The sequence below is a fragment of the Actinotalea fermentans genome (assembly GCF_007991475.1).
Taxonomy (GTDB): Bacteria; Actinomycetota; Actinomycetes; order Actinomycetales; family Cellulomonadaceae; genus Actinotalea; species Actinotalea fermentans.
Window position 1 is genome coordinate 619,168 of record NZ_BJYK01000009.1, and the last position, 46,389, is coordinate 665,556.

The 46,389-nt window shown below is 75.0% G+C and carries 43 protein-coding genes and 1 riboswitch (1 of these 44 only partly in view); of the genes, 14 read left to right on the forward strand and 29 right to left on the reverse strand.

Going from position 1 to position 46,389, the window contains the following annotated elements:
• The 5 genes from AFE02nite_RS14895 to AFE02nite_RS14915 all read right to left on the reverse strand — a co-directional run.
• Positions 1-2,129: the 5' portion of a glycoside hydrolase family 2 TIM barrel-domain containing protein gene (locus tag AFE02nite_RS14895; protein WP_034244075.1), read on the reverse strand. 904 nt of this gene lie to the left of the window's left edge; only the first 2,129 of its 3,033 coding nucleotides appear in the window; it begins with the start codon at positions 2,127-2,129; its stop codon lies beyond the left edge, outside the window.
• 76 nt (positions 2,130-2,205) lie between these two features.
• Positions 2,206-2,991 carry a DUF899 family protein gene (locus AFE02nite_RS14900; RefSeq protein ID WP_034244072.1) on the reverse strand — a complete coding sequence of 262 codons (786 nt, stop codon included), beginning with the start codon at positions 2,989-2,991 and terminating at the stop codon, positions 2,206-2,208.
• Between the two features lie 134 nt (positions 2,992-3,125).
• On the reverse strand, positions 3,126-4,790 hold the full coding sequence (locus tag AFE02nite_RS17515; protein WP_186814573.1) for a hypothetical protein: 1,665 nt from the start codon (positions 4,788-4,790) through the stop codon (positions 3,126-3,128).
• 35 nt (positions 4,791-4,825) lie between these two features.
• Positions 4,826-5,266, reverse strand: a complete 441-nt coding sequence (locus tag AFE02nite_RS14910) for a hypothetical protein (protein WP_034244069.1) — start codon at positions 5,264-5,266, stop codon at positions 4,826-4,828.
• A gap of 90 nt (positions 5,267-5,356) precedes the next feature.
• On the reverse strand, positions 5,357-6,631 hold the full coding sequence (locus AFE02nite_RS14915; protein WP_034244067.1) for a hemolysin family protein: 1,275 nt from the start codon (positions 6,629-6,631) through the stop codon (positions 5,357-5,359).
• A gap of 256 nt (positions 6,632-6,887) precedes the next feature.
• Here AFE02nite_RS14915 and AFE02nite_RS14920 point away from each other — a divergent pair, with 256 nt between their 5' ends.
• Positions 6,888-7,841 carry a DMT family transporter gene (locus tag AFE02nite_RS14920; RefSeq protein WP_034244064.1) on the forward strand — a complete coding sequence of 318 codons (954 nt, stop codon included), beginning with the start codon at positions 6,888-6,890 and terminating at the stop codon, positions 7,839-7,841.
• 72 nt (positions 7,842-7,913) lie between these two features.
• On the opposite strand, the gene AFE02nite_RS14925 is transcribed toward AFE02nite_RS14920, so the two are convergent.
• The 9 genes from AFE02nite_RS14925 to AFE02nite_RS14965 form a co-directional block, all read right to left on the reverse strand.
• Positions 7,914-8,483 carry a thermonuclease family protein gene (locus tag AFE02nite_RS14925; protein WP_186814574.1) on the reverse strand — a complete coding sequence of 190 codons (570 nt, stop codon included), beginning with the start codon at positions 8,481-8,483 and terminating at the stop codon, positions 7,914-7,916.
• Between the two features lie 67 nt (positions 8,484-8,550).
• Positions 8,551-9,612 (reverse strand): alcohol dehydrogenase catalytic domain-containing protein, encoded by a 1,062-nt coding sequence (locus AFE02nite_RS14930; RefSeq protein WP_052113467.1) that lies wholly within the window; start codon positions 9,610-9,612, stop codon positions 8,551-8,553.
• 119 nt (positions 9,613-9,731) lie between these two features.
• Positions 9,732-10,748, reverse strand: a complete 1,017-nt coding sequence (locus tag AFE02nite_RS14935; protein WP_034244061.1) for a DUF4432 family protein — start codon at positions 10,746-10,748, stop codon at positions 9,732-9,734.
• The gene (locus AFE02nite_RS14940) at positions 10,748-11,761 is read right to left on the reverse strand and encodes an ABC transporter permease (RefSeq protein ID WP_034244059.1); all 1,014 of its coding nucleotides are present in this window, start codon (positions 11,759-11,761) and stop codon (positions 10,748-10,750) included. The genes AFE02nite_RS14935 and AFE02nite_RS14940 overlap by 1 nt, the downstream gene beginning before the upstream one ends.
• Positions 11,758-12,798, reverse strand: a complete 1,041-nt coding sequence (locus tag AFE02nite_RS14945; RefSeq protein WP_052113466.1) for an ABC transporter permease — start codon at positions 12,796-12,798, stop codon at positions 11,758-11,760. Before AFE02nite_RS14945 ends, AFE02nite_RS14940 begins: the two co-directional genes overlap by 4 nt.
• Entirely contained in the window at positions 12,791-14,311 is a 1,521-nt protein-coding gene (locus tag AFE02nite_RS14950; protein ID WP_034244058.1) for a sugar ABC transporter ATP-binding protein, read from the reverse strand. Before AFE02nite_RS14950 ends, AFE02nite_RS14945 begins: the two co-directional genes overlap by 8 nt.
• Positions 14,312-14,379: 68 nt before the next feature.
• Positions 14,380-15,420 carry a substrate-binding domain-containing protein gene (locus AFE02nite_RS14955; protein WP_034244057.1) on the reverse strand — a complete coding sequence of 347 codons (1,041 nt, stop codon included), beginning with the start codon at positions 15,418-15,420 and terminating at the stop codon, positions 14,380-14,382.
• Between the two features lie 64 nt (positions 15,421-15,484).
• The gene (locus tag AFE02nite_RS14960) at positions 15,485-16,234 is read right to left on the reverse strand and encodes a cupin domain-containing protein (protein ID WP_034244055.1); all 750 of its coding nucleotides are present in this window, start codon (positions 16,232-16,234) and stop codon (positions 15,485-15,487) included.
• Between the two features lie 152 nt (positions 16,235-16,386).
• Positions 16,387-17,430, reverse strand: coding sequence for a LacI family DNA-binding transcriptional regulator (locus tag AFE02nite_RS14965; protein WP_146819905.1), 1,044 nt, complete (start codon positions 17,428-17,430; stop codon positions 16,387-16,389).
• 162 nt (positions 17,431-17,592) lie between these two features.
• Between AFE02nite_RS14965 and AFE02nite_RS14970 the strand changes: the two genes are divergently transcribed.
• The 4 genes from AFE02nite_RS14970 to AFE02nite_RS14985 all read left to right on the forward strand — a co-directional run bounded on the left by AFE02nite_RS14970 (position 17,593) and on the right by AFE02nite_RS14985 (position 21,401).
• Positions 17,593-17,820, forward strand: a complete 228-nt coding sequence (locus AFE02nite_RS14970; RefSeq protein ID WP_034244053.1) for a hypothetical protein — start codon at positions 17,593-17,595, stop codon at positions 17,818-17,820.
• Between the two features lie 227 nt (positions 17,821-18,047).
• Complete coding sequence (locus AFE02nite_RS14975; RefSeq protein WP_261765656.1) at positions 18,048-19,379, forward strand: WD40 repeat domain-containing protein; 1,332 nt, start codon at positions 18,048-18,050, stop codon at positions 19,377-19,379.
• A 4-nt stretch (positions 19,380-19,383) separates the two neighbouring features.
• Complete coding sequence (locus AFE02nite_RS14980) at positions 19,384-20,598, forward strand: hypothetical protein (RefSeq protein WP_146819907.1); 1,215 nt, start codon at positions 19,384-19,386, stop codon at positions 20,596-20,598.
• The gene (locus AFE02nite_RS14985) at positions 20,595-21,401 is read left to right on the forward strand and encodes an alpha/beta fold hydrolase (RefSeq protein WP_146819908.1); all 807 of its coding nucleotides are present in this window, start codon (positions 20,595-20,597) and stop codon (positions 21,399-21,401) included. Before AFE02nite_RS14980 ends, AFE02nite_RS14985 begins: the two co-directional genes overlap by 4 nt.
• Before the next feature lie 866 nt (positions 21,402-22,267).
• Here AFE02nite_RS14985 and AFE02nite_RS14990 read toward each other — a convergent pair.
• Complete coding sequence (locus tag AFE02nite_RS14990; RefSeq protein WP_034249547.1) at positions 22,268-22,798, reverse strand: DinB family protein; 531 nt, start codon at positions 22,796-22,798, stop codon at positions 22,268-22,270.
• A 71-nt stretch (positions 22,799-22,869) separates the two neighbouring features.
• Here AFE02nite_RS14990 and AFE02nite_RS14995 point away from each other — a divergent pair, with 71 nt between their 5' ends.
• Positions 22,870-23,463: a TetR/AcrR family transcriptional regulator gene (locus AFE02nite_RS14995; RefSeq protein ID WP_034249549.1), complete on the forward strand. Its 594-nt coding sequence runs from the start codon at positions 22,870-22,872 to the stop codon at positions 23,461-23,463.
• A 39-nt stretch (positions 23,464-23,502) separates the two neighbouring features.
• Here the strand turns inward: AFE02nite_RS14995 and thiD are convergent, their stop codons facing one another.
• From thiD to AFE02nite_RS15040, 9 genes are all read right to left on the reverse strand, one after another.
• Positions 23,503-24,324 (reverse strand): bifunctional hydroxymethylpyrimidine kinase/phosphomethylpyrimidine kinase, encoded by an 822-nt coding sequence (gene thiD / locus AFE02nite_RS15000; protein WP_146819910.1) that lies wholly within the window; start codon positions 24,322-24,324, stop codon positions 23,503-23,505.
• Positions 24,321-25,055 (reverse strand): thiamine phosphate synthase, encoded by a 735-nt coding sequence (gene thiE, locus AFE02nite_RS15005; RefSeq protein ID WP_146819911.1) that lies wholly within the window; start codon positions 25,053-25,055, stop codon positions 24,321-24,323. Before thiE ends, thiD begins: the two co-directional genes overlap by 4 nt.
• Positions 25,052-25,894, reverse strand: coding sequence for a hydroxyethylthiazole kinase (gene thiM / locus AFE02nite_RS15010; protein WP_407643104.1), 843 nt, complete (start codon positions 25,892-25,894; stop codon positions 25,052-25,054). Before thiM ends, thiE begins: the two co-directional genes overlap by 4 nt.
• Positions 25,883-25,987, reverse strand: a riboswitch (TPP riboswitch). Its footprint overlaps the gene before it by 12 nt.
• Before the next feature lie 138 nt (positions 25,988-26,125).
• Positions 26,126-28,081: an NHL domain-containing thioredoxin family protein gene (locus AFE02nite_RS15015; protein ID WP_034249187.1), complete on the reverse strand. Its 1,956-nt coding sequence runs from the start codon at positions 28,079-28,081 to the stop codon at positions 26,126-26,128.
• An 81-nt stretch (positions 28,082-28,162) separates the two neighbouring features.
• Positions 28,163-28,951 carry a hypothetical protein gene (locus AFE02nite_RS15020; RefSeq protein ID WP_146819912.1) on the reverse strand — a complete coding sequence of 263 codons (789 nt, stop codon included), beginning with the start codon at positions 28,949-28,951 and terminating at the stop codon, positions 28,163-28,165.
• Positions 28,948-29,559, reverse strand: a complete 612-nt coding sequence (locus AFE02nite_RS15025; protein ID WP_146819913.1) for an RNA polymerase sigma factor — start codon at positions 29,557-29,559, stop codon at positions 28,948-28,950. Before AFE02nite_RS15025 ends, AFE02nite_RS15020 begins: the two co-directional genes overlap by 4 nt.
• Complete coding sequence (locus AFE02nite_RS15030) at positions 29,556-30,683, reverse strand: amidoligase family protein (protein ID WP_146819914.1); 1,128 nt, start codon at positions 30,681-30,683, stop codon at positions 29,556-29,558. Before AFE02nite_RS15030 ends, AFE02nite_RS15025 begins: the two co-directional genes overlap by 4 nt.
• A gap of 47 nt (positions 30,684-30,730) precedes the next feature.
• Positions 30,731-31,303, reverse strand: coding sequence for a hypothetical protein (locus AFE02nite_RS15035; protein WP_146819915.1), 573 nt, complete (start codon positions 31,301-31,303; stop codon positions 30,731-30,733).
• Positions 31,304-31,523: 220 nt separating this feature from the next.
• Positions 31,524-32,318 (reverse strand): helix-turn-helix transcriptional regulator, encoded by a 795-nt coding sequence (locus tag AFE02nite_RS15040; protein WP_261765640.1) that lies wholly within the window; start codon positions 32,316-32,318, stop codon positions 31,524-31,526.
• Between the two features lie 64 nt (positions 32,319-32,382).
• Here AFE02nite_RS15040 and AFE02nite_RS15045 point away from each other — a divergent pair, with 64 nt between their 5' ends.
• Positions 32,383-33,117, forward strand: a complete 735-nt coding sequence (locus tag AFE02nite_RS15045; protein WP_034249184.1) for an alpha/beta fold hydrolase — start codon at positions 32,383-32,385, stop codon at positions 33,115-33,117.
• Between the two features lie 87 nt (positions 33,118-33,204).
• Positions 33,205-33,702 carry a hypothetical protein gene (locus AFE02nite_RS15050; RefSeq protein WP_034249182.1) on the forward strand — a complete coding sequence of 166 codons (498 nt, stop codon included), beginning with the start codon at positions 33,205-33,207 and terminating at the stop codon, positions 33,700-33,702.
• 131 nt (positions 33,703-33,833) lie between these two features.
• On the opposite strand, the gene AFE02nite_RS15055 is transcribed toward AFE02nite_RS15050, so the two are convergent.
• Positions 33,834-34,058 (reverse strand): DUF6458 family protein, encoded by a 225-nt coding sequence (locus AFE02nite_RS15055; protein WP_034249180.1) that lies wholly within the window; start codon positions 34,056-34,058, stop codon positions 33,834-33,836.
• Positions 34,059-34,284: 226 nt separating this feature from the next.
• On the opposite strand from AFE02nite_RS15055, the gene AFE02nite_RS15060 reads away from it, so the two are divergent.
• The 4 genes from AFE02nite_RS15060 to AFE02nite_RS15075 all read left to right on the forward strand — a co-directional run bounded on the left by AFE02nite_RS15060 (position 34,285) and on the right by AFE02nite_RS15075 (position 37,379).
• Positions 34,285-35,127 carry a DUF4397 domain-containing protein gene (locus tag AFE02nite_RS15060; protein ID WP_146819916.1) on the forward strand — a complete coding sequence of 281 codons (843 nt, stop codon included), beginning with the start codon at positions 34,285-34,287 and terminating at the stop codon, positions 35,125-35,127.
• A gap of 168 nt (positions 35,128-35,295) precedes the next feature.
• Entirely contained in the window at positions 35,296-35,976 is a 681-nt protein-coding gene (locus tag AFE02nite_RS15065; protein ID WP_146819917.1) for a class F sortase, read from the forward strand.
• 2 nt (positions 35,977-35,978) lie between these two features.
• Positions 35,979-36,605, forward strand: coding sequence for an RNA polymerase sigma factor (locus AFE02nite_RS15070; RefSeq protein ID WP_146819958.1), 627 nt, complete (start codon positions 35,979-35,981; stop codon positions 36,603-36,605).
• Positions 36,606-37,379, forward strand: a complete 774-nt coding sequence (locus AFE02nite_RS15075; protein WP_146819918.1) for an anti-sigma factor — start codon at positions 36,606-36,608, stop codon at positions 37,377-37,379.
• A 1-nt stretch (position 37,380) separates the two neighbouring features.
• Here AFE02nite_RS15075 and AFE02nite_RS15080 read toward each other — a convergent pair whose 3' ends face one another.
• Positions 37,381-39,519, reverse strand: coding sequence for a cytochrome c oxidase assembly protein (locus AFE02nite_RS15080; protein ID WP_261765643.1), 2,139 nt, complete (start codon positions 39,517-39,519; stop codon positions 37,381-37,383).
• A 134-nt stretch (positions 39,520-39,653) separates the two neighbouring features.
• Between AFE02nite_RS15080 and AFE02nite_RS15085 the strand changes: the two genes are divergently transcribed.
• A complete protein-coding gene (locus AFE02nite_RS15085) occupies positions 39,654-41,516 on the forward strand; it encodes an MDR family MFS transporter (RefSeq protein ID WP_261765644.1) in 1,863 nt (620 codons plus the stop codon).
• Positions 41,517-41,575: 59 nt separating this feature from the next.
• Here the strand turns inward: AFE02nite_RS15085 and AFE02nite_RS15090 are convergent, their stop codons facing one another.
• From AFE02nite_RS15090 to pdhA, 3 genes are read right to left on the reverse strand one after another with little or no spacing between them, the layout of a single operon-like run.
• Positions 41,576-43,042 (reverse strand): dihydrolipoamide acetyltransferase family protein, encoded by a 1,467-nt coding sequence (locus AFE02nite_RS15090; RefSeq protein ID WP_146819919.1) that lies wholly within the window; start codon positions 43,040-43,042, stop codon positions 41,576-41,578.
• Between the two features lie 12 nt (positions 43,043-43,054).
• A complete protein-coding gene (locus tag AFE02nite_RS15095) occupies positions 43,055-44,113 on the reverse strand; it encodes an alpha-ketoacid dehydrogenase subunit beta (RefSeq protein ID WP_146819920.1) in 1,059 nt (352 codons plus the stop codon).
• A complete protein-coding gene (pdhA, locus tag AFE02nite_RS15100; protein ID WP_034249035.1) occupies positions 44,110-45,213 on the reverse strand; it encodes a pyruvate dehydrogenase (acetyl-transferring) E1 component subunit alpha in 1,104 nt (367 codons plus the stop codon). Before pdhA ends, AFE02nite_RS15095 begins: the two co-directional genes overlap by 4 nt.
• Before the next feature lie 206 nt (positions 45,214-45,419).
• Between pdhA and AFE02nite_RS15105 the strand changes: the two genes are divergently transcribed.
• Positions 45,420-46,247, forward strand: a complete 828-nt coding sequence (locus AFE02nite_RS15105; protein WP_034249036.1) for a MerR family transcriptional regulator — start codon at positions 45,420-45,422, stop codon at positions 46,245-46,247.
• Positions 46,248-46,389: the final 142 nt, after the last annotated feature.

The window sequence follows — 46,389 nt, forward strand, 5'->3', positions numbered from 1 at the left end:
GGCTCCGCGCCGACCCGGGCCGGCGCCGTCGCGCCCGGGACCACGACCACCCGCTGCTCCCAGGCGACCTCGTGCCCGGCCGGCGCCCACCGGGCGTCCTCGCGCAGGCGCAGCGCGACGTCGACCGTGTACTCGCCCGGCGCGTCCGGGACGATCACCGGCATCGGGTACGTACGGCTTGCCCCGGGCGGGACGTCGATCGCCACGGGCGCCTCCGCGAGCACCGCACCCTCGCGCCGCAACGTCACGACGCACTCGAGGTCGTCGGTCCCCGTGAACAGGCGACGGCTGGCGATCTCGACGGCGTCGCCGACCGCGATCCGGAACGGCTGGTAGAGGTACCTGACCTCCTGCAGCTTCGGCGTCGGCGTGCGGTCGGCGAGGACGATGCCGTTGGCGCTGAACTCGCCGTCGTGCGGCCGGTCGCCGAAGTCCCCGCCGTAGCCGAGGTACTCGCGACCGTGCCGGTCCGTCAGGCGCAGCGCCTGGTCGGCGAAGTCCCAGATGAAGCCGCCCTGGTACAGCGGCTCGCGCTCGGCGAGGTCCACGTAGCGGTCCACCGCGCCGAACGAGGTGCCCATCGCGTGCGCGTACTCGCAGAGGATGAAGGGCTTGTCGCGGTGCGTGCGCAGGTACTCCTCGACCTGCGCCGCGGGCGTGTACATCTGGCTGACGACGTCGCTCGTGCGCGGGTACCGCGCGTCCCAGAAGACGCCCTCGTAGTGCACGGGCCGGTCGTCGACGGCGCGGAACCAGTCGGCGACCGCCGCGATCGTCGACCCGCCGAACGACTCGTTGCCGCACGACCACATGACGACGCACGGGTGGTTCTTGTCGCGCTCGAGCATGCTCGCGGCCCGGTCCAGCAGCGCGGGCAGCCACTCGGGGCGGTCGCCGGGCAGGGCGTCGGCGGGCTCGATGAGCCCGGCTGCCCGCGCCCACCAGCCGTGCGACTCGAGGTTCATCTCGTCGATCACGTACAGGCCGTACTCGTCGCACAGCTCGTAGAACGCGGTGCTGTTCGGGTAGTGGCTGGTGCGGACGGCGTCGATGTTGCTCGCCTTGATCAGCCGCAGGTCGGCCTCGATCTCCGCCCGGGTCATGACGCGGCCGTTCAGCCCGAACTCGTGGCGGTTGACGCCGTGGAAGACGATCCGCTCGCCGTTGATCCGCAGCAGCCCGTCCTCGATGCCGAACCGGCGCATGCCCACGCGCTGCACCACCACCTCGGTGGTCGCACCGTCCGCGTCGAGCACCTCGAGCTCGAGGCGGTGCAGGTACGGGTCCTCGGCGCTCCACAGGTGCGGCCGCTCGAGCGTGAGCGTGAGGTCGCCGGCGTCGTCGGGCACCAGGTCGCCGTGGCCCACCAGGGTGGCGCGCACCGCGCCCTGCCCGACGACGGCGGCCCGCACCCGCACCCGAGCGCTCGTCAGGTCCGGGGCGACCTCGCAGGTCACCCGCAGGTCCTCGAGGTGCGCGCGCGGACGCCGGTAGAGCACGACGTCGCGGAACAGCCCGGAGAACCGGAAGAAGTCCTGGTCCTCGATCCACGACCCCGCGGTCCACTTCACCACCTGCGCGGCGAGCACGTTCTCGCCGTCGCGCCACACGGGCGTCAGGTCGAACTCCGACGGCGTGAACGAGTCGGTCGCGTAGCCGACCCAGACGCCGTTCAGCCAGAGGGCCACCGCGCTCTCCGCGCCGTGGAAGCAGACGCTCAGGCGCTCGCCGTCGGCCAGCGGGCGGTCCAGGGTGAAGCTCGTGACGTACGAGCCGACCGGGTTGAACCGGGTGGGCACCTGCCCGGGCTCGACGGCCTCATGGCCGTCCCACGGGTACTGCACGTTCGTGTACTGCGGCCGGTCGTAACCGTGGAGCTGCAGGTGCCCGGGTACCGGGATCTCGTCCCAGCCGGACCGGTCGAAGCCCGGCTGCTCGAAGCCCGGGACGACGTCGGCCGGGCGAGGCGCGTAGTGGAACGCCCACGTCCCGCCGAGGGACTGCTCGAACCCGCTCACGCCGGTGGCCGCCTCCGCGAGGCTGCGGAACCACCGGTGGTCGGAATGGGCCGGGAGCCGGTTCTCCGCGACGTAGGTGGGGTCGGCGACGCGGGCGATGTCGAAGGTCACGTCCTGGCTCCTGTGCTGGCTCCCGCGCCGGCACCTGCGCCGACCCGGTGACCACATTCTCGACCACCGGGCACCGTCAGTGGTGGTGCGCGGGTGCACCCTCCTCGACCGGCGTCGCACCGGGCAGCGTCCACTGCACAGCCGGGCGGCTCGTCGGGCCCCAGGTGGCGTTGCCGCCGGAGTCGGTGCGCCAGAACCAGCCGGGCTCCCGGCCCTGCGGCCAGCCCTCCGGCACGTCCTGCCACGCCTCGCGCCGGCCGTAGGGCGTCATGTCGAGCACGCCGAGCTGGGGGTTCACCACCTCGTTCCCGCGCCCCGTCGTCGCGTACGTGAGGAAGGCGCGGTCGCCGTCGCGCAGGTAGCAGGTGAGCGAGCCCATGTGCTGCCCGACCGGGAACGCCACGCCGCGGACCGAGTACCACGGCTGGCGGTAGCCCATGAACTCCACGAACGGCGCCACCTCGTCCCAGACCCCGGTGGTGACGACGGCGAACGCCACGCCCCGCGCCTCGAGGTAGCTCGTGTCGCGCAGGTGCCACGCCGCCCAGGTGCAGCCCTCGCACTGGCCGGCGTGCGGGGCGCCGTCGTGCCACATGTGCTTGTAGACGACCAGCTCGTCGTGCCCCCGGAACAGGCTCAGGAAGGGGACCGGGCCGTCCGCGCCGACCACCTCGACGGTCGGGTCGAGCTCGACCATCGGCAGGCGGCGCCGGGCCGCGGCGATCACGTCGCCCTCGCGGGTGTGCGCCTTCTCGCGGGCCAGCAGCTGGTCGCGCGCGGCCTGCCAGGTGGCGAGGTCGACGACGGGCGGGCGGCCCGCCGTCGGGCCGGACGGGGTGGGCGGGGTCGGTGCGCTGGTCATGCGTCCTCCTCGGGGCCTCGCGGCGGCGGTGCGCCGGGTCGTCACCACCACTGACCGCGGCCGTCGGCGGAACTGATCGGCCTGCCGCTCCGGACCACCACGTCCGCCGGGCGGACCGTGTGACCGTGGACGCCTCAGCCGGTCGTGACGTCCCCCATCTCGACGACCTCGAACTCGCTGCCCGGGACGGTCTTGAGGGTGTTGAGCTGGTCGTCGTCCCATCGCGCGTCGGGCGTGCCGGAGACGTACCAATCGGAGCCGTTGTCGGCCAGGATCAGCCCGTAGTCCTTCATCGCCTGCAGGATCACGCGCGCCTGGTAGGGGAAGCCGGAGATGTCGAAGCCGGCCCGGAGCCGCACCTGCATGCCCATCGGCGGCAGGGAGTCGCTCGGGTTCGAGCTCGCGAAGTGCCGCGCCGGCGCGACGTACGCGCGCCGGGTCTGCGCGACGGTGAACCGCAGCGCGTGGTCGATCCGGCCGGCCGCCACCTCCTCGTACCGGACCAGCCCCGGCAGGATCGGCAGGCCCGCGGCGTCCGCGCTCGTCCAGCCGGCCGGCCGCGTCGTGCCGTTCACCAGGTCGAACACCGCACCGCTCCCCGCGTGCCAGGACCCGTCCGGCTGCGGGTAGGCCGCGTAGAGCTCGTAGAGCGTGCGCGTGCCGGCGTCGACGACGAGGACGTGCCGGTCACCGCCGGAGGCAGCGCCGCCCTCGATGGGGGCGTCCGGCGGAACCGGGTACGGCCCCGGGTCCGACTCGTCGTCGTAGTCGAACGTCACCGCGACGCGCGGCTGGTCCGGGCCCACCACGACGTACGGGATGCCGAACGGGCCGCCGTCCCAGTCGGCGCCGAAGTCCATGTGCAGCCGGTCGCTCGCGCCGATCGACGCGATCAGGACGGCGGACCCGGGGTCCACGTCCGCGCCGTCCACGCGGGTGTTCCACGGGTCGTCCGCCGGGAAGGGCCGGAACCCGAGGTCCGCCATCGGGCCGGTCGCGTAGACCGGGTCGGGGTCCGGTTCCGGCACCGGCTCGGCCGCGTGCACGTAGCCCACGACGTCGATCACCACGTGCGCGCGCGTGGCGGGGAACATGTCGCCGTGCACGACGATGCGGCCGTCGGGCCCGAGGCCCACGACCGCCTGGTTCGCGACGTCCCGGCCGACGATGAAGTTCACCGACGACGTCCGCGGCACCGCGCCGGCCAGCCAGGGCCCGAGCCGCAGGTTTCCGACGTCGGTCGGGCCGACCGCCGCCAGGTTCACCACGACGGCCGTCGCGTCCGCGGGCACCGGGCCCACGCCGCGCAGGGTGAGCGCCCGGCTCTCGGGCCCGAAGGGCCGGTCCCAACCGAGGCCGATCCGGGTGTCGACGACGCGCGTCGGCGTCGTGCTCACGACGGCGGCACCGCCCGCCACCCAACCCACGACGTCGAGCACGACGTGCACGGGCGTCCCGGTGTCCGACCACAGCGCGATCGACCCGTCGGTACCGAGCCGGACGACGCTCGCGTTCGCCTTGTCCCGGCCGGGCGCGTAGTTGAGCGTCGACGTGCCGGGCACGGGCGTGCCGCCGGCGAAGACGCGCAGGTGCCCGACGCTCGACACGCCCGTCACCGCCACGTTGAGGAGGACGGCGGCGGCGTCCTCGGGCACGCCCACGCGCCCGGCGACGTCGACGGTGTGCACGCGGCGCGGGGCGATCGCCCCCACGAGCTGCCCGCCGGCCGTCCGCGTGTCCAGCAGGCGCCGGGACATCCGGGTCACGACGCCGGAGCCCGGCATCGTGTACCCCATCACGTCGATGAGGATGCCCGCGTCGCTTGCACCGCGGGTCAGGTAGCAGATCCGGCCGCTCGCGGGGACGGCGACGAAGGCGCTGTTGGCGACGTCCTGCCCGGCTCGAAGTTGACGGTGGAGCCGGCCGGCGCGGGGGTGGCGCCTGTGCCGGTCGAGTCGGGGTAGACCACCACGTGCCCGGGGCCGCCGGGGCGCACCGTGGTGACGTTCACCAGCACGCCGGTCGCGTCTGCCGCGACCCCGCCGGCGCCCGTGACGGTGGCGCAGCGCACCCGGCCCGCCGGTACCGGCCAGTCCGCGACCACGCGCACGGGCTCGCCCGTGACGACGGTCGCCTGGACGGCTGCAGCTGAGGGGCCGTCCGGCGGTGGCGCGACAGCCGCCGACGCCGGGCCGCCCACCACCGAGGCGGCGAGTGCGCACGCGATGCCCGCCACGACCGGCACGAGCGCCCGGCTTCGCGTGAGCGGGACCATCGCGCGCTCCCTCCGTGGGGCGACCACGCCCCGTCACCCGATGGTGACAGAGCCCCTCGCCACCGCGACACCCCGCGCCTCGCCCGCGCGTCAGCCGTCCACGGCCTCCAGCGCGAGACGCGTGAGGCGGCGCCCCGCCACGGCGGTCACGACGACGTCGTGCCCGTCCACGCGGACGCGGTCGCCCACCACGGCCAGCCGGCCGAGCCGGTGGATGACGTACCCGGCCGCCGTCTCGTAGGGCCCGTCCGCGAGCGGGACGCCCGTGATCTCCTCGAACTCCTCGATGGTCACGCGGGCGTCGATCTCGCGCGCGCCGCCCTCGCCGTGCACCGACGGCTCCGGCACGTCGTACTCGTCGTGGATCTCGCCGACCAGCTCCTCGACCATGTCCTCGAGCGTGACGATGCCGTCGGTCCCGCCGTACTCGTCGACGACCACCGCGATGTGCGCGCCCTGCGCGCGCAGCAGCGACATCGAGGGCAGCAGCCGGTTCGTCACCGGCAGGAACGGGACGGGCCGCACCAGGTCGGCGACCGTCGCGTCCTCGTCGAGCCGGCCGAGCAGGTCCCGCACGTGCAGGAACCCCAGCACGTCGTCGAAGCCCTCGCCCGTGACCGGGTAACGCGAGTACGGGCTCGCGCGGACGACGTCGGACGCCTCCGCGAGCGTCAGCGCGCCCGGCAGGAAGGTGACCTCGCCGCGCGGGCGCATGACCTCCCCGAGGGTCCGGTCGCCCGCCTCGAACACGTCGTCGAGGATGCGGCGCTCGTCGTCGGGCAGGCTGCGGTGGCCGGTCACCAGGTCGCGCAGCTCCTCCTCGCTCATCTCCTCCGTGGTCGCCTTCGGGTCGCCGCCCACCAGCCGCACGACGGCGTCCGTCGAGGCCGACAGCAGCCGCACCACCGGCCGCATGAGGGAGGCGAAGCGGTCGAGCGGCGGCCCGACGACGAGCGCGAGCGACGCCGCGCGCTGCAGCGCCAGGCGCTTGGGCACGAGCTCGCCGAGCACGAGCGACAGGTACGCGATGACGAGCGTGAGCAGCACGAGCGCGAGGGGCTCGGCCACCCCCTCGGACAGGCCGAGGCCCGTGAGGGCGGGCACGAAGTCGGGCGCGAGGGTCGAGGCGCCGTACGCGGCCGAGAAGAAGCCGGCCACGGTCACGCCGATCTGCACGGCGGCGAGGAAGCGGTTCGGGTCGCGGGCGACCGCGGCGACCCGTGCGCCGCGGCGTCCCTGGTGCTCGAGCCGGTCGACCTGGCTCGGGCGCAGCGAGACGAGCGCCAGCTCGGTGCCGGCGAAGACGCCACCGACCAGCACGAAGACGAGCACGAGGCCGATGTTGAGCAGGGTTCCCTGGTCCATCAGGTCCACCCCCTCCCGGCACGGTCACGGTGCGCGCGCACCGACAGGCGAAGGGGGCGGCCGGGACTGCAGGGGTCGTCCATGCCTCCAGTAGACGAAATCGGCGTGGCCATGGTCAACGTGGCGCGGGCCCGCTCGCGCTGGGCGAACACGGCGGCGCGACGGGGCGGCGCGACGGGGCGGCCCACCGCGGCGATCCCGGCCCGTGCCGCGATCCGGCTTGACGCCGCGCGTCGGGCGTCCCCAAGGTTGGCCGGTGCCCGCCACCCACCGACCCGGACGCCGGGGCTACCTGCTCCTCGCGGCCCTGGGCGTCGCGTGGGGAATCCCGTACCTGCTCATCAAGATCGCCGTCGAGGAGCTGCACCCGACGACGCTCGTCCTCGGCCGGGTGCTCATCGCCACCGCGCTGATGCTGCCGCTGGCGGTCGCGCAGGGTGCCCTCGCCGGCGCGCTCCGGCACTGGCGCGTCGTGGTCGTCTACGCGCTGATCGAGATCGTGCTGCCCTGGTTCTTCCTCACGCGCGCCGAGCAGCACCTGCCGAGCTCGCTGACCGGGCTGCTCATCGCGGGCGTGCCGATCGTCGGCGTCGTCATCGCGCTGGTGACGCGCAGCGGCGAGCGCCTGGGCGGGCGGGGCGCCGTCGGGCTGGTGGTCGGACTCGCGGGCGTCGCGCTGCTCGTGGGCTTCGAGAGCGGGGCGACCGGCGGGGGCGGCGAGGCGCAGGCGGTGGCCGAGCTCGCGATCGTCGTCGTCTGCTACGCGATCGGGCCGGTGATCATGAGCCGGCACCTCGCGGCCGCGCCCGCGACCGGCGTCATCGCGCTCAGCATGGCGACGGCGTCCGTGGTCTACGCGGTGCCCGGCATCGCGTACGCGCCGACGCAGTGGCCGTCGGCGGAGGTGACGGCCTCCGTGGTCGCGCTCGGCGTGATCTGCACGGCGCTGGCGTTCGTCATCTTCTTCGCGCTGGTCGCCGAGGTGGGTCCGGTCCGCGCGACGCTCGTCACGTACCTGAACCCGGCGGTCGCGGTCGCGGCCGGCGCCCTCGTGCTGGGCGAGCCGATCAGCTGGCTCACCGCCGCCGGGTTCGTGCTCGTGCTGGCCGGGTCCGCGCTGGCGTCACGCCGGACCCCGGCCGCCGCGGAACCGGCGACCCCGGAGGCACCACCGGTGGTCGCCGAGGCGGAGGCCGCGGAGGCGCGCTGACGAGCCAGCCACCGTGAAGCGTTCCGTTCGCCCACCGGCAGGAACGCTTCACGATCCGGGCGGGCCGCCCGGTCAGTGCTCGCGGAGGTCCGGGCAGACGTCCGCAGCCGCCTCGTCGGCGGCGATGTACGCCTCCTCGCGGTCGTGCCGGGCGTAGCCGGTCCGCGAGTCGTACACCTCCGCGGCCAGGCCGGCCTCGAGCTGGCGCAGGCCCACGTCCACCACGACGCCGTCGACGCTCACCTCCACGAAGCGGAGCAGGCGCTCGTACCGGTCGCGGTCGTCGGAGCTGCCGACGACGAGCGTGACCTCCCGGCCCGTGACCAGGTCGGCCGCCAGCGCGGTCGCCTCCGCATACCCGCACTGGTCGCGCTCGGGCGTGTCGATGCCCAGCAGGCGCACCCGCTCGACGACGCCGTCGCGGCTCACCTCGATCGTGTCGCCGTCGATCACCTGGGTGACCTGCCAGCCCGCCTGCGCCGCACCGGGTGCGTCGGCGCGCGCGCCGGCGTCGGAGGCGCTCCCCGAAGCGCCGTCGGTGCCGCCGTCGGGACCCGCCTGGGTGACCTGCCACCAGACGAGGACGGCGAGCGCGACGAGCGACAGCAGCAGCTGCCGTCGCCCGCCGCGTCGTCGTCTCATGCCGCGACCGTAGGGCATCAGCCCGGTGCCGCGGTGCCGCCCCTCCCGGGGCCAGACGCGCGCCCCGTCAGGGCACGGTCACGAGCGTCTTGATCACGCCCGGCGTGCGCTGCTCCATGTCCGCGTAGGCCTGCTCGATCTCGGCGAACGGGCGGGTGGTGGTGAACATCGGCGACGGGTCGAGCCGGCCCTCGGCGATGAACCGGAGCAGGTCGTCCATGTGCCGCAGGTCGCCGAGGCCGGTCCAGAGCGTGACGTTCTTGAACAGCAGCTGCGCGAAGGGCAGCGGCACCGGCTCCGCCGGGATCCCGACGACGCCGATCCGCCCGCCGGTCGCCACGAGGTCGCACGCGAGCGCGAGCGTCACGGGCAGGCCGACGGCCTCGACGACGGCGTCGGCGCCCACGCCACCGCTGATCTCCGCGACCGCCGCGGCGACGTCGTCCCCTGCGGCGAGCGCGTGCGTGGCGCCGAGGGTGCGCGCCACCTCGAGGCGGTCGGGCATCGCGTCGACGGCGACGATCGCGCGCGGCGCGTGCAGCGTCGCCGTGTGCACCGCGGACAGGCCGACGGGCCCGCAGCCCAGCACCACGACCACCTGCCCGACGTCGGTCACCGCCTGCCGCACGGCCGTCCAGCCGGTCGAGAGCACGTCCCCGACCGCGAGCGCCTGGGCGTCCGTGACGCCGTCCGGCACGCGCGAGAGGTCCATGTCCGCCCACGGGACGCGGAGGAGCTCCGCCATCGTGCCGCCCCAGCCGCCCCAGCGCGCGCCCGAGCCGAGCACGCCGCCACGCTCGCACCGCTGCGTCTGGCCGCGCCGGCACGCGCCGCAGCTGCCGCACCACGGCGCCGCCGGCCCGACGACCCGGTCCCCGACGGCGAACCGCGTCACCGCCGCGCCGACGGCCACCACCTCGCCCACGTACTCGTGGCCGAGGGAGAAGCCCCACGGCGTCGGCAGGTGACCGTGCACGAGGTGCACGTCGCTGCCGCAGACGGTCGTGGCCCGGACCCGGACGACGACGTCCGTGGGCGCCTCGATGACGGGGTCCGCCGCCTCGACGAGCCTGACCGAGCCGAGTGAGTCGCAATACATGTGCTGCATGACGACCTCCAGAGGGAACACCCCTGCGCGGTCCTCACGCTAGGCGCGCGCTGCGCGGGCCGGAACGGCGCTGTCCGGTTTCTCGATCACGTTCACCCGGCCGGCGGATGGTCGACCTTGGTCGACAACCGGGCGTCGCGTCACCGACCCGCGCGAACCACCGTGCGGTACGTGCGCTCCTCGCCCGGCTCGAGCCAGATCACCTCACCGTCCCGCTCGGCCTGCGCGCGGCCCGAGTCGCGGGACGTCGACGGTTCGACGCCGAGCACGTTGACTCCGGGCGTCGCGTCACGCCAGAGCACCGTCTGGTTCCACGTCGCGGCGTCCTGCTCGATGCTCACCCATGGGCCCTCTGGCGCGCGCACCTCCACGAGCACCCCCGGGCCAGGCCGCGGGCGGCAGTAGGCGACGACCTCGGGCGAGGGGCTGTCGGCGACGTCGAGCACCCAGGGGAGGGACACGCCGGACGGGCCGGAGAGGTCGCGCTCGCCCACCACGTCGGCGGTCGCCGTGACGACGGTGCCCGGCACGACGACCGGCGCGCCCAGGTTGAGGTGGTGGCGGAACATGTGCCCGGCTCGCCCCCAGCCCGCGTTGCGGACGGTGTCCTCGACCCGGACCCACGCCTGCGCCGTCCCTGCGACGACGCGACGGCGCAGGACGAGCGTCGGCTGGCCGAGGGCCGCCTCGACGACGTCGCCGACGATCTCGACGGCGAGCGCCCCGTCCTCCTCGATCAGCGCCCAGCGCACGTTCTCGGCCGGGGTGTGCCCGATGCGCCCGTGCAGGGGGTGGTGCACGCCGTCGACGTCGGCGGGGGCGCCGGTGGACGCCAGCCCGCACGTGCTCAGGAGGCCGCCCCCGAAGGTGCGCACCCACCCGGCGCCCTGCGGCTCGTACCGGTCGGAGCTGACGGTGCCCCGCGGGGACCGCCACGCGAGCGGCAGGCCGGCCGCGTCCGCCCAGCCGATGTCCATCGCCCGGTCGAGCAGCAGGTCGAACGAGATGCCCCCCGGGTTCCGCACGCTCAGGACCGGGGTGCCCCGGCCGGGGCCCTCGTCGAGGACCGCCCGGGTCACCGCGACGAGCTGGTCCGCGGCCCCGACGAGCCTGCGGAGGCCGGGCTCGAGGGCCACGGAGTCCGCGCCGAACCCCATCAGCCGGCTCCCCGCACCTCGGCGGCCGCCGACCGCCGGGCGCCGATGGCGATCGCGACGACCAGCACCGTGCCCGTGAGGACGTACTGCCAGTAGGACGCGACGCCGAGCAGGTTCAGGGCGTTGGCGAGGACGGCGAACAGCAGCGAGCCGACGACCGTGCCGAACATCGTGCCGCGGCCGCCCCGCAGGGCCGTCCCGCCGACGACGACGGCGGCGATGACGTCCATCTCGAAGCCCATCGCCATGTTGCCCTCGGCGGAGGAGAGGCGGCCCGCCATGAACACGCCCGACAGGGCGAAGCAGAGCCCGGCCACGACGAAGACGAGCACCTTGGCCCGCGCGACGGGCAGGCCTGCCAGGACGGCGGCCCGCTCGTTGCTGCCGAACGCCCGCACCGTGCGGCCGAAGTGCGTACGGCTGAGCAGCAGGTAGGCCGCGACCGCCACCACCAGGAACACGAGGAAGACGTACGGCACCCGGCCGATGGTCTCGGTGGTCGCCGCCCGGTAGTTGCTCGACGTGATCGGCACGACCTTGCCCGACGTCCAGATGAACGCCAGACCGAGGAAGAGGTAGAGCGTGCCGAGCGTCGCGATGAACGGCGCGATCCGCACGTAGGTCACCAGGAGGCCGTTCACGAGCCCGAGCCCGACGCCGATCGCCAGCGCCACCACGATCGCCCCGCCGATGGTGGTGCTCGGCAGCACCGTGCCGATGGCGATGGCGCTGACCGCGATCACGCCGCCGACGGACAGGTCGAGCAGGCCGCCCGCGATGAGGAGGGTCATGCCGCAGGCGGCCAGCCCGACGAGAGACGCCTGGAAGAGCACGTTCTCGATGTTCCCGCCGCCCCAGAACGACGGCTTGGCGATGCCGACCGCGACGGCGAGCACCACGAGCACGGCGACGAGGTACTGACGGGACGCGAAGTGCAGCACCGTCTGCAGGCGGCCGGGGCCTTGGTCGTTGGCGACGCCCGTCGGAGCGGGGGTCGTGTCGATGGCGGTCACGAGTGCCTTCCTTCCAGCATGCGGCGGACCGCCGCACGCTGCGCACCGTCGATGCTCAGGGCGAAGATCAGCAGCAGGCCGAGCGCGACGTACTGGTAGAACGACGGGACGTTGAGGAGGTTGAGCCCGGAGTTGATCATGGCGAGCAGGAGCGCCGCGACGAAGGTGCCGACGATGTTCCCGCGACCGCCGGCCATGGACGTCCCGCCGAGGACCACGATGGCGATCGCCTGGAGCTCGAGCCCCGTGGAGATCGACCCGTTGACGACGCCGAGCTGGCTCGCGAGGAGCACGCCACCGACGCCCGCCGACGCGCCGGCGATGAGGTAGGCCCGCAGGAGCACGCGGTTCACGCCGATGCCCGTGTCGACGGCGGCCTCAGGGCTTCCCCCCACGGCCACGACGTGCTTGCCGAAGCGCATCCGCTCGAGGGCGAACCACATGCCGCCGCCGGCGAGCACGGCGATGACGAACGGCGTCGGGACGCCCAGGAGGGACGACGTGGCGACGTCCTTGAAGCCCGCCGAGGCGATCATGATCGGCGCACCGCCCGTGAAGAGCAGCACGAGCCCGCGGAACACGCTCATCGTGCTCAGCGTGGCGATGAACCCGGGGACGCGGGCCTGGGTGACCAGGAGCCCGTTGACGGCACCCAGGCCGGCGCCCACGAGGATCCCGACGAGGGCCCCGACGAACGGACCGGCGCTGTTCACGACCGACGCGGCGACGCACGCCGCGAGGGCCTGCGCCGAGCCGACCGACAGGTCGATGCCGCGGACGGCGATGACGAGGGTCATCCCGTAGCCGACGATCGCCAGGATCGCGGCGTTGACGAGCATGTTCGTCACGTTCGACGAGGACACGAAGTTCGGGACGACGGCGACGCCCACGACGAGGACGATGAGGAAGGGAACCAGCACGCCCGAGTTCTGCAGCAGGCGACGGCGCTGGTCGGCGCGGCGTGCGCGCTCGGCGGAGCGGTCCCGCTCGGCGGCGACCAGCTCCTCCGCCGTGAGCGTGGTGACGGTTTCAGTCATGGCTGCCCTCCTGGGCGGTCTGGCCCACAGACGCGCCGACGATGTTCTCCTCGGTGACGTCGCGCCCGCGGAGCTCGGCGACCTGCCGCCCCGCGAAGTACACGACGCACCGGTCGGCGATGGCCGCCAGCTCGGGGGCGTCCGAGCTGGAGACGACGACCGCGACGCCGCGGTCGGCCAGCTGCTTGACGAGCTGGTAGATGTCGACCTTCGCGCCCACGTCCACGCCCCGGGTCGGCTCGTTGAGGAGGAGGACCGAGCAGCCCGAGAGCAGGGCCCTGCCCAGGAGCACCTTCTGCTGGTTCCCGCCGGACAGGTTCCCGATCAGCTGGCGCCCGTGCGGGACGCGGATCCGCATCTCGTCCCGTAGCCGGGCGAACTCGGCGGACTCGTCGCGGCGCAGCGGGAGGACACGGCGGGACCAGGGCAGGGACCGGCGGTCGCGCGACACCATGGCGTTCTCGGTGACGTCGAGGTGGGGAAGGATCCCCTCGCTCTTGCGGTCCTCGGAGAGCATGAAGATCCCGTGGCGGACCGCCTCGCGGCTGCTCCTGAGCCGGACGGCCTTGCCGTCCACCTCGACGACGCCGCCGAGGCCGACCAGGTCACCGAAGAGGGCGCGGGTCAGCTCGGTGCGCCCGGAGCCGACGAGGCCCGCCAGGCCGAGCACTTCGCCGCGCCGGACGTCGAGGCTGAAGGGCTCGGCGACACCGGGCACCTGGAGCTCGCGGACCGCGAGGCGCACGTCGGTGGCCTCGCCCTCCCCGGTCGAGACGTGCTCGTACGTGGTGGGCTTGCGGCCGAGCATGTGCTCGACCAGCCGCGGCTCGTCGAGCTCGCTGGTCGGCTGCCGGGCGACGAGCTCGCCGTCCCGCAGCACCGCCACGTCGTCGCAGATCGCGAAGATCTCCTCGAGGTGGTGGGAGACGTACACGATCGCCTTGCCCTGCTGGGCGAGCCGGCGGACGATCGCGTGGAGCCGGGTGATCTCGGCGCCGTTGAGGGCCGCGGTCGGCTCGTCCATGATCAGCACGTCGAACGTGCGCGAGAGGGCGCGGGCGATCTCGACCATCTGCCGGTCACCCACGGTGAGCGAGCTCACGGGACGGTCGGCCTCCAGGTCCATGCCGAGCTGCTCGAGGAGCTCGGTGGAGCGGGTGCGGGTCCGGCCGCGCTGCACCACGCCGCCGGTCGTCAGCTCGTGCCCCAGGAAGATGTTGTCCGCGACGGACAGCTGGGGGACCTGACGGAACTCCTGGCTGACCACGCTGATGCCCGCCGCCTGCGAGTCCGCGGAGCTGCGGAAGCGCTGGGGCACGCCCTTGAGCGTCACCGACCCGCGGACCGGCTGCTCGATCCCGCCGAGGACGCGGATCAGCGTGCTCTTGCCGGCACCGTTCTCGCCGACGAGCCCGAGCACCTGGCCCGCATGGATGTCGAGCGACACGCCCTTCAGGGCCCGGACGCCGGGGTACTCCTGGACCACGTCCTCGACCTGCAGGACTGCTGTCATGAACCTGTCTCCATCCCGTTCAGCACGATGGGTAGGGGTGGCCGGGGCCACCCCTACCCATCATCGGCTCAGTCCTGGGCCGCCCTGGACGCGCGGAAGTCCGCGAGGTTGTCGGCGGTGACGATCTCGACCGGGAAGAAGATGGTCTTCGTCCCGGCGTCGTCGTAGCCCGCGTCCTCGCCGTTCAGCAGAGCGAGAACCGTCTCGACCGCCTTGACGCCCTGGCCGTACGGGTCCTGCGCGACGGTGGCGCTCATGAGGCCCTGCTCGATGAGGTCGAGGGCGCCGTCAGCACCGTCGAAGCCGATCAGGATGAAGCCGTCGGCGACCGACTTGCCCGCCGTCTCCATCGCGCGCTGGGCGCCGATGGCGGAGTCGTCGTTGGCGGCGTAGATGACCTCGAGGTCGGGGTTGGCCGAGAGCATGTCCTGCGCAGCCGCGAACCCGCCGTCGACCGTGTCGTTGCCGTCGAGGCTCGAGACGATCTCGAAGTTGTCGTTCGCGCCGAGGATGGAGACGAACTCCGCGACCCGCTCCTCGCCGACGACCGAGCCGGCGTGCAGCTCGATGACGCCGACCTTGTGCGGCCCGGGCACGTCGCCGAGCTGCTCGATGACGTACTCGGCCGCGAGGGCACCGCCGTTGGCGTTGTTCGACTGGATGTAGGCGTCGTAGTCACCGGCGGTGCCGATGTCGGCGATGACCACCGGGATCTTCGCCTCGTGCGCGGCGTCGATCGTCGACGGCAGCGCGGTCGGCTGCACCGGGGTGACGATGAGGCCGGAGATGTCCTGGTTGATCAGGTCGAGGCTGCCGGACACCTGCTGCTGCTGGTCCGACTTCTGGTCGACGACGACCGCCTCGACGCCGGCGGCCTCGGCACCGGCCTGCACACCCGCGGCGTAGGACTGCCAGTAGGGGTTCTGCAGGTCGTACACCGAGTAACCGATGACGATCGGGTCCTTGGCCTCGAACTCCGACGTCGCGGCGGTGTCGCCGCCGGTCGTCGGCTCGGCCGTGTCCGCAGGCTCGTCGGCGCCGCTCGCGCAGGCGGTCAGCATGAGGCCTGCGACGGCGGAGAGCGCCACGGCCTTGGTGAGGTTGCGCACTGTGTCTCCTTTGACGGGGTGGTGATGGGGTCGATCGGTCTGGGGTGGCCGCTGGCCGGGTGGCTCAGCGGATGTGGGTGACGAGCCGGCCGGTGTTGGCGGCCGGGGACAGGAAGGCGTTGTCGTGCAGGCCCGCCCACGTCGGCAGGGGCGCCGGCTTGTCCGCCGCGTGCTCCGTGGGCTCGTGGCTGTAGGTCGAGACCTCGCGCACGACGAGCGGCGTCGTCGCGTCGGCGGGGCAGCGGAACGTGTGCAGGTGCTTGCGGTGCATGACGAACTTCGGGTCGCCCGCGCTCAGCCGGACGTAGCTCGTGAGCGCCGCGTAGGTGTCCTCGCGACCGGCGGGCAGCGCGACGCCGTCGGGCCAGGGGGAGCCGGCCGGCATCGGGGAGAAGGTGACCGTCTCCTCGTCGTCGACCCGCACGGGCTCGGGGCCGTAGAAGACGTCCATCTCGCCGAGGACGACCTCGTAGCTCTCGGTCTTGCGCTGGTGGTAGTGCGGCGGGCAGAACTTGCCGGGGTGGACGATCATGAGCTTGTCGCACAGGCCGCTGTACTCGGACCCGTGCGCCGCCGAGACGGGCAGGCCGTCGACGGCCGGCTCGTTGAGCGCCTCGAAGATCACCATCAGCTCGTACGGCTCGCGCGACCAGAGGCCGTTCTCGAAGGCCGCGTACTGGTCGTCGCCGAAGACGATGCCGGCGCTGTCGTTGACCATGTCGGGCGTGATCGGGTAGCGCAGCGCGCGGGCCAGCGAGGCCGCCTCGTTCAGCCACTCGTCGTACTCGCGCCGGGTCACGTAGGTCCGGGTCACTGCATCCTCCATTGGATCGCGGAGCGGCCGTGGCGGCGAAGATCCGCCACCGACGTGGCCCACCTCGCCCGGTTTGTGAACCGGTTCAGAAGTGAACCGGTTCACAGCGTGCCCCCGATCTCGCGCGGCTGTCAAACGGCGAGATCGAATCGTTACGGAAGCACCGTGGACCCTCGCACGACGAGCCGCGGCTCGAAGTCGATGTGCTCCCCCGGATCACGGTCGTCGAAGAGCAGGCGCGCCGCGGCCATCCCCATCTCGAAGGAGGGCTGGTGCACGGTCGTCAGCGGCGGGTTCAGCGCCGGCGCGAAGTCGGCGTCGTCGTACCCGACGAGCGCCACGTCGTCCGGCACGCGCAGGCCGCGGTCCTGCATCGCGAGGAGCGCGCCGAGGGCGAGCATGTCGTTCACGCACATCACTGCGGTGACCTGGCGGGCGTCGAGCAGCGGTCCGACCGCCGTCCGGCCCTCGACCACCGTCAGGTCGTCCACCACGACGTCGACGATCACCTCGGCCGGGTCGAGGCCTCGCGCCTCGACGGCGGCCACCGCGCCCGCGCGTCGCTCTGCGCACCACGAGACCCGCGACGGCCCGTTCACGAGCGCAAGACGCCGGTGACCCCGCTCCAGCAGGTGGTCCATCGCGAGCCGCGCGCCCTGCACGTTGTCCAGGCTCACCCACGCACCGAGGGACCCCGGGTGCTGCCGCTCGAGCGTGACGACGCCGAACCTGCGTGCCTCGAACGACTTCCAGTCCGCCGCCCGATCCACGATCGGCGCGATGATCAGACCGTCCACCCCCTGGCTCTCCAGGTCCCGGAGCAGGCGCCGCTGGCGGGCCGGGTCCTGGTGCGTCGAGCAGACCACGAGAGTGAGCCGGAGCCCGTCGGCGACGGTCTCGACGCCGCGGAGCACCGACGCCCAGAACGGGTTCCCGACGTCGGGCACCACCACGCCGATGAGCTTCGACCGCCTGCTGCGCAGCTGGCCCGCCGCGCGCGAGCCCACGAAGCCGAGCGAGCGCATGGCCTCCTCGACGCGCTCACGGGTGCGGGCGCCCACCCGGTCCGGGTTGTTGAGCACGTTGGAGACCGTCCCCACGGAGACGCCCGCGGCCGCGGCGACGTCCCGCACGCCGACGGTGCGGCCGTCCTCCGGCCGGCCGTCGGCCGGGGCGGCATCCATCGGCTGCAGCACCAGCGCCCTCGATTCCCCCGAGGTCCCGCGTGACGAGCGTCGCGGGACGGACGGGGCTGGATACTACCCCGGGTCCCACGCCCGCCTCCGGCGAGCGACCCCGCCGTCCCGGTCGAGTCAACACAGGTTGACAGCCTTCCGCGCGTCAACCATTGTTGACCCGTGGACCTGACGGAGGTGACGGCGATGCTCAGACTGGCGGCGGCCGACGACGGCCCGGACCCCCTGGGCGCGCTGCGCGCCGCGGCCGAGGTCAACGCGGAGATGGAGCGGCAGCAGGCGGTGCTCGTCCGGCGGGCGCGCGTCCGCGGCGCGACCTGGCTGGAGATCGCCGCGGCGCTCGGCGTCTCCAAGCAGGCGGTGCACAAGAAGTACGGCCGCAAGGCCTGACCGCGCCGCGGCGCTGCTCCGGCGGGGACGCGGCTCGCCCGCGTCCGGCGCCCCACCTTCCGCGCCCCCGTCCGGGCACCCTTTCGGTCCCGGAACGCCCGACTCGTGTCGGTACCCGCGAGTAGCGTCGGCAGTGCGGTCCTGCGGTCGCGGCTCGACACCTCCCTCCCCGAGCCGGCGGGCGACCGACGGGCCGGCACGGCGTCACGCTCTCGGAGGTGAGCGACATGGCCGACGCGTCGTCCCCGCCGACCCCTGCGCGCGCCGAACGCGGTGCCGCCGGCGACCACCGCGCCGCCGATGCGCGACGGGCGTCCCCGTGGGCCGGCGTCCCCGACGACCCGCGCGGGCTCGTCTGCCCCACGTGCGGGACCGTCGTGCCGCCGGGGCGGGTGCACCGCGCGTTCCTCGCCGCGCTCAGCTGGTTCCTGCTGGTCCCCGCCGTCGCCGGCGTCCTCGCGCTGACGCTCGGGCCGCAGGCCATCGAACGGAACAGCCTGCTCTGGGTGGTCGGCTGGGCCGCCATCGGCGCACCGGCCGCCGTCGCGGCGCTGCGGCGCGGGTACACGCTGCGGTGCCGGGCGTGCGGCGCGAAGGGGCTCGTCGGCGCGGGCACGTTCGAGGCCCGCCGGTCGCTCGCCGTCCGCCCCCGGCCCGCCGACCCCGTCCCGACCGGCGGGCACGTCACCACCCTCGCGCCGCTGCCCGACGGGCGGCTGGCGGCCGGCGTCGTCGGGGGCGCCATCCGCGTCTGGGACCCCAGCGCGCCCGACGGCGACGGGGACGCCCGCCTGCTCACCGGGCACGTGCGCGACGTCGAGCACCTCGCGGTCCTCAGCGACGGCCGGCTCGCCTCCGCCTCGCGCGACGGCTCGGTGCGCGTGTGGGACCTCGCCGGTTCCCCGCCGATCGTGCTCACCCGCAACGACGTCGTCGCGGACGCCCTCGCCGCCCTGCCCGGCGGTGCCCTCGCGTGGGGCGGGCGCGACGGCATGATCCACGTGCAGCACCCGGACGCCCCGGCCGCGTCCCATCGGGTGCTCGCCTTCGAGCACGGCCACCGCGCGCGCGGCGTCACCGCGCTCGTCGCCCTGCCCGACGGGCGTCTCGTCGCCGGCGGCCACGACGACGCCCTGCGCGTGTACGACCCCGCGTCGGACGCCCCGCCGACCGTGCACGGCCACCACACGGCACCCGTGCACGCGCTCGCCGTGCTCGCCGACGGCCGCATCGCCTCCGCGGAGGGTCTGCTCGACGACGGGCGGTTCGGCGGCGCCGTCCGGGTGCAGCACCTCGACGGCACTCCGCAAGCCGCGCCCGCCGAGGTCACCGTCACGCTCGCGACGCCGCCGCGCGAGGTCGCCCAGCTGCGCGACGGCCGCCTGGTCACCCTCGGCCACGACCGGCACCTGCGGGTCCTCGACCTCACGACGCCCGGGCCGACCCCCCTGCGGATGGGCGACCGCGTCACCCACCTCGCCGCACTGCCGGACGGCAGGATCGTCACCAGCCTCGCCGACGCGACGGTCGAGGTCTGGGACGTCCCCGGGAGGACCTGACACCGTGCCGCGCCACGACCGCCCGTGGGCCGCCGTCCTGCCCGACGCGCGGGACTGGGTCGCCTCCTCGCCCGACCCGGGCGCCCGCTGGCTCCTCCTCACCGCCGTCCTGGACCGGGACGCGGACGACCCCGCCGTCCGTGCGGCGCGCGCCGAGATGCTGACGCACCCGGACACCGCCGACCTGCTGAGCCGGCTCACCCCGTGGGACGCGGGCGCGCCCCTCGGCGGCCACAACGCCCCGGCGTTCGCGCCCAACCTCCTCGCGCTGCTCGCCGACCGGGGGCTGCGCTCCGGCGACGACCCGCGCGTCGACGCGGTCCTCGACGCGATGCTCGAGCACGCCGACGACGAGGACCGGTTCTCCTCGTTCGCCGGGCGCCGCGCCGACGACCCGCCGGTGTGGGGCACGCTGCTCTGCGACACCCACGCGATCGCCGAGACGCTGCTGCGCTACGGGCGGGGCGACGACCCGCGCGTCGGGCGAGCGCTCGAGCGCATGGCCGCGGACCTCGCCGACACCGCGCAGGGCCGCGCCTGGCCGTGCCGGCCCGACCCGGTGACCGGGTTCCGCGGGCCGGGCCGCCGCGGCGAGATGTGCCCGCAGGTCACGCTGGAGGCGCTGCGCGTCCTGTCGCTCGTCCCGGCCGGGCGGCGACCGCTGGACGAGGCCCGGACCCTCGCCGTCGCGCGGGTGGCGCTCGGGGTGTGGCGGGACCGGGCCGTGGCCAAGCCGTACATGTTCGGGCACGGCGCCACCTTCAAGACCGGCAAGTGGCCCGCGACCTGGTACTCCGCGCTCACGCTGCTCGACGCGCTCGGCCGCTGGCCGGCGCTGTGGCGCGGGCCGGGCGCCTCCGACGACGACCGGCGCGCCCTCGCCGAGCTCGCCGCCTGCCTGGTCGCCTACACGACCGACGACGACGGCCGCGTGACCCCGCGCTCGACGTTTCGCGGGTTCGAGCAGCACACGTTCGGCCGCAAGGACGGACCGTCACCGTTCGCGACCTCCGCGACCCTCGCCGTCCTGCACCGGCTCGACGACCTGGCCGACGACGTCGCGCGCGTCGACGTCCTCGCGCTCGGCTCCTCGAAGGGCGGCACGGGCCAGGTGCGCCCGCCGCGGGCGCCTCGCGCGACGGGCGGCGGCGCGGTGGGTCGCAGCGCGGTGGGTCGGGGCGCGGTGCAGGGCGGCGCGGTGCAGGGCGGTGCGTGGTGAGCCGCCCGGGCACGCTCGAGCCGGGCCGGACGACGCGCGGGCTCCCCTCCGCGGCGTTCGGCGCCGGGCCGCCGCTCGTCGTCCTGCCGGGCCTGACTCCGCGGCACACGACGCCCGGGGCCTTCGCGGTTCGGTCCCTGCCGGGGGGCGCGGCCCTCGGGCGCGACCACCGCGTGCACCTCCTCCAGCGACGGCCCGGGCTCGCGCCGGGCACCACGATGGCCGACCTGGCCGATGACGTCGCCGCGGCCGTCAGGGACGACCTCGGCGGCGGGCCGGTCCCGGTGCTCGGGGTGTCGACGGGCGGGTCCATCGCGCTCCAGCTCGCCGTGGACCATGCCGACCTCGTCTCGCGTCTGGTCCTCGTGTGTGCGGCCGCGCGGCTCGGCGACGACGGCCGTCGTCGGCAGCGGCGGCTCGCCGAGCTCACCCGGGCCGGCCGGCCGCGCGCCGCGTGGGGCCAGCTCGGGACACCGCTCGCCGGGACGACGCTCGGCCGGGCCGCGGTGTCGGTGCTGTGCTGGCTGGGCGGTGGACCGGCCGGCGACGACGCGGCCGACCTCCTGGCCACCGTCGCCGCCGAGGACGCGTTCGACGTGACCAGGCGGCTGGGCGAGGTGCGGGCGCCCGCGCTCGTCGTCGGGGGCGGTCGCGACGGCTTCTACGGCGACCTCATCGCCCGGACAGCCGCAGGCCTCGGCGCGCGGCTCGTGCTCGCGCCGCGCGCGAGCCACATGACCGCCGCCGGCGACCGGACGATCCGCCAGGCGGTGCTCGCGTTCCTGGGCCCGGATGGTGCCTGAGCGGCACCCACCGCGAGGCGGGCGACCGCCCGTCAGGACCCGCGCCCGTCGGTGCCTACGGCCCGCCTCGACCGCCCGTCGGGACCCGACCGTTCACCTGGCGGCCGCGTGTCGGTGGCGGGCTGGTCACGGGCGCGCCGGTACCCTGGGGGCACAGCAAAGGCCCCTCGGAGTAAGCGTCCGAGGGGCCTTGCTGTGATCTCGACCGGCGCGTCCGGTGCGATGAAGCCCCGGCGAACCGAGGTCCCCACCTGACGACCGTGCCGGCGCGAACCGGAACGACCGCCCAACACCAGACCGTCCCGACGGACGCGTGATCAGTGCCCGGCGAACCGGAGACCGACACACTCGAGCCGAACGGAACAGCGGTCCCGCCATGACGAGCGGTGGAACGACAGCCCGCTGGTTGCCCTTGGGCGGCGTCCCTGATCGATCACCCCGACCAGCTCGCGCGGACCCCGTGGCGTCATCCACAGCCCTCGGCAGGTTGCCCCACCTCGGAACCCTCCGGGCCGAAGCCCCTCGGGCGGGTCCGCCCGGAGAACCGGACGGTGCGACACTGCATTCTTGCCGGTCAGAGCGGGTTTCCCTGCTCCTGCCTCCCCGGTTTCCCGGTTCGTTCCGGCTGTCCTGCGGTGCCGATGACGTAGTTCTAGTGGGGGTCCGGAAAGCCACGCAAGACCCTTCGAACGGTCAGTTTTTGTCCACCGGAAGTTCACAGATCCGTCCACAGGTTGTGTGCGGAGAACGGCGTCGACGCACACCCCTGTGGAGAAAAGATGTGCACGACGCCCCGTAGCGCTGCTCCGTCCAGGTGCTTCTCGGGTGGCGTGCGACTCCCGCCTGCCACACCGCGCGTGCGCGCCTCAGCCGCGGACGTCCCACAGGTGGTGCGCGATGTCGTGGGCGTAGTACTGGCCGAGGGTCTCGACCGTGAACACCGAGCCGTCGCTGCGCCGGCCCGTGCGCGACCACTGCTCGCGCGCCACGCCCGCGAAGGTCGCGGCAGTCGCCTCCGCGGCCTCGCGGAGCTCGCCCGCCACCGTGGCCGGGTCCTGCTCGCCGTAGCGCTCCGCGAGCGCCGTCGCGTCCTGGTCCCAGTTCTCGAACGCCGGGTCGTCCTGGGTGAGCATCGCCTCCGCGCGCCCGCGGAAGATGCAGGACGCGTCGCGCACGTGGCACGCGTACTCCAACGGCGACCAGATCGCGGGGGCGGGCCGGCGGGCGACATCGGGCCGCAGCAGCACCTCCTGCCAGCGGGCCGCGAAGCCGCGCAGCAGCGCCGGCAGGGCCGAGCCGGCGACGGCGCCAGCCTCGAACGCGCACTCCGGGCACCGGCGCTCGAGGACCCAGGTCCAGTCCTTGGTGTCGGGCAGGATCTCGTCGGGGCTCGCCATGAATGCACGGTAGTGCAGGGAAGAATTCCGATGGCGGCAACGCCCCGAGGGGCGTCGGCGACAATGGGCCCGTGCCCAGGATCATCGGCGGCTCGCTCAGCGAGCACCGCGAGGAGACGCGTCGTCGTCTCTTCGCCGCGCTCGCGCGGCTGATGGAGCAGCGCGGGTTCGACGCCGTGACGCTCGCCGAGATCGCGCAGGAGGCGGGGATCGGGCGCACGGCCGTCTACAACCACGTGCCGGACAAGGAGTCCCTGCTCATCGAGTACATCGCCCACGAGACCCAGGGCTGGCTCGCCGAGCTCGAGGCCCAGCTCGCGGGCGTCAGCGACCCGGTGGGGCGGCTGCGCGTCTACGTGCAGCACCAGCTGAGGATGCGGCGCACCTTCCACATGCCCGCGGACCTGCGGTCGACCGTGTCGCCGACGACCCAGGCGCGGCTGCGGGAGCACGCCGCCCCCGTGGAGGGCGCGCTCCGGCAGATCCTCACCGACGGCATGGCGTCCGGCGCCTTCGTCACCCAGCCGCTCGACGTCGCGACGGGCCTCGTCCACGCGTGCCTGACGTCGCGGGTCGCCGTCGGCGCGGGCAAGCGCGGCACCGACCCGGCCGCGGCGACCGAGGCCTTCGTCCTGCGCGCCGTCGGGGCGTCCGCCGGCGCCTAGCGGCGCCACCCGGCTCGGCCCCCGACCGGCCACCGCGGCTCAGCCCTCGGCCGGCCAGAGCTCGTGGAAGTGGTGCACCGGGCCGCTGCCCCCGCCCACCGCGAGCGTGTCGGCGGCCCGCAGCGCGCCGGTCAGCCAGGCCTTCGCCGCCGACGCCGCGGCCGGCCAGTCGCCCAGGCGCGCCGCGAGCACGGCCACCGCCGAGGACAAGGTGCAGCCGGTCCCGTGCGTGTGCCGGGTCGCGACCCGCGGCCCGGTGAGCACCTCGGCCACGCCCGGCCCGACGACGACGTCCACCGCCGACGGCCCCGCCAGGTGCCCGCCCTTGAGGAGCACCCACGCCGACCCCAGCCCGCGCAGCCGCTCGGCCTGCGCGAGCATCGCGTCGACGTCGGCCGCCGCCGGCTCGTCGAGCAGCCGCGCCGCCTCCGGCAGGTTGGGCGTGACGAGCCGCGCGCGGGGGAGGAGCGCGCGGATGGCGGCCACGGCGTCGTCGGCCAGCAGCGGGTCGCCGCTCGTGGCGACCATGACCGGGTCCAGGACCACCACCCGCTCGCCGTCGCGGTCCCAGTCGCGCAGGAACGCGCCGACGACGTCCACCACCTCCGCCCGCGCCAGCATGCCGATCTTGACGGCGTCGATCCGGACGTCGGCCGCGAGCGTCGCGAGCTGCTCCGCGACGAACGCCGCCGGCACGGCGTGCACGCCGGTGACGCCGCGCGTGCTCTGCGCGGTCAGCGCGGTGAGCACCGCCGTGCCGTAGGCGCCGAGCGCCGAGAAGGTCTTCAGGTCGGCCTGGACGCCCGCACCGCCGGACGGGTCGCTGCCCGCGATCGTCAGCGCCACCAGCGGCCGGGTCATCGGACGCCCCCGGCCGCGCCGTCCCAGGCGGCGCGGACCGCCCGGGTGGCCGCGGCGACGTCGGGCATGCCGCAGATGGCGCTCACCACCGCGACGCCCGCCGCACCCGCCGCGCGCAGCGCGGGCACCCCCTCCGCCTGCACGCCGCCGATGGCGACGCACGGCCACGGGCTCACCCGCGCCACGGCGCGGAACCCGTCGACGCCGATCGGCGGCGCCGCGTCCGGCTTCACCAGCTGGTGCCACACGGGCCCGACGCCGAGGTGGTCGACGACGTCGTCGCCCAGAGCCCGTGCGGCGGCGACGTGCGCGGGCTCCTGGACCGACAGGCCGAGGATCGCGTCGGGGCCGAGCGCGGCGCGCACCACCCGCGGGTCGTCGTCGTGCTGGCCGACGTGCGCGCCGTCCGCGCCGATCGCGTCGACGAGGTGCCAGCGGTCGTTGACGATCAGGGGCACGCCCGTGCCCGCGAGCTCGGCGCGGACGGCGCGGCCGAGCTCGACCAGCTCGGCGTCGTCGGCGTGCGGGTCGCGGACCTGCACGAGTGACACCCCCGCCGCCACGGCCGCGGCCACGGTGGCCGGGACGCCGAGCCGCGCGCACAGGCGCGTGTCGGTGACGAGGTAGAGCGAGAGGTCGACGGCGCGACGGCGGGCGACGGCGGTCGTGGCCGACGCGGCGGGGTGCGCGCCGGCGGGGTGCGCGCCGGCGGGCTGCGTGCGCGCGGTCATGCGAGGCTCACGCGCGCCGCGAGGTGCTCCGGCGTGCACGCCGCGAGGTCGTCGAGCAGCGCGACGGCGAAGGACCCCGGCCCGGCGGTGCGCGCGGCGGCGCTCTCGGCGGCGACCGTGACCACGGCGGTCGCGGCGACGGCCGCCAGCAGCGGGTCGTCCACGGCGGCCGCGAACGCGGCCATCGTCGCGCCGAGGGCGCAGCCGACGCCGGTCACACGCGTCAGCCACGGGTGGCCGTTCGTGACGCGGACCAGCCGGGCGGCGTCGACCACGTGGTCCACCGGCCCCGACACCGCGACGACCGTGCCGTGCCGCCGGGCGGTGGCGCGCGCGGAGTCGGCGGCCGCCTCCGGGGTGTGCACGGCGTCGACACCGCGCCCGCCGTCGCCGCCGGCGAGGGCGAGCACCTCCGAGGCGTTGCCGCGCAGGATCGCCGGGGGCCCGGCGGCGAGCAGGCCCTGCGCGACGTCGGTGCGCCAGCTCAGGGCGCCCGCGGCGACCGGGTCGAGCACCCAGGGCGTGCCGGCGCCACGCGCCGCCGCCACCGCTGGCCCCATCGCCGCGACCGTCTCGGCGTACGGGGTGCCGAGGTTCACGAGCACCCCGTCGGCGACGGACGCGAGCTCGGCGGCCTCGCGCGGGTTGTCGACCACCGCGGGCGCGGCGCCGAGCGCGAGCAGCGTGTTGGCGGTCCACTGCGCGACGACGATGTTCGTCAGGCACTGCACGAGCGGCGCGCGGGTGCGGACGGCCTCGAGGGCGGCCGCGACGTCGTCGGGCGTGGGCAGGGCGGGCGTGGGCCGGGTGGGGTCAGCGGCGGCAGGCATGGCCGACATCGACGTTCCCTTCGCTAGTACGAACTAGATCAGGTTCGACGGGTGTGATCTCAGCCGCTGCGCTCTGCGCGAGCGGCACCCCGCGTCGTCGTCCACCCTAGCCAGGGACCGGCGCCGCCCGCCCGCCCCGTTCCTCACCTGGAGCACCGTGGCGGCGAAACGGCCCAACTGGAGCACGGTGGCGCCACCGTGCACCAGGTGAGGGAGGGAAGGAGGGGAGGGGCGCCGGGGTCAGCCGTGCAGGGGGAGCGTGAGGACGCTCGGGCCGCCGTCGGTCACCCGGACCGGGACGCCCCAGTCCTGGGAGTTGAGGTGGCAGGCCGGGTACTCGATGGCCGGGTCCGCGTCGCACGACGCCGCCTGCGCCGTCACGTGCAGCACACCCTCGCGGACCAGCGGGTTGACCCGCAGCGCGCGGGTGAGCGGCACGTCGTCGCCCGCGCCGTCGAGCAGCAGGTCGGGCGGGGTCGCCGAGACCTGGAGGCGGGTCGACGGGCCGTACCGGTCGTCGTACTTCTGGCCGGCCGCGGGCGTGAAGACGACGTCGAGGCGCACCTCGCCGCTGCCGATCTCCGAGACCGGCCGCTGCGTGCGGTGGGCGCCCGCGTCGAGCACCTCGCCCGCCAGACGCGCGGGCAGCGCGACCCGGGTGAGCCGGTGCGCCGCGGACTCCACGACCACGAGGTCGATGCGGCCGTCGTCGTGCACGTCGACGAGCAGGCCGGACGGCTCCGCGAGGTCGCGCGCGAGGGTGGTCACCTCGCCCGGGCCGTCACGGTCGGGCGCGGGGGCCCAGCGGCGGACGGCGCCGTTGTAGGTGTCCGCGATCGCGACGGACCCGTCCGGGAGCACGGCCACGCCCAGCGGGTGCTGGAGCAGCGCGGCGTCGGCGGGCCCGTCGCGGTGGCCGAAGTCGAACAGCCCCTGCCCGACGGCGGTGCGCACCTGCACCCCGCCGAACCGGTCCACCTGGAGCCAGCGCAGCGCGCTCACCTCGGAGTCCGCGAGCCAGACGCGGCCGTCCGGCCCGACGGCGAGGCCCGACGTCTGCGCGAACCACGCCTCGTCGCCCGGGCCGTCCTGCAGGCCCTCGTTCATCGTGCCGGCGACGCGGCGGATCTGGTTCTGCTCCAGGTCGAGGGCCCAGATCGTGTGGTTGCCGGCCATCGCGATGACGAACGCGGCCAGGTCCTGCGACCAGACGATGTCCCACGGCGACGACAGCCGGATCCAGGTGGGCGGCCCCTGGTAGCCGACGCCGGACCGGTCGGCCCCGGCGCCGAGCACGTCCGGGAGCACGTTCTCCCCGCCGCCGACCATGTACTGCTCGCCGGTGCCCGCGACCGTCGTGACCTCGCCGGTGTCGAGGCGGACCGCCCGGATCGCGTGGTTCACCGTGTCGGCGACCAGCACGTCCGCGTCGATCCGGCCGCGCAGCTCGTCGGGGACCAGGCACAGGCCGTTCGGCTCTGAGAACCGCGCGTCGGCGGGACCGCCGTCGGCAAGGCCACGCTCACCGGAGCCGATGCGGCGGACCAGCGTCTCGCCGTCGGGCGCGAGCTCCGCCAGGGAGTGGTGACCGGCGTCGGCCACGAGGAAGTTGCCTGGCTGCCCGTCCGCTGCGGGGAGGCGGATCGCCTTGGCGGGGAAGCGGAGCGTGCCCGACGTCGGCGCGGGCGGCACGTAGGGCCCGTCCCCGCGGTGCAGCGTGCCCTTGGCCTCGTGCTCGGCGACGAGGTCCGCGACCAGGATCTCGAGGTTGCGCCGGTGCCCCTCGCCCGCCATGTGCGCGACGACGTACCCCTCGGGGTCGATCACGACGAGCGTCGGCCAGGCGCGCGCGGTGTAGGCGGACCAGGTGGTCAGCTCGGGGTCGTCGAGCACCGGGTGGTGCACCTCGTAGCGCTCGACGGCGGCGGCGAGCGCGACCGGGTCGGCCTCGTGCACGAACTTCGGCGAGTGCACGCCGACGATGACGAGCACGTCCCGGTACTGCGCCTCGAGCTCGCGCAGCTCGTCGAGGACGTGCAGGCAGTTGATGCAGCAGAACGTCCAGAAGTCGAGGACGACGACCTTGCCGCGCAGGTCCGCGAGGGTCACGTCGCGGCCGCCGGTGTTCAGCCAGCCACGGCCCACGAGCTCGGACGCGCGGACGCGGGGCAGGCGGGCGGGGCTCGTCTGGGTCACAGAGGTAGTGAACACGACGCCGCCCGGACCTATGCCTCAGGTTCGAGGGACGGCGGCCTCCGGGCCGGGTGCCCGCCGCGCTCAGGAGTCCGCAGGGGTGCTGCCCGGGGCAACCGGGACGGGCTCGCCGTCGAGGAGCATCTGGCCCGCGCGGGCCTTCGTCTCCGTGTCGTCCAGGTTCCAGAGGGCGGCGAGCGCAGACACGTCCTGCTGTGTGTAGCCGGCGCCCCAGAACGCCTCGTACTGCTCGCGCGTGTAGCCGTCGGGCAAGGTCGACCAGACGCCCTCATCGGTCCCCTGCGGGGCGCTGCCCGGCACCATCGGCACCGGTTCGCCGTCCAGCAGCATCTGGCCGATCGTCGCCTTGGTCTGGATCAGGTCGGTGTTCCACAGCTCGCTCAGCGCCGCGACGTCGTCGTTCGTGTAGTCGGACGCCCAGAACGCGTCGTACTCGTCCCGCGAGTAGCCGGCGGGCATCGGGGACCAGTCGATGCCGAGCGCCTGCGCGGCCGACTCCACCGCCCGGGCGACATCGGAGTACGGGTCGGCGACGGCGGCGGCCGCCGCGCCCGCGACGCCGACAGCCAGCGCTCCGGTCGCGGCGCCGGCCGCGACGATCCTTCCCCCGTGACGCCGGGCGCCCTGACGGAGGGCGTCCTGACGGCGAGCGCCGGCCGACGTCGGGCGACCGGCGCGCAGGGCGAGCTCCGCCTCGACGCGCCGGGCGACGAACGCCGGCGCGGGCGTGAGGGCCTCCCGCGAACGCAGGGCGCGGGTGATGCGGCGGGCGAGCTCGTCGTCCGGCTCGTGCGCAGACGCGTGCGCGGGTGCGGACTCCTGGGGGACGGGATCCCCGCGGTGCTCCTTCATCGTGTCTCCGGGGCAATCGTGAGATCGGTCTGGCGCAGCGCGGCCAGTGCGTGGGAGGCGTGCGAGCGCACCGTCGCGCTCGATGTGCCCAGGACGGAGGCGATCTCCGCGTCGGCGAGGCCCTCGTAGTACCGCAGCACGAGCACGGCGCGTTGCCGTGGTGTCAGGGCGGCCAGGCGCTGCCACATCGCGGCGTCCTCGGCGGCGGCATCGGCGTGGTCGTCCGCCGGTGCGGCATGCGCCGCGAGCACGTCGTCGGGAGCCGGCCGGACCGTGCGCACGTGCCACCGGCGCCGCCACGAGAGGTGCTCGTTGGTCACCATGCGCTTGAGGTACAGGTCCGGGCGGTCGAGCAGGGAGATGCGCGCCCACCGGACGTGGGCACGCAGCAGCACCTCCTGCACGATGTCGGCGGCGACGTGCCCGTCGCCGGTCAGGACCGTCGCGTACCGCAGCAGCCCGGGGAGCAGCGCGCGGGCGACGTCGTCGAGCAACGGGCGGTCGGCGGGGCCCGCGTCGGAGGGCCGGGCGGCCTCGTTCGCCCTGGCGGGCGCGACGACCGGGATCGGGCCGGTGTCCGAGGCGACCGCACGCAGCGGGGCGGTCATCGCGCGACCCCCACGGCCAGGCCCGCTCCGGCCGCGAGGCGCTCGAGCGCGCCCCACGGGTCGCCGACGGCGTCGGCGCCCGGGTGAGGCAACGGCGCCCGAGCGGTGCAGCGCAGCAGCAGCGCGTGCACCAGCGCCGTGCGGCGCACGATGGCGTCCGCGTCGATCGCACCGGGCAGGATGCGCACCTCCAGGGTGTCGCGCAGCGGGCGCGCCGACACGAGCTGGGTGAGGTTGACGTCGGCGTACTTCGTGATGCCCACCTCGCGCACCGCGGCGCGCAACCCGGCCCACCCGACGGCGTCGGCGCCGTCGTGATCACCGGCGCCGTCGGGCCACGGCTGCTCGACGAGCTCGACGAGGGCCGCGGGCAGCGGCGCCAGACGCCGGCAGGCCGGGTTGGTGCCGAGGGCCGCCCCGAGCGGCTCGCGCCAGTGCGCGAACAGCCGGACGACGTTGGCGAACGCGTGCGGTCGCCGGAAGGGCGCGCCGTCCACGTGCAGGTGCACCGCGGCCTCGCGGGGGACGGTGAAGCCGAGCTCGCGCGCGGGTGCCAGCAGCTCCTCGAGCGCCGCCCGGTGGCCCGTCGCGAGCGGCGGCGTGATCACCTCGCAGGGACGCTCCCGGCCCGGGGGCAACGGCATGGCGACGGCGATCGTCGCGCCCGTGGCGTCGTTCACCCGCGCGGCTCCGGCGATCACCTCGGTCACGACGCCGAACAGCTGCGCGATCGGCTCGAGCACACCCTCGAGCGGCGCCTCCGGATCCGCCTGCCGCTCGACGAGGCGGAGCAGCCGCGCGTCGTCGCACAGGACCCGGTACCAGCCGCGCCGCCCGCGCACCGGCTGCGACCCGGGCGCCGGGGCGAGGTCCGCCTCGATCGTGATGTCGTCGACGAGCCGCGCCACCGGACGGCCCTCGGCCGTCACGACGTCGAACGCGGGCGACAGGTGCCGGAACACCCCCACGCCCGGGACGGGCGACAGCTGGCTGTCCAGGTGGAACGAGCGCCGCACCGACCCCCCGCACCGCGTCGCAAGGGCGTCGGCCAGGTCCTGGCGGTCGGAGCCAACGGGAGCCAGCAGCTCGACCTCGAACCCCGTGCGCAGCGCGAGCTCGTCCACGTGGGTCCTCGTCTCGTCGGTCCGGCTGGGGACGGTCGGGGCTCGGCTCAGGAGGCGGCCGTCGTGCTGCCGGGGGCCACGGGGACAGTCTGCCCGTCGAGGATCATCTGCCCGGCGGTCGCCTTGGTCTGGATCTCGTCGGTGTTCCAGAGGGCGACAAGCGCGGCCAGGTCGTCGGCCGTGTAGCCGGCTCCCCAGAACGCCTCGTACTGCTCGCGGGTGTACCCGTCGGGCAGAGTCGACCAGTCGGTCCCGTCGCTGTCCGTCTCGGTGACCGGGCTGCTGCCCGGGGCGATCGGGAGCTCCTCGCCCGCGAGGAGCAGCTGACCCGCGGCGACCTTCGTCTCGGCCTGGTCCAGCTGCCACAGCGCGGCGAGCGCCACGAGGTCATCGCTCGTGTACCCGGCGGCCCAGAAGGCGTCGTACGCGGCAGCGGCGGCGGCGTCCTCGACGGGCTCCTGCGCCACGGGGTCACCGGCAAGCGCCGGGTCGGGGACGTCGTCCGCCGCGCCGCGGCCGGCCGCGATCGCAGCACCTGCGCCGGCGAGCGAGAGCGAGGCGGCGATCATGCCCCCGGCCACCAGGCGACGACGGCGGTTCACGGTCTTCTTGGGGTTCATCGGTCTCCTCCGGGAGAGCTCGTCGGTGCGTGCTCTCTCAAGACGCGGCCGGCCCACGCATGTGTGGAGTCCGCGGCGCGGTGGGTCTCCTCGACCTCGCGGCCGGCAGGGTGTTCGAGCGCGAACACCGGTGCGCCGGACGAGCAACCGTCGTTCGACACGGTGCCGCATGTTCGACACGGTGCCGCACGTTCGACGGCGGGGCGCGAGCGGCGCCTCGTCAGGCGACGGGCGCGGACCCCGCGGGCGGCTCGCCCACCGAGGCGACGTCGCGGGGCACGTAGCGCTCAGCCGTGAGGTGGGCGTCGGCGATCCGGTCGAGGCGGAACCAGCGGATCGCCACCCGCAGCTGGCACCATGCGACGAGGTACCAGCGGCCGCCGGTGTGGGCCAGGAGGATCGGCTCGACGGTGCGCTGCGTGACCGCTCCGTCGCGGCCGGCGTACGCGATGACCAGGGCGCGTTCGTCGCCCAGCGCCTGCTCGACGGCGCGCAGCACGGCGGGCGCCGGCGCAGGCGCGTCCGCGGCGACCGGTGCGAGGCCGTCGGGAGCCTGGCCCGCAGGACCTGAGGCGACGCCGTCGGGCAACGGGCCGCGCGAGGTGCGCGGCGGCGTCGGGCGGGTCCACACGCGCGCGCTCAGCCGCTGCGCGCGCTGACGGTCGCGCTCCCCGAGCGTGTCCCAGAGCTTGCCGCGCGCGGCGGCGGCGTCGACGGCGAACGGGCTCCCGGACGGCAGCGTGGCGAGCGCCACCGCCATCGCGACGGCCTGCGTGGGCGTGAAGTTGACCGGCGGCAGGCTCGCCGAGGCGTCCAGCACGTACCCGCCGCCCGGGCCGGACTGCGCCCAGATCGGCGCGCCGGCCTGCTGGAGCGCGCTGACGTCGCGCTTGATGGTCCGCTCGCTGACCTCGAACAGCCGGGCCAGCCGCGCGCCCGTCGTGCCCGCGCGGCCGGCGCGCCGGAGCTCCTCGCGGATCGCGTAGAGGCGGTCGGTGCGGTTCACGTCGTCCATGCTGACAGATTCGTGACACATCGGTGACAGACGGGTGTCACCGATGCCCCGCGAGGGTGGTGCCATGACCACGACACAGACCCCCCGCACCACCACGCACGTCGTCCTCGTCCCGGGCTTCTGGCTCGGCGCCTGGGCCTGGGACGCCGTCGTGCCCGCGCTGCGCGACGCCGGCCTCGCACCGCACCCGGTGACACTGCCCGGTCTGGGCGCGCCCGGCACGCCCGAGGAGCCGCGGCCCGGCATCACGCTCGACGACCAGGTCGCGGCGGTCCGCGACCTCGTCGACGGGCTCGACGGCGACGTCGTGCTGGTGGGCCACAGCGGCGGCGCGTTCGTCGCGCAGATGGTCGCCGACCAGCGGCCCGGCCGCCTGCGCCGCGTCGTCTACGTCGACTCCGGCCCGCTGAACGACGGGATGACGCTCCGCCCGGGCGACCCCGGCGCCGACGTCCCGCTGCCGACCTGGGCCGAGCTCCAGGCGGAGGGCAGCAGCCTCGAGGGCGTCGACGACGACGCGCTGGCCACGTGGCGGGCGCGGGCCATGCCGCACCCCGGCGGCGTCGCGACGGCGCCGGTGCACGTGCACGACGCGCGGCGGTTCGCCGTCCCGGTGACGGCGATCTGCACGAGCCTCCCGTCGCCGCTGCTGCGCGAGCTCATCGGCTCGGGCCAGATGCCGTCCGAGCTGGGCGCCTACGCCGACGTGGAGTACGTCGACCTGCCCACCGGCCACTGGCCGATGTTCTCCCGCCCGACCGACCTGGCCGCCGCCATCGTCGCGGCGTCCCGTCGCTGACCCGCTGCCGGACGTCGGCTCGGGCGGACGGGCCCGACCTCGCGCATGATGGGGCTCGGTCCGGACCGACGAGCGGAGGAGACAGGCGTGCGCATCGAGGTGACCGTCGACGAGGCGGTGCGGCTGGCCCGCGCCGCACGGCCGCTGCCTGCGATGGTGCTCGGCGTCCGCGCCGCGGGCGAGGCCGGGGACGCCGTCGAGGTCGATCTCGACCCGGCGCTCCTACCCGGCGCCTCCGGGCTCCTGCGGTTCGGCGCCGCCCTGGCCGGCCAGGTGACCGTCACCGCGCGCTTCCTGGGGTTCGCCGACGGCGACGCCACCTTCGCGCTCGCGGCTCAGGCCCGCGGCCTCACGGTCGACCGGCTGCTCAACCACCTGACCGGCGCCATCGCAGACGCGCTGGCCGCGCAGGGCCTGCCGCCCGACGTCGTCGAGCTGCGCCCGGGCGAGGACGGCCCGGTCCTGGTCGCCCACGCCCAGGCGGCGGTCGACGCGCGGGCGACGGGCGTCGTCGTGCGTGGGGTGGGCCTGACGAGCGGCCAGGTCGCCATCGAGGTCGAGATCGGCGACGCCCGCCTCCGCTAGCCCCGGTGGACGACGTTTTCCCAGGGAGGCGGCGGCGCTGGGCGGCCCGGCCGGGGATCGGCTCGGGCATGCGGAGCGCAGCGGAGCAGGGGCGGGCCAGGCCGCCCAGTGCCGTCGCCGGACGAGAGCGGTCAGACCGCGGGCGGCGGGTAGCGGTCGTCGTAGCGCTCGACCACGTGGTGGCTGCGCTGGCGCTGCTGCGTCACCACCAGGGACAGGATCAGGGCGATCAGGCCGCCCACCATCAGGATGTAGCCGACCACGTTGAGGTTGACGACGCTCCAGGCGTCAGGCTCGATGCCGAACGCGAGGATCGCGCCGACGACGATCAGGAAGATCCCGCTGCCGATTCCCACGGTCGTGCCTCCTTCTGTGCGGGCCGGACGGGGGTCCGGGCTCCCTCGATCATCACCGAGGCACGCCGACCCCGCGCGTCGAACGCCGGGTTTGACCCGTTCGGGTGAGTTCAGAGGTCCGCTGAAAAACGTCGCATCCGGCTGCATCCAGACCCGGGGCCACCCACGTAGTTGAGGTGTCAATCAGTTTCGGTGCCCCCCACGGGGCCTCAGCAAGGAGACACCGATGCGCACTCGACCGATCACCACCGCCGTGGCGCTGGGCGCCACCGCCGGCCTGGCCATCGCCGCCGCCGCACCCGCGACGGCCGCGACCACCGCGAAGCTCTCCGTCCTGCACGGCGTGCCCGGCCTCACCGTCGACGTCTGGGTCAACGGCGAGCGCACTCTCGACGACTTCGAGCCCGGCGAGCTGGCCGGCCCGCTCGACCTGCCCGCCGGCACCTACACGGTCGCGATCACGGCGTCCGACGCCGCCGACGCCAGCTCGCCGGCCATCGGGCCCGTGGACCTGCCGCTCGCGGCGGGCGGCAACTACACCGCCGTCGCCCACCTCGACGCCGACGGCGACCCCACCGCCTCGCTGTTCACCAACGACATCTCGCAGACCGCAGCCGGCCAGGGCCGGCTCACCGTCCGCCACGTCGCCGCGGCCCCGGCCGTCGACGTCCTCGCCGGCGGCTCCCCGGTGATCACCAACCTGGCGAACCCGGACGAGCAGGTGCTCAACCTCCCGGCCGGCACCGTCTCGGCCGCCGTCGCCGCGACCGGCACCACGGACCCGGTGCTCGGCCCGACCGACGTCACGATCTCCGAGGGCGTCAACACGATCGTCTACGCGTGGGGCAGCCTCGAGGCCGAGAACCTCGCGATCGCCGCGCAGACCATCGGCGGCCTGCACTCCGCGCCGGCCGGCGTCCCCTCCGGTGAGCTCGGCCTCGCGTCGACCGACGCCGGCTCCTCCGCCACCCCGTGGCTGATCGCCGCCATGGCGGGCGTGGGCGTCGCCGCCATCGCCGGCCTGGGCGTGGCGCGTCGCCGGACGGTCGCCGTCAGCGTCGACCGCTGAGACCGGCCGCGCCCGGCCCGAGCCTCGTCGGGCCGGGCGCAGCCACCGGCCGGGCGCCCGACGTCGGTCCCCACCCACCCGGGGAGCGCCAACCGCGTCGGGCGCCCGGCCCCCTGCCTGCGAGGCACCCCGCCCTCGACCAGCCCGCACGTCCCGCGAGGAGCCGTCATGACCCCCGAGCCCGCCCCCGGCGGCCGCCGCCGACGCCGCACCCAGGGTGCCGTCGCCGCGACCCTCGCCCTCGGCCTGCTCGCGGGCTGCGCCGCCGAGGCCGACGACGCCGCGCCGCTCACCCGCGTACCGGCCACCAGCACCGCGCCGACCCCTGCGCCCGCGCCGCCCGCCGACGTCCCCGACGTCCCCGTCTCGGCCGCCACGCTCCCCCCGGCCGAGCAGGTGGTCCCGCCGACCGGCCTCGCCATCGACGCGCTGGGCATCGCCCTCCCGGTGGAGCCCGTGGGCGTCCAGCCCGACGGCCAGATGGAGATCCCGCCCCAGGCCGAGGTGGCCGGCTGGTACCGGTTCGGCGCGGCGCCGGGCGACCCGGACGGCACCGTCGTCATCGCCGCGCACGTCGACTCGGTCGCCTCAGCGGGCCTCGGGCCGTTCGCGAAGCTGGGCGACCTCGCCGTCGGCGACGCGGTGAGCGTCACGAGGGCCGACGGCGCGGTGGTCACCTACGCCGTCACGGGCCGGTCGAGCGTCGCCAAGCCGGAGGTGGCCTGGGGCGACGTCTTCCTGCGCGACGGCGGCCCCCGCCTCGTGCTGGTGACCTGCGGCGGCGTCTGGCACCAGGACCGCCGCAGCTACTCGGACAACGTGATTGTCACTGCCGAACCGATCGGGTGATGATGACCACCCTGGCACCGCCGACACGGGCGGCCGCCGGCGAGCGAAGGAGTCGGCCGCTGTCCCTCCCGGCTGAGACGGGCGCCGCAGAGGCGGCTGACGTCGCGGTGCTCGCGGACGCCTTCCGGGGCGGCGACGAGGCGGCGCTCGCCGAGGCGTACCGGCGCTGGTCGCCCCTGGTCCACACGCTCGCCCTCCGCTCGCTGGGCCACGCCGACGACGCCGAGGACGTCACCCAGCAGGTGTTCGTCGCGGCCTGGCGCGGCCGGTCGGGCTTCGACCCCGCGCGCGGACCGCTGCCGGCCTGGCTGGTCGGCATCGCCCGCAACGCGATCACCGACGTCCAGCGGCGGCGCAGCCGGGACACCCGCGCGACGCTCGCCGTCGCCGGTGCGGCCGCCCCCGACACGCCCGCGCCCGCCGAGGCCGGCGACCTCGCGGACCGCCTGACCGTCGCCGACGAGATGGCCCGGCTCGGCGAGCCACAACGCACGATCCTGGCCCTGGCGTTCTACGAGGACCTGACGCACGAGGCGATCGCGACCCGGCTCGACCTGCCCCTCGGCACGGTGAAGAGCCACATCAGGCGCAGCCTCCTGCGGCTGCGCGACCGGTTGGAGGTGAGGTAGGTGGACCACGTGGACCCCGACGTCCTCGCCCTGATCGCGCTCGGCGAGACCGACCCGACGGCGCAGGCCCACCTCGCCGTGTGCGAGCGCTGCGCCGAGGAGGTCGCCGAGCTCGAGCGCGCGGTGCGCGCCGGTCGCGCGGTCGGGCCGGACGACGTCCTCGTCGCGCCGCCGGCCCGCGTGTGGGCGGCGATCGAGTCCGAGCTCGGCCTCTCGACGGCCGCCCCGCTCCCGACGCCGGCCGCACCCGCACCCGCGCCCGCCGAGGACCGGCCGACCGCCGCCACCGTGCTGCCGCTGCGCCGGCGCCGCACGCCCGCCTGGATCGCGTCGGCCGCTGCGGCCGGCGTCGTCGTCGGTGGGCTCGGCGGCGCATGGCTCGCGAACCGCGACGACGCCCCCGCACCCGCCGTCGTCGCGCAGGCCCAGCTCGAGGCGCTGCCCGGGTGGGACGCCGTCGGGCACGCGGAGGTCGAGGAGGACGCCGACGGGCGTCGCGTGCTGGTGCTGACGGTCGACGAGACCGGCGGCGCGGGCGACACCGACGGCCTGCGCGAGGTCTGGCTGCTCAAGGAGGACGTGTCCGGGCTGGTCAGCCTCGGCCTGCTCGACGGCGAGGAGGGTCGCTTCCTCGTCCCGGCGGGCGTCGACCTGACCGAGTACCCGGTCGTCGACGTCTCCCGCGAGCCCACCGACGGGAACCCGGCGCACTCGGGCGACTCGATCGTCCGCGGGCTGCTCGGGATCACCGTCACGCCCGTGAGCCAGGCCTGAGTCAGTCGGCCGGTCGCTCGTCCGGGTCGGCGTCGTCCGGCTTCTCGCCGCGCGCCAGCCGCGCGAGCATCGCGTTGTAGGCGACCAGCTCGGCGTCGCCCGTGCGCGCCTCGTCGCGGTCGCGGCGACGGGCGGTGCGCTCGTCGTCCTTGGTCCAGGAGAACGCGAGCACGATGGCGAGGACCAGCATCGGCAGCTCGCTGACCCCCCACGCGATGCCGCCGCCGGCCTGCTGGTCCTCGAGCGCGGGCGGGCCCCACGGCCGGCCGAGCAGGCCGAACCAGTCGGGCGCGAGCAGCACCTCGCCCTCCACCAGGGCCAGGCCGAAGAACGCGTGGAACGCCATCGTCGCGAACAGCAGGATCAGCCGCACCGGGTACGCCGGGCGCCGCGGCCCGGGGTCGATGCCCACGAGCGCGTTCGCGAACAGGTACCCCGCGAGCGTGAAGTGCACGACCATCAGCAGGTGCCCCAGGTACGTCTCCAGGGCCAGCGGGAACAGCGGCGTGTAGTAGAAGACGATCATCGAGCCGGCGAAGTTGATGCAGGCCACCACGGGGTTGGCGAAGAACGTCGCCACCCGCGAGTGCACGATGCCGAGGATCCACTCGCGCGGGCCGCGTGACCCGTCCGCGCGGGCCGGCAGGGCGCGGGCCGCGAGCGTGATCGGCGCGGAGAGCGCCAGGAACACCGGCGCCACCATGACCAGCAGCATGTGCTGGACCATGTGCGCGCTGAACAGCACGTGCCCGTACACCGCAGGCCCGCCCGACGTCGACCAGGCCAGCACGAGCATGCCGCTGACCAGGCAGATCGTCCGGCCGAGCGGCCACCGGTCGCCGCGCGCGCGCAGTCGGCGCACCCACCGCAGGTAGACCACGACGGCGGCCAGGCAGCCGAGCGCGACCAGCAGGTCCCAGCGGAAGCTGGTGAGCCACAGCTCGGCGGTCGGCGCCGGCGGCAGCGGGTGGCCGGTGACGATCTCGGCGGGCGTGAGGGCCGTGGTGAGGGGGGCGTCGTCGGGCACGGGCGGGGCCGTGGCCGCGAGCGCCGCCGCGATGCCGAAGGTCGCGCCCATGACGACGGCCTCGCCGGCGGCCACCCGCCAGAACAGGCGCGGGCGCCCGGCCAGGCGCGGCAGGACGGCGCGGCGGTGCGCCCAGCCGAACGCGCCGAGGGTCGCGAGGGCGGCGATCTTCGCCAGGACCAGGCCGCCGTAGGTGGAGTCGAGCCCGTCCGGCCCGCCGAGGCGGATCCACGCGTTCACCGCGCCGGACGCCCCGACCGCCACGAAGCACCAGCCCGCGAGGCTCGAGTACCGCGCCACGGCCGCCGGGAGGTCGCCGCCCAGGCGCGGGTAGAGGACCGCGAGCGCGACGAGCCCGCCCGCCCACAGCGTGACGCCGCCGAGGTGCAGGAACATCGAGGAGATCGCGAGCTCGTGGCTCACCGCCCCCGACGCGTGACCCGACTGCGACTGCAGCACCAGGGCGGTCGCGGCGAGCAGCCCGGTGAGCAGCGCGCCGCGCGGGGTCGTCACGAGCACGGCAGCGACGCAGGTCACGGCCGCGAGCGCGACGACGCCGAGCAGCGTGCGGCCGAGCGTGATCGACGTGACGAAGAGCCCCAGCTCGGCGTCGAACCCCTCGCCGCCCACGGGCCGGCCGGCGATGTTCGCGTACGCCAGGACGAGCTCCGCGAGCGCCAGGACCGTCCAGATGCCGGCGGCGAACGCGGCGAGCGTCAGTGCGGCGGGCCAGGCGGCGCCGTCGGACCGCGCGCGGCCGCCGCCGCGGGGCAGGACGAACGCACCCAGGGCGAGCGCGCCGATCGTCACGGCGGCGGAGAGGTCCACCAGCCCGGTCACGGCGGGCAGCCCCCAGCGCACGACGGCGCCCGGGTCGCCCAGCAGCGGCGACTCGGCGGCCCCGGAGACCCACAGCGCCAGCAGGGCCGCGGCGAGCGCGGTGAGCGCGGCCGCAGCGGCGCCGACGGGGCTCAGCGCCCGACGCTCGGGGCCGGCCGGCGCCCCATCGGGGACAGCCGGCGCCTCGTCGGGGACGTCGGGGCTGTCGGGGACGGCGGGGCTGTCGGGGACGGCGTCAGGCGCGACCCCACGACCAGCACCGGCGGACACCACGCGGCCAGCCTAGGCGTCGTCGCCGGTGGCGACGGGCGAGACGTCGTCGGGGCGGACGGGGGCCGCGCGGGCGGCGTCCGGGCCGCCGGGGATTTTCCACGGTAAGTGTCGGTTTCCGGGCGTACCGTGTGCCGGTGAGTGACCCCCCCACCAGCACCACCGCGCCCGCCACGCCCGCGCCCACGCCCGCCACCTCGGCAGCGGCCGCGCCTCCCGACGAGGGCCCCGCCTCCTTCACGATGAGCCATCGGCAGATCCTCACGATCCTGCTCGGCCTGATGATGGGGATGTTCCTCGCGGCCCTCGACCAGACGATCGTCGCGACCGCCATCAAGACCATCGGCGACGACCTCAACGGCCTCTCGCTGCAGGCCTGGGTCACGACGGCGTACCTGATCACCTCGACGATCTCGACGCCGCTCTACGGCAAGCTCTCCGACATCTACGGCCGCAAGCCGCTGTACCTCATCTCGATCGGGCTGTTCCTGGCCGGCTCGCTGCTGTGCGGCACCGCCACGTCGATGTACCAGCTCGCCGGGTACCGGGCCATCCAGGGCCTCGGCGGCGGCGGCCTCATGTCGCTCGCCATCACGATCCTCGGCGACATGCTCAGCCCCCGGGAGCGCGCCAAGTACCAGGCGTACATCCTCGCCGTGTTCGGCGTCTCCTCCGTGCTCGGCCCGATCATCGGCGGCTTCTTCGCCGACGCCGCGACGTTCCTCGGGATCACCGGCTGGCGCTGGATCTTCCTGGTCAACGTGCCGCTCGGGGTGGCCGGCGTCGTCGTCATCTGGCGGGTGCTGCACCTACCGCCGCTGCGCCGCGTGACGCACCGGATCGACTGGCCTGGCGCGCTGCTGCTGGCCGCCGGGCTGGTCCCGCTGCTGCTGGTCGCCGAGCAGGGCCGCGAGTGGGGCTGGGCCTCGCCCGTCGCGCTGACCTGCTACGGCGTGGGCGTCGTCGGGCTGGCGCTGTTCGTCCTCGCGGAGTCGCGCGCCGGCGACGACGCCCTGCTGCCCCTGCGGCTGTTCCGGAACCGCACGTTCGGCATGGGCGCCATCGTGAACACGGTCATCGGCATGGGCATGTTCGGCGCGCTCGCCGGCCTGCCGCTGTTCCTGCAGATCTCCAAGGGCATGAGCCCGACGGCGGCCGGCCTCGCCCTGCTGCCGCTCACGCTCGGGATCATGGTCACGTCGGTGGTATCCGGCCAGACGATCGGCCGCACCGGGCACTACCGGACCTTCCCCATCCTGGGCACGGCGTTCCTGGTCGTCGGCGCCTTCCTGCTCTCGCGCGTGCACGCCGACATGACGCTGCTCGACGTCGGATGGCGGTCGGCGGTCTTCGGCGCCGGGCTCGGCTTCTGCTTCCAGCCGCTCGTGCTCGCGGTGCAGAACGCCGTGCCGCCGCGGGACATGGGCGTGGCGACGTCGTCGTCGCTGTTCTTCCGGCAGATGGGCGGGACGCTCGGGACCGCGGTGTTCCTGTCGATCCTGTTCTCGACCGTCGGGGACAAGATCGGCGCCGCGTTCCAGGCCGCTTCCGGGACGCCGGCGTTCCAGGCCGCGCTGGCCGACGAGTCCGTGACGAGCGACCCCGCGAACGCGCCGGTCATCGCGATGCTCCAGGGCGGCGGGGACGCGGGCGGCGGTGCGGTGCCGTCCCTGAACGACTCGTCGTTCATCAACCACCTGGACCCGCGGCTCGCGGCGCCCTTCCTCGAGGGCTTCGCGCAGAGCATCGGGCTGGTCATGCTCGTGGCGGCGTGCGTGCTGGTGGTCGCGTTCGCGCTCTCGTTCACGCTGCCGCAGCTCGCGTTGCGCCAGGTCAGCGGCATCCAGAGCCGCCTCGACGAGGACGCCGCGGGCGCGCCGGGTGCGGAGGGCCGGGAGGACGTGGCGGCGACGTCGCAGACGGCCTCGGCGGTCGCGGCGTCGGAGCAGGGCATCGCCCCGGAGGCGATCCGCGCGGAGGGTGTGACGCCGGAGCGGTGAAGCCTTCGCATCACCAGGTGATGCAAAGGCTTCACGGCCACTCGGCCCAGGCGCCCGCGTCAGCCCCAGACCAGGGCCTGGGCCGGCTCCTGGAGGACCGCCGCGACATCGGCGAGCAGGCGTGAGCCCAGCCCGCCGTCGACCAGGCGGTGGTCGAAGGACAGCGCGAGCTGCGTGACGTAGCGCTTCTTGATCCGGCCCTTGTGCACCCACGGCTGCTCGCGGATCGCGCCGAACGCGAGGATCGCGGACTCACCGGGGTTGAGGATCGGCGTCCCGGTGTCGATGCCGAACACCCCGACGTTGGTGATCGTGATGGTCCCGTCGGACATCTCCGCCGGCGACGTCGTGCCCGCGCGCGCCTTGGCGGTGAGCTCGGCGATGCCGGTCGCGAGCTCGTGCAGCGACAGCCGGTGCGCGTCCTTGATGTTCGGCACGATGAGCCCGCGCGGCGTCTGGGCCGCGATCCCCAGGTTCACGTAGTGCTTGTAGACGATCTCCTGGTCCTCGTCGATCCACGACGCGTTGACCTCGGGGTGCCGCCGCACGGCCAGGAGCAGCGCCTTCGCGGCGATGAGCAGCGGCGTCACGCGCACGTCGGCGAACTCGCGGTCCGCGCGCAGGCGCTCGACCAGACGCATCGTCTTCGTCACGTCGACCGTGTGGAACACCGACACGTGCGGCGCCGTGAACGCCGACGCCACCATCGCCTCGGCCGTGCGCTTGCGCACCGACCGCACGGGGACGTGCGTCGAGCGCCCGTCGGGCGACACCGTGCCGGAGGCGAGCCACGGCTGGTCGTCGTTCGCGTACGTGGCCAGCACCTTCGGCTCGTTCTCCTTCGCGCGCGCCAGGACGTCCTCGCGGGTCACGATGCCGCCCGGCCCGGTCGGGTTGACCGTGCTGAGGTCCACGCCGAGGTCCTTCGCGAGCTTGCGCACCGGCGGCTTCGCGAGCACGGGATGCTCGCCGTCGCCGCCCACGCCCGACGGCGCGGCGGAGCCGGCCTGTGCAGCGGTTGCCTCAGCGGTGCCGCCCTGCCCAGCAGGCCCCGGCGGCGACGGCGGGCTCGCGAGCTCGGCCGCCGCCTCCGACGCGCGGCGCGCCCGCCGGCTCGGCGCGGACTCCACGGTCCCGTACCCGACGAGGACGGCGCCGCTCCCGGCGTCGGCCTCCACCGGCTCGACCCCGGCCGCCGCGCCCCCGGCAGCCTCGGCGTCCTGCACGACGTCGGTGCCCGCTCCGGCCGGCGCGTCCGGCTCCGCGGCCGGCGGCCCGTCGGGGTCGACGTCCACGGTGATGATCGGCGTCCCGACGTCGACGGTCTCCCCGACCGCCGCGAGGATCTCCGTCACGACGCCGTCGAACGGGCACGGCAGCTCGACCAGCGACTTCGCGGTCTCGATCTCGACGATCGGCTGGTTCACGGCGACGCGGTCGCCGACGGCGACGCGCCACTCGACGATGTCGGCCTCCGTGAGGCCCTCACCGGCGTCGGGCAGGCGGAACTGCTGGTACTGCGGCACGCGGTGCCCCTCTCAGAAGCCGACGGCGCGGTCGACGGCGTCGAGCACGCGGTCCACCGACGGCAGGTACTCGTGCTCGAGCCGGGCGATCGGGTACGGCGTCGCGAAGCCGCCCACGCGCAGCACGGGCGCCTGCAGGTGGTAGAAGCACGCCTCGGTGATCCGGGCGGCGATCTCGCCGCCGGTCCCGAACGCCACGGGCGCCTCGTGCACGACGACGCACCGCCCGGTCCGCCGCACGGACTCGGCCACGGTGTCGGTGTCGAGCGGGGAGATCGAGCGCAGGTCGATCACCTCGAGCGACCTGCCCTCCGCGGCGGCGGCGTCGGCGGCCTTGAGGGCGGTGTGCACGGTCGGCCCGTAGGCGACCACGGTGGCGTCAGTCCCGCGCCGCACCACGCGCGCCCGGTCCAGCCCGCCCGACGGCGTCGCGTACGGCCGGCCCAGGTCGACCTGGCCCTTCTCCCAGTAGCGGCCCTTGGGCTCGAAGAAGATCACCGGGTCCGGCGAGGCGATGGCCTCCTGGATCATCGTGAACGCGTCAGCGGGCGACGCCGGCGAGACCACGCGCAGGCCCGCGGTGTGCGCGAAGAGGACCTCGGGCGACTCGCTGTGGTGCTCCACCGCGCCGATGCCGCCACCGAACGGGATGCGGATGACGACGGGCAGCGAGAGCTTGCCGCGCGTCCGGTAGTGCATCTTGGCGAGCTGGGTGGTGATCTGGTCGAACGCCGGGAACACGAACCCGTCGAACTGGATCTCGCACACGGGCCGGTAGCCGCGCATCGCGAGCCCGATCGCGGTCCCGACGATGCCGGACTCCGCGAGCGGGGTGTCCACGACGCGGTCGGTGCCGAACTCGGCGGCCAGGCCGTCGGTCACGCGGAACACGCCGCCGAGTGCGCCGATGTCCTCGCCCATGAGCAGGACGAGCGGGTCCGCGGCGAGCGCCGCGCGCAGGCCGAGGTTGATGGCCTTGGCCATGGTCAGGGTCGTGAGGCCGTCGTCGCCGGCGCGGGCCGCGCCGTTCGCCTGGGCCGCGCCGCTCGGGCGCGTCTGGGTCATCGTCATCGGTCGCTCCCGGTCGCTGTCGAGGCGAGGTACTCCTGGCGCTCGCGGGCGACGCCCGCGTGGCTCGTGGCGTAGACGTGGTCGAACATCGACGCCGGGTCGGGCGCCGCCATCGCGCGGACGCCCTGGCGCAGCCGAGCACCCAGGGCCTCAGCCTCCGCCTCGACGCTCGCGAGGTACGCCTCGGGCAGCTCGCCGGTAGCCTCGAGGTAGGCGCGCAGCCGGTCGATCGGGTCGCGGCGCCGCCACGACTCCTCCTCCTCCGACGTCCGGTACCGGGTCGGGTCGTCCGACGTCGTGTGCGCGCCCATGCGGTAGGTGACGGCCTCGACGAAGGTGGGGCCGCCGCCGGACCGGGCCCGGTTCAGCGCCTCGCGGGTCACGGCCCAGCAGGCGAGGACGTCGTTGCCGTCCACGCGGACCGTCGGGATCCCGAAGCCCAGCCCACGGTCGGCGAGCGGGACGCGCGACTGCTTGCTGGTGGGCTCGGAGATCGCCCAGCCGTTGTTCTGGCAGAAGAACACGATCGGCGCGTCGTTCACGGCGGCGAAGACGAGCGACTCGTTGGTGTCGCCCTGCGACGTCGCGCCGTCGCCGAAGTAGGCGATGACCGCGGTGTCGCGCGCCGGGTCGCCGGTGCCCACGGCGCCGTCGCGGGCCACGCCCATCGCGTAGCCGGTCGCGTGCAGCGTGTGCGAGCCGATGACCAGCGTGTACAGGTGCACGCCCGACGCGCGGGGGTCCCACGCGCCGTAGTCGATGCCGCGGAAGAGGCTCAGCACGTCGAGCGGGTCGATGCCGCGGGTGTGCAGCACGCCGTGCTCGCGGTAGCTCGGGAAGACCATGTCCTGCGGCGCGAGCGCGTGCGCGGAGCCGATCTGCGCGGCCTCCTGGCCGAGCGCCGGGGCGAAGAGCGCGAGCTCGCCCTGCCGCTGGAGCGCGGTCGCCTCGGTGTCGAAGCGGCGCGCGAGCACCATGTCGCCGTACATCGCCCGGAGGTGGTCCGGGGTCAGGCGGGCGACCGCGTCGTCGTAGGTGGGATGGGCCACGCGGACGCCGTCGGGTGCGAGCAGCTGGACCGGTGGGGGAGTCTCGACCAACGGGGAGGTCCTCTCCGGGGACGGACGTGCTGACTTACGAAACCGTAGGCTACGGATGCGTAGGTAGCGCCTGCGGGCGGCCGACAAACCGGCCCCGGCCGTTTGTGCGATCCCTCCAACGAGCGCCTCCCGCCCGCATGGCGGCGGGTGTTGACTTTCCCGTAAGGGGAGACCCCACCGTGCAGGTGAGGGGAGGGACGCGAGCGATGGACACGCTGATCCCGATCGGACGCTTCTCGCGCGTCACGCGGCTGTCGGTCAAGGCGCTGCGGAACTACGCCGACGCCGGGCTGCTCGAGCCGGCGTGGGTCGACCCGGCGTCGGGCTACCGGTACTACACGTACGCCCAGGCGACGTCAGCCGAGGTGATCCGCGTGCTGCGCTCGCTCGAGATGCCGCTCGACGAGATCGCCGAGGTGCTCGCCGCGGCCGACGACGACGTCGTCGCCAAGGTCATGGACCGGCACCGCGCGCGGCTCGAGGACCGGCTGGAGCACGAGACCCGGATGCTCGCGTACCTCCGACGGCTCATCGAGGAGGAGGGAAGACCCATGACGTACGACGTGACGGTCAAGGAGCTGCCCGCGACGCACCTGGCGGTGCTGCGCAGGCGGGTGACGGCCGACGACGTCGGGCCGGCGGTGGCGGAGGGCTTCGCCACGATCGCGGCCGCCGTCGGGCGGTCGGGGGCAGGGTTCGCCGGGCCGCCGACGCTGGTCATGACGGAGATGGTCGACGCCGACGGTGGCGGCGAGGGCGAGGTGGAGCTCGCCTTCCCGACGGCGACGCCGTTCCCGGGGATCGGCGAGGTCGCCGGGGAGGAGCGGCCCGCCGAGCTGGTCGCGTCGACGGTGCACCGCGGCCCGTACGAGGAGGTCGGGCCGGCGTACGCGGCAGTCGAGCAATGGGTGGCCGAGCACGGGCACTCCGCGACGGGCGCGCCCCGGGAGGTCTACCTGAACGGCCCGCAGGAGGCGCCGAGCCCCGCCGACTACCTGACGGAGATCCAGTTCCCGATCGTCGTCCCGGACTGACGGCCCGACGCCGCCCCTCGCCGGCCCTCCGCCGGAGTAGACACCTGGCGCCGGCCCTCCCGGCGCACCCCCGCGCCACCCCTCCCGGCGCACCCCCGCGCCACCCCTCCCGGCGCGAACAAGGATCCGGATACGAACGACA

Bases quoted from the DNA above. Each gene is read 5' to 3' on its own strand.
- AFE02nite_RS15070 (WP_146819958.1), top strand. From the start codon at position 35,979: ATGACCACCCTGGCACCGCCGACACGGGCGGCCGCCGGCGAGCGAAGG.
- AFE02nite_RS15020 (WP_146819912.1), bottom strand. From the start codon at position 28,951: ATGAAGGAGCACCGCGGGGATCCCGTCCCCCAGGAGTCCGCACCCGCG.
- AFE02nite_RS14915 (WP_034244067.1), bottom strand. From the start codon at position 6,631: ATGGACCAGGGAACCCTGCTCAACATCGGCCTCGTGCTCGTCTTCGTG.
- AFE02nite_RS14990 (WP_034249547.1), bottom strand. From the start codon at position 22,798: ATGGCGAGCCCCGACGAGATCCTGCCCGACACCAAGGACTGGACCTGG.
- AFE02nite_RS14975 (WP_261765656.1), top strand. From the start codon at position 18,048: ATGGCCGACGCGTCGTCCCCGCCGACCCCTGCGCGCGCCGAACGCGGT.
- AFE02nite_RS15095 (WP_146819920.1), bottom strand. From the start codon at position 44,113: ATGACGATGACCCAGACGCGCCCGAGCGGCGCGGCCCAGGCGAACGGC.
- AFE02nite_RS14910 (WP_034244069.1), bottom strand. From the start codon at position 5,266: ATGGTCCCGCTCACGCGAAGCCGGGCGCTCGTGCCGGTCGTGGCGGGC.
- AFE02nite_RS14950 (WP_034244058.1), bottom strand. From the start codon at position 14,311: ATGACAGCAGTCCTGCAGGTCGAGGACGTGGTCCAGGAGTACCCCGGC.
- AFE02nite_RS14935 (WP_034244061.1), bottom strand. From the start codon at position 10,748: ATGGGGTTCGGCGCGGACTCCGTGGCCCTCGAGCCCGGCCTCCGCAGG.
- AFE02nite_RS14945 (WP_052113466.1), bottom strand. From the start codon at position 12,798: ATGACTGAAACCGTCACCACGCTCACGGCGGAGGAGCTGGTCGCCGCC.
- thiD (WP_146819910.1), bottom strand. From the start codon at position 24,324: ATGACCCGGCCGCTGGTGGCGCTGACGATCGCGGGCAGCGACCCGTCC.
- AFE02nite_RS15040 (WP_261765640.1), bottom strand. From the start codon at position 32,318: ATGGACGACGTGAACCGCACCGACCGCCTCTACGCGATCCGCGAGGAG.
- thiM (WP_407643104.1), bottom strand. From the start codon at position 25,894: ATGTCGGCCATGCCTGCCGCCGCTGACCCCACCCGGCCCACGCCCGCC.
- AFE02nite_RS15045 (WP_034249184.1), top strand. From the start codon at position 32,383: ATGACCACGACACAGACCCCCCGCACCACCACGCACGTCGTCCTCGTC.
- AFE02nite_RS15035 (WP_146819915.1), bottom strand. From the start codon at position 31,303: ATGAACCCCAAGAAGACCGTGAACCGCCGTCGTCGCCTGGTGGCCGGG.
- thiE (WP_146819911.1), bottom strand. From the start codon at position 25,055: ATGACCGCGCGCACGCAGCCCGCCGGCGCGCACCCCGCCGGCGCGCAC.
- AFE02nite_RS15025 (WP_146819913.1), bottom strand. From the start codon at position 29,559: ATGACCGCCCCGCTGCGTGCGGTCGCCTCGGACACCGGCCCGATCCCG.
- AFE02nite_RS15060 (WP_146819916.1), top strand. From the start codon at position 34,285: ATGCGCACTCGACCGATCACCACCGCCGTGGCGCTGGGCGCCACCGCC.
- AFE02nite_RS15105 (WP_034249036.1), top strand. From the start codon at position 45,420: ATGGACACGCTGATCCCGATCGGACGCTTCTCGCGCGTCACGCGGCTG.
- AFE02nite_RS15065 (WP_146819917.1), top strand. From the start codon at position 35,296: ATGACCCCCGAGCCCGCCCCCGGCGGCCGCCGCCGACGCCGCACCCAG.
- AFE02nite_RS14900 (WP_034244072.1), bottom strand. From the start codon at position 2,991: ATGACCAGCGCACCGACCCCGCCCACCCCGTCCGGCCCGACGGCGGGC.
- AFE02nite_RS14925 (WP_186814574.1), bottom strand. From the start codon at position 8,483: ATGAGACGACGACGCGGCGGGCGACGGCAGCTGCTGCTGTCGCTCGTC.